The sequence below is a fragment of the Pseudomonadota bacterium genome (assembly GCA_039196715.1).
GTDB lineage: Bacteria > Pseudomonadota > Gammaproteobacteria > CALCKW01 > CALCKW01 > CALCKW01.
Genome location: JBCCUP010000015.1, coordinates 1 through 56,476 on the forward strand (window position 1 = coordinate 1; position 56,476 = coordinate 56,476).

Below are 56,476 nucleotides of genomic sequence, written 5' to 3' on the forward strand. Positions count from 1 at the left end.
CCCAAGCCCAAGCCCAAGCCCAAGCCCGAGCCCAAGCCCGAGCCCAAACCGGAACCCAAGCCTGAGCCTGAGCCGGTGCAAGACAACACGCCTGTGGTCGCGCAATCGGTGCAAGCGCCCCAGGAAGAGACCGGTGACAACGCCACACCACAGGCCACGGGTTCTGGCAACCGGGTCGAAGCCGGGGGCGATCCGGGCACGCTCAACACGTACAAGGCCAGGGTGCTGAAGAAGCTGTTGCGCGCGAAGCGCTATCCCCGGTCCGCGAAACGGGCAGGCGTGGAAGGGGCGCCTGTCATCGCGTTTCTCGTCAGACGAGACGGTACCGTGGAGGATCTGGTGCTGTTGCGCAGCTCAGGCGACGATCGACTGGACCGCGAGACGATCAAAATGGTGAATCGTGCCAAACCGTTTCCGACATTTCCGAAGGACCTCACCGGTGATGTCTTTCCGATTCGGGTTCGAATCACTTACAAGCTGGACTGACACCACCCGCGGCACAACCGATCGCGGCAGAGAAAAAACTGTCTCCGTACCACGCTTGCGCTTCGCCTTGCTGGTTGTCCGTGTCGGTCATGAGGACGACGACATCGATGTGGTCGATATCGACACCCAGGCGGGCCTTGAAGTCGGCACGCACGTCACGGGTCTCGTCGAACCACGTGCCGTGGGGATCCTCCGTGCCGCGCACCGCCACCATGGCTGAATGCTGCGGCAGCCACGCGTTGGGCCACTCTGCGCCACGCGGCTGGCTGCCCGACCACACGTAATTGATGATGTAGGGCTTGCTCAGAAAGCCGCGCTTGTGCACCACGTAGACACGCGCTGCGTAGTCGTCGCCGTCGCGCGTGCGCTCGGCGAGCCCGCGCGGGCCTGTGTCCACACGCCAGCGCCAATGCAGCACCGGCGTCTGGTCGAGGTCGACCCTGAGGTCCCGGTAGTAGGCCGAGGCGGTGCCGCGGCTGTGTGCGTGCAAGGCGATACCCGCGCCGGAATCGGCGAGCCGGTACTGCGTCTCGCCGGCAAAGGTGTAGGGTTTCCACGCCGCCGTGTCCGATGCGGAGAACGACGCCACCCAGCGTGGCGCCACCACGCTCTCGCCCTCGCCCCATGCGGCTGCACTGCCGAGCAGCGTTGCACCGACACACAGCGCCACGCCGATCCGGTCAAAAAATGTGCGCCAGGGTGTCAACCGCATCCATCGACCTGCGTTGTAGGGAGCACGGGCTCGAACGACTCCGATTCTCACTCTCTCAGGACCACAGGACAATACGATGAAAGCACGTACACTCACCGCGCTGACCACAGGCGCCCCGCTGGCGATAGCGCTGGCCGTCACGAGCGCACCAACCTACGCCCTCGGGCTCGAGTTGAGCGATGTCGACGGCGACGGTGTCATCACCGAGGTCGACGTGACCGCAGCGCGCGACGCCGCCCGCGCTGCCGCCCTGGCGGACTTCGATCTCGACGGCGACGGCACGCTGTCAACCGACGAGCGCGAGGCCTTGCGCGCCGACCGACAAGCCGCCCTGCTCGAGGCCTTCGATGCAGACAACGACGGCGCGCTCTCGCGCGAGGAACACCGCGCCGCACGGGAAGCCCGACGCGCCGAGATCGCCACCGCGTTCGACGCCGATGGCGATGGCAACCTGTCCGACGACGAGCGGGGTGCCTTGCGGGAGGCCCTCGGGGACCGAGGCGGCCGAGGTGGACGCGGCGATGGCGGACGCGGCGATGGCGAGCGCGGCGGCCGCGGCAACCGCTGATCGGCGACGCGGCAACGCGACGGCGAGCCACTGGGCCGCCGTCGCCACACCCGAAGTCGAGGTCGACCGCCACGTGAGCACACTACACTTGCACCAGGATCAGGCAGGCGCCGTGGCGAGTGTCTGGTCTGCGATGCGATCGCCGTGCGCGGCCAACGAGGAGACGATCACGACTGCAGACACGCCACGCACCCTCGACGGGTTCCTCGAGAGCGTCGAGCGGCAGGCGTATGTCATGGCGCGTCGCGCCACCGGCGACGAGGACGTCGCCCTGGACCTCGTGCAGGAGGCGATGTGCCGCCTGGTCGAGCGCTATGGCACACGGGATCCCGCCGAGTGGCGGCCCCTGTTTTTCACGGTGCTGCAGCGGTTGATCACGGACCACCACCGCCCACGCGGCGTGATGGGCCGCTTGCGCCAGTGGTTTGGTGAGCTGGACAATGCCGAGGACGCCACCAGCCAGCTGCCCGGCGCCGAGCCGGACCCGGCCGACGTCTCGGACCTTGAAACCCTGGGCGAGGCGATGCTGGACGCGCTGACACGCTTGCCGGCTCGACAACACCAGGCATTCGTGTTGCGCCAGTGGCAAGGCTTGAGCGTCGAAGAAACGGCAGCGGCCATGGGGGTGTCGAGCGGCAGCGTGAAAACACACCTGTCGCGCGCGCTCGCCAACTTGCGGTCGCAGCTTGAGGAGTACCGATCATGAACGACAGCGCAGCCGACCGCACGGCACTCGAGGCCGCCGAGCACACGACGGCGGCATTGGACGCCGAGGCCGATCAACTCAACGCGGTTGAGCGGGCCCGGTTGGCGGCGGCTCGGCGCCGCGCGTTGGACCGCGTGCCCGCACGGGCGCTGCCGATTCGCCCCTGGCACGGCCTCGCCGTCGCCGCGGTGCTGGTTGCCGTGCTTGTCGTCCCGGCCTTGCGCACGCCGCCGGCGCCGACGCCACCAGCAGCCACCGCGAGTGCATCGCCGGTGGACGGGCTGTTCAACGACCTCGCCCTGCTCAGCGCGAGCGAGGACGTCGATTTCTACCAGGACCTCGAGTTTCTGATCTGGTTGGAGGACAACAACGACAATGCGGGTTAGCAGCGGAGTCATTCTGGGCATCGCCCTGCTCAGTCCCATCAGCGCCGAGGAGACCCCGAGTATCGAGTTGCTCGAGTTGCTCGGCCAGTGGCAGGAATTGTCCGAACTCGGTGTCGACGTCGACGCCCTGATCGACAAGCGACGCACACCCGACAGGCCAGACACCGCACGGGAGCCGGAGGCCAAAGAGACATGAGAGCCGCCATGCTGTTGTGCGTGACTGTGGTGCTGGCCGGTGCCGCCCACGCAGCGACCGACCCCGCACCCGACTGGCAGACCTTGAGCGACACCCAACAGCGCGCCCTGTCGGCGCTCGAATCGCAGTGGGACACGCTCGATGCGCAGCGCCGTCGGAACATCCTCACCGGTCTCGAGACCTGGCAGTCACTCGACCAGGCGGGCCGCGACCGCGCCCAACGTCGGTTCGGCCGATGGCGCGATCTGCCCGACGATGAACGCTCGCGCCTGCGCGGTCAGTTCGAGCGTTTCCAGGGCATGGATTCGCAGCAGAAAGACCGGCTCAGGGCGCTGCACGAACGGTTCAAGCAGTTGCCAACCGACCGCCAGAACGCACTGCGTGAGCGCTTTCAGACCGAACGCAACCGGGACCGGGACCAGCGTGACAACCGTCGGAAGGACCGACGCGAGAACCGCGAACGGGATGACGACCCGGAACGCGACGACGGGCGCGACCGCGAACAGGACCGGGACGACCGCAATCGTGACGAACGGCAGAGCGGGCGTGACGACGGCCGCAACGACGACGACCCGGACGGCGAGCGCGGCACCGAGGGCGAGCGCGAGGGTGCAGGAGACCGCGATGACGGCCGCGACGGCGACGGCGGGCGCGACGGCGGGCGCGACGGCGACGGCGACGGCGACGGCGGGCGCGGTGATGACGGCGGCCGGGGCGGCGGTGACAAGCGCTAGGCGCGTCCGCCCCAGGACGCAACACGATCGCGCAGGCTGTACCAGGTCATGGCGGCGACCAGCAGCGGCCACCGCAACCGGCTGCCGCCAGGGAACGACAACGACGGCACCCGCGCGAGGCTGTTGAACCGCGCGGCGTCCCCGCCGATGGCGTCGGCAATCAGCTGTCCGCTCAAGGTCGCCAGTGCCACCCCGTGGCCGCTGTAGCCGCCGGCGGTGTAGACCGTGTCGTCGCGGCACGCGAAGTACGGCATGCGCCGCACCGTGATGCCGAGTGTGCCACCCCAGGCGTAGTCGATGCGCCGGTCGGCCAGCTGCGGAAAGATCTCGAGCATCGGCCGCCGGACAAAGGCGGCGATGTCGGCCGGAAACCGGTAGGCGTAGTTTTCGCCGCCACCGAACAACAGCCGGTTGTCGGCTGACAACCTGAAATAATTGATCACGAATTTCGAGTCCGCGACCGCGACTCGCCGGTGGATGAGCGCTGCGGCGTCGGCGTCCGAGAGCGGTTCCGTCGCAGCGATGAAATTGTTGATCGGCATGACCCGGGCGCTGACGTGCCTGTCGAGATCGCCGAGGTACCCGTTGCAGGCCAACACCAGGTGACGGGCTTGCACCGTGCCGGTCGCGCTGCGCAGGCGCACGCCGGCGTGGGCGCGCTCGATCGCCTGCACACGGGTGCGCTCACGCACGCTCACGCCCGCCGCGAGCGCAGCCCGCGCAAGGCCGAAGGCAAACTTCAGGGGGTGCAGGTGACCGGCCCCCCAATCGACGTAGCCACCGGCGTAGCGCGGCGAATCCACCCAGTCGCGTGACGCAGCTGGATCAACGGCTTCGACGGCGTCGTACCGGTAGGCCTTTCGCAGCGTATCAAGGTAGGCGTGCACCGCAGGCACCCCGTCGGCGCGAAGCTGCGTGTAGTAGATCCCCGGCGTGTAGTCGCAGGCAATGTCGTGCGCGTGGATCAGGTCCTGCACCCGCTGTTTGGCGGCCTCGCCGATGTCCCACAGCGCCCGCGCGTGCTCGACACCGAGCCAGCTCTCGAGTGTATTCTGGTCACAGCGCATGCCGCTGCCGACCTGGCCACCGTTGCGCCCCGAAGCGCCCCAACCGACGCGGTGTGCATCGAGCACCACCACGGACCGCCCGGCCTCGGCGAGGTGCAACGCCGTCGAGAGGCCCGTGAAACCGGCCCCGACGACAGCAACGTCGAAGCGGCCATCGCCCTCCGTCGGCGCGATCGCAGGCGGCTCGCCCGCACTGGCGGCGTACCAGGACGCCGGGTACGTGCCCGGGACGTCATTGGCGGTCAGGATGTCCACAGGTCCCCCGGTCCGGACAGACGCACACCGCGCGGACCTCGGCGCTGTGGCGCCGCGCGCGCGGCGCTCGACGTCACAACAGCCCTTCGACGCGCAAGGTGTCCATGGCGTCGTCAAGACCGCGACGGGCACGCTCAACCAGGAGGTCGATCTCGGCACGGCTGATGATCAGCGGCGGCGAGATGATCATGGTGTCGGCGACGGCGCGCATCATCAAGCCGTGCGTCAAGCAATGCTCGCGCACGATCACACCGGCCCTGCCGGCCTCGCCGGCAAAGCGCGCGCGCATGGCCGGGTCCGGGCTGAGCTCGATTGCCCCGACCAGGCCACGGCTGCGGGCCTCGCCAATCAGCGGATGATCCGCAAGGGTGGCCCAACGCGTGTGGAGGTAGGGCGCGATGTCGTCGCGCACGCGCGTGACGATGCCCTCCTCGTCGAGGATGCGCAGGTTTTCGAGTGCGACGGCACACGCCACCGGGTGGCCAGAGTAGGTGTACCCGTGCGCGAGGTCGGTGGTGGCGAGCACCTCGGCAACCCGATCGTGGTAGATCGATGCGCCGATCGGCTGGTAGCCCGAGCTCAGGCCCTTGGCCGTCGTCATGATGTCGGCGTCGATGTCCATCGACTGGCACGCGAACCACTCGCCCGTGCGCCCGTAGCCGGTGATGACCTCGTCGGCGATCAGCAGGATGTCGTGTGCCTTGCAGATGCGCTGAATCTCTGGCCAGTAGCTTTCGGGCGGTATGATCACGCCACCGGCACCCTGGATCGGTTCGGCGATGAACGCCGCAACGCGGTCGGCGCCGAGTTCGAGGATCTTGGCCTCGAGCAGCCGTGCGCGTGCCAGCCCGAAGGCCTCCGGGTCGGTGTCCCCACCCTCGCCGTACCAGTAGGGCTGATCGATGTGCACGATGTCGGGAATCGGCAACCCCCCTTGTGCGTGCATTGGCTTCATGCCGCCGAGGCTCGCCGCGGCCATGGTGGAGCCGTGGTAGGCGTTCTTGCGCGCAATGACGACGGTTTTCTGCGGCTTGCCAAGCGTCGCCCAGTAGGTTCTCGCGAGCCGGAGGTTGGTGTCGTTTGCGTCCGACCCCGAGCCGTTGAAGAACACCTGGTTGAAGCCCTCGGGCGCAAGTTCGGCCAGCCGGGCGGCCAGCGACAGCACCGGTGGGTGGGTGGTCTGAAAAAACGTGTTGTAGTACGGCAACTCGCGCATCTGCCGGGCTGCGACGTCGGCCAATTCGGCGCGGCCGTAGCCGATGTTCACGCACCAGAGCCCGGCCATGGCGTCGAGGATCTGCTCGCCTTCACTGTCCCAGACAAAGACGCCGTCGGCACGCGTGATCACACGTGCGCCCTTCTCGGCGAGCTGGGTCCCGTTGCTGAACGGGTGAATGTGGTGCGCAGCGTCGAGCGCTTGCATGTGTTCGGTGGTGGGGTGGTTGCTCAACATGGCGGTGCTCTCCGAGATCCGTGGGGCGGGTCGACTAGACGTTCAGCAACAGGTGCTGACGTTCCCAGGGGCTGATGACTTGCTGAAATTCGTCGATTTCAAAGCGTTTGATCGTCTTGTAGACGCTGCAGAATTCCTCGCCCAGCACCGCTTCCATCGCCGGCGCAGCTTCGAACAGGTCGAGCGCCGAGCTCAGATCCCAGGGCAAGGTGCGCGACTCCATGCGGTCACGGGCACTGGCACTCATGGCGGCGGTAGGACGGAGCCCGTCGACCATGCCGAGGTAGCCACTGGCGAGGCTGGCGGCAATGGCAAGGTAGGGATTTGCATCCATGCCGACCACGCGGTTCTCGACGCGCCGGGAGGCCGCCGACGCGTTTGGAACACGCAGGCCGGCCGCGCGGTTATCGACACCCCATTCGAGGTTGACCGGCGCTGATTCTCCGGCAACAAAGCGGCGGTAGGAATTGACGTAGGGCGCGAGGATGCACACGACCGATGGCAGGTGCACCTGCTGACCAGCCAGGAAACCGTCGAAGAGCGCCGACGCGCTGCCGTCGGCGTTGGAGAACACCGTCTCACCGGAGTGCGCGTCCACCACGCTCTGGTGGATGTGCATCGCACTGCCCGGCTCGTTCTGCATCGGCTTCGCCATGAACGTGGCGTAGCAGTCGTTGCGCAGGGCCGCTTCGCGGATGGTGCGCTTGAGCAGGAAGACCTGATCCGCCAGACGCAGCGGGTTCCCGTGTTGCAAATTGATTTCGATCTGACCGGCACCCCCCTCCTGGATGATGGTGTCGAGCTCAAACCCTTGCGCTTCGGCGAAGTCGTAGATGTGGTCGATCACGACGCCGTACTCGTCCACCGCACTCATGCTGTAGGCCTGGCGACCAATACCGCTGCGGCCCGTGCGGCCGATCGGGGGCTCGATCGGAATATCGGGGTCAGGGTTGGGTTTGGTCAGGTAGAACTCCATTTCGGGCGCGACAACAGGCCGCCAGCCCCGATCGGCGTAGAGCGCGAGCACGCGTTTGAGCACGTTGCGCGGCGCCAGCGGCAAGGGCTCGCCGTCCAGAGACTGAATGTCGTGGATCACCTGGAGCGTCACGTCACCGGTCCACGGAACCGCCGTCGCTGCGCTGTAGTCCGGCACCAGTACCATGTCCGCTTCGGTCCAGTAGTCGTCGCGCTCGAAATGCGCGTACTCGCCGGTGATGGTCTGAAAAAACAGCGATATCGGCAGGTAGAGCTTGTCCGAACGGAAGAACTTGTTCGCCGGCATTGCCTTGCCGCGCGCGATGCCCGCCAGGTCGGGGATGATGCACTCGACTTCGTCGAGCACACGCCCACCCAACCAGTCGCGAAACGCATCCGGTAAGCGGTCGATCACCGGCACCTCGGGCACAGCCATAGTCAATCCTGTTCGGTTCGGAGGGTTAGAGTCGTCCGACGCGGTGGGGGGTGGCGCCGTTCGCCAAGGCGAGCTGAACCAGCCACTCGGTGGCCAGGCTGGCCGCGGCGATTGCCGTGATCTCGGCGTGGTCGTAGGGCGGCGACACCTCGACCAGGTCCATACCGACCAGGTTCAGTCCCGCGAGGCCGCGGATCAATTCGAGCGCCTGCCAACTCGCGAGCCCGCCACTGACCGGTGTACCGGTTCCCGGCGCAAAGGCCGGATCCAGTGAATCGATGTCGAAGGACAGGTACACCGGCGCGTCACCCGCGCGTTCGCGGATGACGTCGAGCGCCGCGTCGATGCCGTTGCGGTGCACCCAGGGACTGGTGAGAATCTCGAAACCGTGGTCGCTGTCGTTCTGGGTGCGCAAACCCACTTGTGTGCTGCGCGCAACGTCGATGGTGCCTTCGCGGGCTGCTCGCAGGAACATGTTGCCGTGGTTGATTTCGCCTTCATCCTCCGGCCAGGTGTCGCAGTGTGCGTCCACCTGCAACAACGCCACCGGGCCATGGCGCTCGGCGTGGGCCTTGAGCAGCGGGTAGCTGACGAAGTGGTCTCCGCCAAAGGTCAGCATCTTCGCGCCGCTGGCGAGCAGCGTACGGGCGTGCGCGGTGATCGCCTCGGTGACCGAGCCAGGCTCGTGCGGGTTCACGAAGCAGTCGCCCCAGTCCACCATCGAGAGGCTCTCCTCAAGCACGATGCCCGACGGAAAGCTCGCGAGTTCGGCGAGTTGCACCGAGGCTGCGCGAATCGCCCGCGGACCCAGGCGGCACCCCGGCCGGTAGGTCGTCGCGCAGTCGAAGGGCACGCCACTGATAACCACGTCCACGCCATCAAGTTCACGGGAATACCGGCGGCGCAAGAAGCTCAGCGCCCCGCCGTAGGTCATTTCGCGCCACTTCACGGCGTTTTTGTCCGCGAGAAAGGCCTGGTCACCGGTGTCGGAGGTCGTTGTCACATCAGTTGTCCTGTCGCGCGCCGGCGCGACGGTTCATGATCCACAGACTGCCGAGCACCCCGACCGACACGACCGCAATCATCAGCGTCGCCAGCGCGTTGATGTCGGGGCTGACGCCCAGGCGCACCTTGGAGAAAATCACCATCGGCAAGGTGCTCGACCCCGGCCCGGACACGAAACTCGCGATCACCAGATCGTCGAGCGACAGCGTGAACGCGAGCAACCATCCGGACACCAGCGCCGGGGCGATGGTCGGCAGCGTGATGTCGAAAAAGACGCGCACCGGCGTCGCTCCGAGGTCGAGCGCCGCCTCTTCGGTGGAGCGGTCCATGTCCACCAGGCGCGACTGCACCACGACGGCGATGTAGGCCATGCAGAAGGTCGTGTGGGCAATGATGATGGTGGTCAGGCCGCGACCCGCCGGCCAGCCGAAAGTCAGCTCCATCGAGACGAACAACAGCAGCAGCGACAAGCCGGTGATGACTTCAGGCATGACGAGCGGCGCGGTGGTCATGCCGTTGAACAGTGTGCGGCCGGCGAAACGGCCGAAGCGCACGAGCACCAGCGCGGCCAGCGTGCCCAACACCAGCGCCAGCGAGGCACTGATCGTGGCGATCTTCAGGCTGACCCAGGCCGCTTGAAGAATCTGCGGGTCGCGAAACAGCTCGCCGTACCATTTGGTCGAGAAGCGGCTCCAGACGGTCACGAGGCGGGATTCGTTGAAGCTGTAGATCACCAGCGACACGATCGGCAGGTACAGAAAGGCAAAGCCCAGCACCGCCGCACTCGACACCCACACGCTGCGCTTCATACCTCACGCTCCGCCGCGCTCTGCGCGTTGCGCAGCAACATGATCGGCAACACCAGAATCACCAGCATGACCATCGCCACGGCCGACGCCACCGGCCAATCGCGGTTGTTGAAGAACTCGGTCCAGAGCACCTTGCCGATCATCAGGGTGTCGGCACCGCCGAGCAGCGCGGGAATCACGAATTCGCCGACAGCGGGAATGAACACCAACAGGCAGCCCGCCAGCATGCCGGGCAGCGACAGCGGCAAGGTCACCGTCAGGAAGGTTTGCCAGGGCCGGGCACCGAGGTCTTCCGCGGCTTCGAACAGCGCGTTGTCGAGCTTCACCAGGTTGGCGTAGAGCGGCAGAACCAGGAACGGCAGGTAGGTGTAGACGATGCCGAGGTAAACGGCAAAGTCGGTCTGCAACATCGGGATAGGCTCGTCGATGAGGCCGATCCCCATGAGCATATTGTTGATGACGCCGTTCGGTTTCAGCAGACCGATCCACGCGTACACGCGCAACAGGAAACTGGTCCAGAATGGCAGAATCACCAGCGTCAGCAGGAGGTTGCGGCGATCCGGGCGGGCGCGCGCGATGAACCAGGCCATCGGGTAACCGACCACCAGGCAAACCAACGCCGACACCGAGGCGATGCGCAACGACTCGACAAAGGCGTTGAGGTAGAGTGTGTCCTCGATCAGGTAGCGGTAGTTGCCGATGTTGAGCGTGACGGTCAGGTAGTCCTCGTCCCATTCCCAGAGCGGCAGGTACGGCGGTCGCGCTATTGCAGCTTCGGACAGCGAAAGTTTGGCGACCACCAGAAAGGGCACGAGGAAAAAGACCAGCAACCACAGGCCCGGCACCGCCGCCACCCAGCGCCGGCCGCTGGAGCCGATCAGCCACTTCACGAGGGCAGCACCACACCGGCCGTGTCACCCCAGCTGAGGTAGACGGTTTCATCCCAGGACACCGGGTGCGCGTCATCGCGGTCGAGGTTGGGCTGGGTCACGTGCAGCAGCTTTCCCGACGCCAGTCGCACCCGCAACACAGACGACCCGCCCATGTAGGCGATCTCGTCGACCACCCCCTGGAGGACGTTGTGCGCTTGCGGCGGCGGCGTTGTCGACACCCGCATCTTCTCCGGCCGCAGCGCCAGCCACATGCGTTGACCCAGCGTGCAGCTCACCCCGTGGCCGACATAGACCTCGGCACCGATCTCGGCGCAATCGAGCCGCATGTGCGATTCACCGTCTTCGCTGACCACCCCCTCGAAGAGATTGACCGAGCCGATGAAGTCGGCCACGAAGCGCGAGTTCGGGTATTCGTAGACTTCGCGCGGCGTCGCCACCTGCACGATTTCGCCGTCGCGCATGACACCGATGCGCGTGGCCAGGGTCATCGCCTCTTCCTGGTCGTGGGTCACGACAATGAAGGTGACACCGGTTTCCTCCTGGATTTTCATCAACTCGAACTGCGTCTCTTCACGCAGCTTTTTGTCGAGCGCACCGAGTGGTTCGTCGAGCAGGAGCAGTTTCGGGCCTTTGGCGAGCGCGCGTGCGAGTGCGACCCGCTGCCGCTGGCCGCCGGAGAGTTGATCGGGCTTGCGTTTGGCAAAGTCGCCGAGCTGCACCATGTTGAGCAACTGCTCGACCCGTTGGGCGATCTCTGCCCGCGGCAGTTTGTCCCGCTTCAGGCCGTAGGCGATGTTGTCGGCCACCGTCATGTGCGGAAACAGCGCGTAGGATTGGAACATCATGTTGACGGGCCGCCGGTAGGGCGGCACGCCTGCCATGTCCTGGCCGTCGATCTCGATGCTGCCGGCGCTCGTCGCTTCGAAGCCGGCCAACATGCGCAGCAGGGTGGACTTGCCCGAGCCGCTGCCGCCGAGCAGGCAGAACAACTCGCCGCGGTAGATGTCGAGCGACACCTTGTCGACCGCCGCAACGGCGCCGAACTGTTTGCTGACACCCTTGATGCGCAGGAAGGGTTTTGCGCCTGGATCGCGCCAGGGCTGATCGTCTGACACCGTCACGCGACGCTCCTCGGTATGACTGCCGGGCGTTGCGCCCGGCAGGGGCAGTGCGCCGCGGCTAGCGCGCCACGGCACCCGGGTGAGCGAGGCTCACTGGCCGGTCTTGACCTTGGTCCAGAGGCGCGTAACCGTGCGGTCCTGCCGCGCGTTGTAGACCTTCGAGGCCCAGAGGTTCTGCTTGGCGGCGTCGGTCGGGAAGATGCCCGGGTCGGAGGTGATCTCTTCGTCGACCAGCGGCATCGACGCCGCGTTGCCGTTGGCATACCAGACGTAGTTGGTGATGTCGGCCGTGATCTGTGCGTCCATGACGAAATCGATGAACTTGTGCGCCGCATCGGGGTTGGGCGCGTCAACCGGGATGGCCATGGTGTCGAACCACTGCAAAGCGCCCTCTTTCGGGATCACGTAGCTTACCGCGACGCCGTTCTCGGCTTCGTCCGCGCGGTCGCGCGCCTGGAAAATGTCACCCGACCAACCGACTGACACGCACACATCGCCGTTGGCGAGGTCGGAGATGTATTGAGAGGAGTGGAAGTAGCGGATGTACGGGCGAACCGCCAGCAGCAGGTCGGCGCCGGCTTCGAAGTCGCGCTTCTCGGTGGAGCGCGGGTCGAGCCCGAGGTAGTTCATCGCCGCCGGCAAGAGCTCGGTGGGCGCGTCAAGCACACTGATACCGCAGTCGGCCAGCTTGGCTGCGATGGCCGGATCGAACACGAGCGACCAGCTGTCGGTCGGCGCATCCTCACCGAGGCGCTCCTGAATCATGTCGACGTTGTAGCCGATGCCGGTGGTACCCCACATGTAAATCACCGCGTGGGCGTTGTCGGCGTCATAGCCGGCCAGGCCGTCCATGAGCGCCGTGTCCATGTTCTTCAGGTTGGGCAGTTTGTTCTTGTCGAGCGGCTGGTAAGCGCCCGCAGCAATCTGACGCTGCAGGAAATCCGAGGTGGGTACAACCACGTCGTAGCCCGAATTGCCCGCCAGCATCTTCGCTTCGAGCACCTCGTTGGAATCGTACACGTCGTAGTTGACTTCGATGCCCGTGGCGGCGGTGAACTTCTCCAGCGTGTCTTCGGCGATGTAGTCGGACCAGTTGTAGACATTGAGCGTTTCGGCGGAGGCCGCCGACGCCAACAGGGCGGTGGCAACCAGGGCGGCTGACGGGGAAAGGGTCATGGACTCACTCCAAGGTTTTGATGTTCAACACGGGCGCAGCGGCCGGCGTTTTGTGATCACAATTTTCCGAAGCATATCACATCGTGTATGGTGTGCCTGCCCCGGATCCGGCCCGAACCTTACCCCACCGTGAACACGCACGCACCTGCCACCGACACGACCGCACACGCCCAGGCCTACGCACGCCTGCGTCACCGTGTGCTGGTGGGCGATCTGGCGCCCGGCGAGAAGCTCACACTGCGCGGACTCGCCGCGGAGTTGGGGCTGTCAGCCACGCCGGTTCGCGAGGCGTTGCGCCGGCTGGCTGCCGAGGGCGCACTGAGGGTGCTCGAGAACCGTCGGGTGCAGGTGCCGAAGCCGACAGCTGCGCAGCTGATCGAGTTGGTGCACCTGCGCTGCGCGCTGGAAACGCACCTGGCGGCGCGTGCCCTGCCCTTCGTCAACGACCACCTGATCGCGCACATGCGGGACACGGACGACCGAATCGACACGGCGCTGGCGAGCCGTGACTACGCCGACGCCGTGTTGCTGAACCAGCGCTTTCACACGCTGCTCTTCACCGCCAACCCGCTGGGCGTGGGACTGCCGTTGGTGGAGAGCCTGTGGTTGCAGCTCGGGCCCTGCATGCGCATTGCCGCGGGTCGCGTCGACGCGCTCTACCCGGAAGACCACCACAAACGTCTGCTGCTGGCGCTGGAGGCGCGTGACAGCACGGCCGTTCAGCGGGTGCTGATACAGGACATCCAGGCCGGTTTTGGAGAGCTCAGCGAGGTCGCCCTGCAGGCCGTGCTGGCCTGAGAGGGCGGCCCGTGAATCGGTGCCTGTTGGACTGTCAGCCAGCGAGAGGGAAGGGCGTGTTGCCCGGAGGCACCGCGTGGAGGGCTTCGCCGACGTACTCGGCGTCGATCTGACTCACCGTTTTTTCGGCCAGAGTCAGGCAGTTACAGCATTTGGGGCACTTCCCCAGCTCGCCGTACACGCGGCGAGCGCACACGTCGGCGGCGGGACACCTGGACTTCAGACACGCCACGGCACCCCGAAGATCGGCGTCGGAGATACGGTTGCAGTGGCAAATGATCATGGTGCCCGCACTGGACGAGAACAGTACGAGCACTATAGCAAAACAAGAACCAACAGCAAATGCGAATCATTCTTGAGAATCTGGGCGCCGATGGACGGCCACCTGCAGCGTGCTTCAGGCGGCGTGGTCGGCGGGGTCAGCCTGGAGCTGGTTGTAATTCTTCTCGCCGATTCGCTCGAGCAGCTCGAGCTGCGTCTCGAGAAAATCGATGTGGCCTTCCTCGTCCGACAGCAACTCTTCGAACATCGCCATGGTCACAAAATCGTTCTCGGCCTGGCAGATGGCACGCGACTCGGCGTAAGAGGTGCGCGCCTCGTGCTCGCCCGCCAGATCCGCCTCGAGCACTTCTTTCACATTCTCGCCGATGCGCAACGGCGCCACGTGCTGCAGGTTGGGGTGACCTTGCAGGAAGATGATGCGCTCGATGAGCTTGTCTGCGTGCTGCATCTCCTCAATCGACTCTTCACGTTCCTTGCGGGCGAGGCGGTTCAGACCCCAATCGTCGAGCAAACGGTAGTGGATCCAGTACTGGTTGATCGCACCGAGCTCGAGGAAGAGTGCCTGGTTGAGTCGCTCGATGACTTTCTCACTGCCTTTCATGATGCGGTTTCCGCCTGTTTTCCGATCGACATTAGACCACAACAGAAGCGAAAAGTGCGTGAAGAACGCGTAAAGATTGACAGGCTTGTATAATGGAAATGCGAATCTATATCATTTTCAAATCTTTGTTTTTACGTGTTTAATTCGAATCCAGTTCTGTTCCATACCGCTCTTCAGTATAGCCAGTTAATGCAAGTCTGGATAATATGGTCTCGTGTGCCGGCGCTCAAACGACAACGTTGGCATCACTGCCAAATGCCGCGATCATCGTCACATCCCACGCCCGTCCAACGCCATCAGGATATCGGCTTCAAGCGAATCCAGTAACGCCTTGACGCGGGGGTTGTCGAGGTCAAGCTGTACCCACCCATCCGTACTCAGCAACGCAATCTCGCTGACCTCCAACGCCGTTGCCGTGTGGCGACCGGCCACCGCGAAGGTCCCCTGATCGGCCTCGAAACGGTGCAGTCGAAACGGACTCACGGGGCAATCTCGCCAAGAATCTCTTCGGTGTGCTCACCCAGGTTGGGTGAGCGGCGGCTGAGGTCCAGCGTCGCGTCGGAAAACTGCAAGGGCGTGCGCACGCCGGGTACCCCCTGCGGCTCGATACGCAAGCCGCGCGACACGATCTGTGGGTCGACGAAGACATCGGCCAGCGTGTTGATGGGCGCACCCGGCACCACCGCGCGCTCCATCGCCTCAAGCAGCTCGGCCTTGCGCCAGGGCGCAATGGCGTCGACGAGCAGCGGCACGAGCTGATCCCGGTGCGCAACCCGCGCCGGGTTGGTCGCGTAGGCCGGGTCCAGGGCGAGCTCGGAGCAGCCGAGCAACCTGCAGAAGCGCTCGAACTGCCCGTCGTTGCCGACCGCGGCAATGATGTGCCCGTCGGCACAGGCAAACACCTGGTAAGGCACGATGTTCGGGTGTGCGTTGCCGAGCCGATTCGGCGTGACACCGCCAATCAGTTGATTGGACGCCTGGTTGGCCATCACCGCGACGATGCTGTCGTAGAGCGACAGGTCGATGTGCTGACCCCGTCCCGTGCGCTGCCGCTCCGCGAGGGCAGCCTGGATGCCGATGACGCCGTAGAGGGCAGTGAAGATGTCGCTGAAGGCCACGCCCATCTTCTGTGGCAAGCCGTCCGGCTCGCCGGTCACCGACATGATGCCGCCCATGCCCTGCACCAGAAAGTCGTAGCCGGCCCGGCGTGCATAGGGGCCGGTCTGACCGAAACCGGTGACGGAGCAGTAGATCACGGCCGGGTGCCGCTCGCGCACGGCGTCGTGGTCGAAGCCGTGCTTCGCAAGCCCACCGACCTTGAAATTTTCGATGAACACATCGCAGCCGGCAATCAGGCGCTCCAGGGTGCGCTGCCCGTCCTCGGTCTTGAAGTCGAGCACGATCGAGCGCTTGCCACGGTTGCAACAATGGAAGTAGGCGGCGGTGTTCTCACCCTCAACGTCGATGAAAGGTGGGCCCCATTTGCGCGTGTCGTCACCGGCGGGGCTCTCGACCTTGATCACGTCAGCGCCGAGGTCAGCCAGGGTCTGGCCGATCCAGGGGCCGGCGAGGATGCGCGCCATCTCGACAACGCGCAAACCCGCGAGCGGCGCACGGGCGTCAGCCATCAGAAAAACGCCTGCAAGCCGGTCTGTGCACGCCCGAGGATCAACGCGTGCACGTCGTGCGTGCCCTCGTAGGTGTTGACGGTCTCGAGGTTCATCATGTGTCGGATCACCTGGAATTCCTCACTGATGCCGTTGCCACCGTGCATGTCCCTGGCCAGCCGCGCAATGTCGAGCGCCTTGCCGCAGTTGTTCCGCTTGATCAGGGAAATCATCTCCGGGGCCGCTTCGGCCCGGTCCATGAGCCGCCCGACCTGCAGCGCCGATTGCAGGCCGATGGCAATCTCGGTCTGCATGTCGGCGAGCTTCTTCTGAAACAGCTGCGTGTTGGCCAGCGGTCGCCCGAATTGCTTTCGGTCGAGGCCGTACTGCCGTGCCGCGTGCCAGCAGGTCTCCGCTGCACCCATCGCACCCCACGCGATGCCGTACCGTGCGCGGTTCAGACAGCCGAACGGCCCCTTGAGCCCGGAGACGTGCGGCAGCAGCGCATCCTCGCCGACCTCGACCTTGTCGAGCACGATCTCACCGGTGACCGACGCCCGCAGGCTGAGCTTGCCGCCAACCTTGGGCGCGCTCAGTCCGGCCATGCCCTTTTCCAACACGAACCCGCGGATGCGATCCCCGTGTTCCTCCGACTTCGCCCAGACCACGAACACGTCGGCAATCGGGCTGTTGGAAATCCACATCTTACTGCCGCTCAAGCGGTAACCACCGTCGATCTTCTCGGCGCGCGTCTTCATGCTACCGGGGTCCGAACCCGCGTCAGACTCGGTCAGGCCGAAACACCCGATCCACTCGCCGCTGGCGAGTTTGGGCAGGTACCGCACCCGCTGCGCCTCGCTGCCGTAGGCGTAGATCGGGTACATGACCAGCGAACTCTGCACCGACATCATCGAGCGGTAGCCGGAATCCACCCGCTCGACCTCGCGCGCCACCAGGCCGTAGGCGACGTAGCCCGCGCCGATGCCGCCGTAGGCCTCCGGGATCGTTGAGCCGAGCAAGCCGACCGATCCCATTTCCGCGAAGATCTCGGGTTCGACCGACTCCTCGCGGAAGGCCGCCGTCACGCGTGTCTGGAGCTTGTCCTGCGCGTAGGCGTTGGCGCTGTCGCGGATCATGCGCTCTTCGTCGCTGAGCTGGTCGTCGAGCCGCAAGGGGTCGGCCCAGTTGAAACTCGACAGGTCGGGCGCGTCTTTGGCGCTAAGCTCAGGTCGTTCCACGGTGTCGTCCTCTGTCCGGAAGTCAACGCGCATGATAGGCCAGCAGACCGCCGATTGACGCGATAAACTGGCACTATGTCATGCCGTGATGGAATGAACCATGGCCCTGCCCCGCCGCTACCTGCCACCGCTGCACTGGTTGTCCGCCTTCGAAGCGGCGGCCCGCTGCGGCAGTTTCAGTGCCGCTGCGCGCGAGTTGGCGCTGACGCAAAGCGCGGTCAGCAAGCAAGTGGCGGCGCTTGAAGGGCGGCTTGAAACCCAGCTGTTCGCACGCGAGCGCCAACGCGTGCGGCTGACCGCCGCCGGCGACCGCTACGCGCGCGAGGTGCGCACAGCGCTCGAGCAGCTGGCCAGCGCCTCGCTGAATCTGCGCGCCAACCCCGAAGGCGGTGCGCTGCACCTCGCCGTGCTACCGACCTTCGCTGCGCGCTGGCTCGCTCCACGGTTGTCCAGCTTCGTCACAGAGCACCCCGGTGTCACCCTGAACCTCACCACGCGCATCCGCCCTTTCGACGTGAGCGAGGCGCCCTTCGACGCGGCCATCACGGTCGGCGGGGCCACCTGGCCCGGCACCGAGCAACAGGACCTGATGAGCGAAACCCTGCTGCCCGCCTGCTCACCCGTGCTCAAGCGCACCCACCGATTCGAACAACCGGCCGACCTGTTGCGCGCGCCGCTCATGAACCTCGAAACCCGGGCGGGGGCCTGGCAACGCTGGCTCGGCCACCACGGCGTGGTGGCCGAGGCCAACGAGCTTCTGGTGTTCGACCAATTCGCGACGGCAGCGCAGGCCGCCATCTCGAGCCTCGGCACCGCACTGCTGCCGCAGTTCCTGATCCAGGGCGAGCTCGACGCCGGCTTGTTGGTGCCCGCACTGCCCCTGCCGATCACCAGCGAATCGGGCTACCATCTGGTCTGGCCAGCGTCGCGCCGCGACTACCCTCCGCTCGCAGCCTTTCGCGCCTGGCTCACCCCGCTGGCCACCGCTGAGACCGACCCCGCATGACGAGCTCGAGTTCACTCCCCGACGCTGCGTTGACGGCGCTGCGGGCGGCCCTGGGCGAAGACGCAGTGAAACCCACCCCCGCGCCGTGCTTGCAGGAACCCCGCGACCTCTTCACCGGCCACAGCCCCTGGCTCGCCGAACCGCGCACCACAGCGCAGGTGGTCAAGGCCCTGCAAGTGTGCTCGGCTCACCGCATCCCCGTGATTCCCTACGGCGGTGGCACCGGGCTGGTCGGCGGGCAAACCGACACGGCCGTGCGCGCGTCGCTGCTGCTGAGCACCGCGCGCCTGAACGACATCCGCCGCATCGATGCCCTTGATGCGGTACTGGTGTGCGGTGCAGGCCTGACCCTACACGACGTGCAGCAACGCGCCGCTGACCACGGGATGCTGTTTCCCCTGTCACTGGCGTCCGAGGGCAGCTGCACCGTCGGCGGCAACCTTGCAACCAACGCCGGTGGCGTCAACGTGCTGCGCTACGGCAACGCCCGAGCCCTGTGTCTCGGCGTCGAGGCCGTGTTGGCCGATGGCACCGTCGTAAGCGACCTCGGTGGATTGAGAAAAGACAACACCGGCTACGCCCTGAGCCAACTTCTGATTGGCAGCGAGGGCACCCTCGGTGTTATCACCGCGGCGGCGCTCCGGCTGTTTCCGCAACCGCATGAGCGCGTCGCCACCCTCGCGGCCGTGCCACACCCACGGGCCGCGCTGGCGTTGCTCGACCGTTTGCAACAGGCACTCGGCGAGCGCGTTACCGCGTTCGAACTGATTTCGCACCAAGGCATCGCATTCCTCGCCGAATCCGGCATCGCGCACCGCATGCCGCTCACCGAAGAGAGCCCCTGGTACGTCCTGACCGAAGTCGCCAGCGGGCCCGACCCCGCACTCGGCGACACGGTGGCCAACCTGCTGGCCGACGCCGCCTCGGCCGAGCTGGTCGACGACGCCATTATCGCCAGCAACGAGGCGCAGCGGCAGGCGCTGTGGCACCTGCGTGAATCGATTCCCGAGGCCAATCGGCTGGTGGGGTCGGTTGCAAGCTTTGACATCTCGGTGCCGATCAGCGCCATCCCGGATTTCATCGACCACGCCCAGCGCGCGCTGGGCGCGCTCGACAGCCGGTTGCGCATCAATTGCTTCGGCCACGTGGGCGATGGCAACCTGCACTTCAACAGCTTCCCACCAACCGGCGCCAGCAAAGCCGATTTCCGGGATGTGGCAGGCGAGGTCAAACGCATCGTGTACGACCTGGTGGACACACACGGCGGTTCGTTCAGCGCCGAACACGGCGTCGGTCGTCAGAAAACCGGACAACTGGCGCAGTACGGCGACCCGGGCAAACTGGCTGCCATGCGCGCCATCAAGCAGGCGCTGGACCCCCACAACCTCTTGAACCCGGGCGCCGTCCTGCCGGACTGAGCACCCCGCCGCGGCACTCCGACCCCGTGCCGCGTGGCAGCCGATTCGGCCAGACACGGCTGAGGGGGCTGTGCGCGAAACTTGCACCCGAGTGGAGACCGTCGTGAACACGAGGTCTGCCGCATGCACATGCCGTCCGCCAGCCTGCGCACCCTGCTCCTCACAGGTGCGCTGCAAACGATGCTGCTGCATCAGTTGTACGCCGTGCGCGATCCCTTTCTCGAGATCGAGAACCACACACCGGACACCACCGTGACGATCAACGGCGATCGTTTCGTGGCACGACAGGACGGACGGCTCGCGGTGCCCTGCTACCGTGGCGAGACCCTGAAGATCCGGTGGGGCGGTCAGGAAACCCACGCCCTGTGCCGGACACGCTTGTACCTCGGCCTGTGAGCACGCGACCCGGTTCTGGCAACACGGGCGGACTAGCCGGCGCTTGGTGGAATCACCGGCGTTTCCGACACCACATCACCGCACTGCGCCCGGTGGCGCAGCGCGTGGTCCATGAGCACCAGCGCCAGCATCGCCTCGACAATGGGCACGGCGCGAATGCCAACGCAGGGGTCGTGACGACCGGTCGTGACCACGTCCACCGGCTCGCCCTCCAGATTCACGCTGCGTCCTGGCACCTGGATGCTGGACGTCGGCTTGAAGGCAACCGACACGCGCACCGGCTGGCCCGAGCTGATGCCGCCCTGGACACCACCGGAGTGATTCGAGAGAAACCCCGTCGGTGAGACCTCATCGCGGTGTTCACTGCCGCGCTGGCCAACCACATCGAATCCGTCGCCGATCGAGACCGCCTTGGCCGCGTTGATGCTCAACATCGCGTGCGCGATGTCCGCGTCCAATCCGTCGAAGATCGGCTCGCCCCAGCCCGGTGGCAGCCCGGTCGCCTCGACCTCGACCCGCGCGCCGACGGAATCCTTGAGACGGCGGATCTCGATCAGGTACGCGTCGAGGTCAGCACACTGCGCGGCGTTCGGCCAGAAAAAGTCGTTGTCTTCAACCGCTGTCCAGTCGAAGGCGTTGGCATGCAACGCAATGCGCCCGATCTGGGTGATGCAGGCGCGCACCGTCACCCCGTAGCGCTCGCGCAGCCACTTCTTGGCGATCGCACCGGCCGCCACCCGCATCGCGGTCTGGCGGGCCGAGGAGCGCCCTCCGCCCCGGTAGTCCCGGACCCCGTACTTCTGTTGGTAGGCGTAGTCGGCGTGGTTGGGGCGGAAGCGATCGGCGATCTTGCTGTAGTCCTTGGAACGCTGGTCTTCGTTCTCGATGATCAGCCCGATCGGCGTGCCGGTGGTGCGGCCTTCGAAGACACCGGAGACGATGCGAACCGCATCGCTCTCCTTGCGTTGCGTGACATGGCGTGAGCGACCCGGTTTACGCCGGTCGAGGTCGCCTTGAATGTCTGCCTCGCTGAGCGCCAGCCCGGGCGGGCAACCGTCCAGGATCGCGCCAATGTTGGGGCCGTGGCTCTCGCCCCAGGTGGTCACCGTGAACAACCGGCCAAACGCATTTCCACTCATGATGCCTTCCACGCCCGAGGCGCACAAAAAAAGCGACCGATGGCCGCTTGATTGTTTTCGCGATGTTCGAACCTGGTCGGGGCGAGAGGATTCGAACCTCCGACCCCTACAACCCCATTGTAGTGCGCTACCAGACTGCGCCACGCCCCGACCGAGCTCGCCACTATACCGCAGCCCGCACCTGCGCGCGAGAGGTAGATCAGGCCAGCACACCCCGACGGTCGAGCCGCTGCACGTAGAGCAGTATGGCCACCAGCAGGGTGACCCCCGTGGTGAACGCAATCACGGCGCCGGTCTGGATGAGGTACTGCACGTGGTCTTCGTGCGCGACCCAACCGTGGGTCGCCTGCCAGTAGATGTCGACCACGCCGACGACGAAGGCAATGCCGAGCAACCGTGCCGCGCGGCGGCGTAACCGGTAGAGGTCGAACGCAACGGTCAACCACAGCACCGTGTTGGCCGCGATGAGGGTGAGGTGGATGGGGTCGAGCTCGGTGTAGACATCGGCCCCGAACACTTCGTTCGCGAGGGTCGGTGACCAGCTCAACGCGAGCGCACCCAGCGCAATGCCCTCGGTCAGCAGCAGGTACAGGCAGATCATCCAAACCCCTGCAGGACGGGACCTGACCGGGGTACCGCGCTGAGATTGATTCATACCCTGTCTCCTGGCAACCCGGCCTGCCCTTGGGCGCAACCACGTTGGTCCGACCAGATTAGCAGACACTGACCCATATGAGTCAAATCTGTGTAGTGGCCAGCGAAAAATGACTACAAAAACTGACCAGTGCGGTCAGGTGTTCAGGATACGGAGGATGTCTTCGAGTTCGGACCGGAGCTGGCGGGCCAGCTGGGCCGACTGAGCGTTGTCGTCGCGGACCTCTTCGCTGGTGAGCTGCTGGCGCGCGCCGCCGATGGTGTAGCCCTGGTCGTAGAGCAGGCTGCGAATCTGGCGGATGAGGATGACGTCGTGACGCTGGTAGTACCGTCGGTTGCCGCGCCGTTTGACCGGACTGAGGCTCGGAAACTCCTGCTCCCAGTAGCGCAGCACATGGGGTTTGACCGCGCACAGCTCGCTGACTTCACCGATGGTGAAGTAGCGCTTGCCGGGAATCGGCGGAAGTTCGCTTTCAGTGCTGCTGTTGGCTTCCAGCATAGGCTTCTACTCGTGCTTTCAGCTTTTGGCCGGGGCGGAAGGTCACAACGCGGCGCGCGGAAATGGGAATTTCTTCGCCGGTCTTGGGATTGCGTCCGGGGCGTTGCTTCTTGTCGCGCAGGATGAAATTGCCGAACCCTGACAGCTTGACGTCGCGGCCCTCTTCGAGCGCAACACGCACCATTTCAAAGAACTGCTCGACCAGCTCCTTGGACTCTCGCTTGTTGAGCCCGAGGTCGTCGAACAGGGTTTCGGCGATATCGGCTTTGGTCAATGCCATGTGATCGGTCTACCTGAGCTTCGCGCCCAACTCCTTTGCCACGTTCTCCAGGACACGGGACACCACGTCATCCACATCCTGCTCACTGAGAGTGCGCGAAAAGTCCTGTAAAATCAAGCCCAAAGCAACACTTTTGCATCCATCGGTTACACCTACGCCGGTGTACACGTCGAATACGATGAGATCGCTCAGCGTCGCACCGGCGTGCTGCCTTACCACATCCAGCAATCCTTGGACCGGAATGGCCGCGTCCAGCACCAGCGCCAGGTCACGCCGGACAGCCGGGAACCTGGACAACCCTGCAAAGGTCGGCAACTGGCCGCCGGACAGCGCGTCCTGTGCCACCTCGAACACCACCGGGCGCGTGCTGAGTCCCAGCGATTCGATGTGTGTCGGGTGTAACTCGCCGAGCCAACCGGCGGGTTTGCCGTCGATCAGCACCTCGGCGCAGCGTCCCGGGTGCAAGGCGGCGTGCTCGCCAGCAGCACAGCGCAGGACTGCGCCCGAGCGCGCCACGAGGGCCTCGAGGTCGGCCTTGACGCTGAAGAAGTCCACCTCGGTGTTGTCCCGCCAGGTCTCGGCCCCCACGCCGCCGCAGGCGACACCGGCGACCAGGGGCGTCTCGACAACCGCACCCGCCGGGTCGCGCAGGTAGCGGCGACCGAGCTCGAACAACCGCACACGCGGCTGCTGGCGGTGCTGGTTGCGCTGCAGCGCCTGCACGAGTCCGGGCAGCAAACTGGTGCGCATGACCGCGAGGTCACTCGAGATCGGGTTGGCAAGTGGAATCGCATCGACACCGGGGATCAGTTGGGATTGCAACGCCGGGTCGACAAAGCTGTAGGTCACCGCCTCGAGGTACCCGCGCTCGACCAACACCGACCGCAGCGCGGCGACGGGGGTTGACGTTTCCGACACCGCGCGCATCGTCAACGCCGTGTCCGGGCTGGTGCGCGAGATGCTGTCAAAGCCGCGAATGCGCGCGAGCTCCTCGATCAGGTCCTCCTCGATGCGCAGGTCGTAGCGGCGGGCTGGCGGCACCGCGTCCCACCCGTCCTCCGCCGGCTGCAAGGCGACACCGAGCCGGCCCAGTATCGCGCTCACCTCGGCGTCGTCGAAGGCGCAGCCGAGCACCGCCGGGATGCGTGCCCGGCGCAACCGGATGCACACCGCCTCCGCCGGGTAGTCGGCGTTCTCGACCACGTCGATCGGGCCGGGCTCCCCGCCGCAGATGTCGAGAACCAGCGCGGTCATGCGCTCGATCGCCTGCTCCTGCAGGCCGCGCTCGACACCGCGTTCGAACCGGGCCGCCGCATCGGTGTGCGCGTTGAGTGCGCGGGGTTTGCCGGCGATCGCGAGGTGGTGGAACAACGCGGCTTCGAGAAACACGTCGGTCGTGCCGTCGCTGACCCCGGTGCTGAGCCCGCCCATGATGCCGCCGAGACCGATCGGGCCGGACCCGTCGGTGATCAGGACGGTGCCGGCCTCAGGAGTCACAACGCGCTCGTCCAGCAAGGTCACCGACTCGGCGCCGTCGGCGCCGCGCACGGTGATGCCGGTGTCGAGCGTGGCGAGGTCGTAGGCGTGCATCGGCTGGCCGAGCTCGAACATCACGTAATTGGTCAGGTCGACAATCGGCGAGATGCTGCGCACACCCGACCGGCGCAATTTTTCCACCAGCCACGCCGGTGACGGCGCGTCCGCCTTGACGCCCCGGATGACACGGCCGGCGAAGCGCACGCAGCCCGAGTTCGGCGCAATCGACACCGGCAGGCACTGGTCCTGCGTCGCCGCGATGTCGGGGATTTCGACGGCGTTCACCGCCAAATCGTTACGTGCCGAGAGATCGAAGGCAACGCCGCGGATCGACAGACAGTCGCCCCGGTTCGGCGTGAGGTCGATGTCGAAGGTGACGTCATCGAGCCCGAGGTAGTCGACCACCGCGGTGCCGACCGGTGCGTCGTCAGCGAACTCGTACAAGCCCGCGTCTTCCTCGCTCAGCTCCAATTCGCGCGCACTGCAGAGCATGCCTTCCGAAGCCACGCCACGCAGTTTGCTTTTCTTGATTTTGATGCCGCCGGGCAACCGGGCGCCAGGCAGGGCCAATGGCGCGCGCAAGCCCGTCCGCGCGTTCGGCGCGCCACAGACGATCTGGACGGTACCCGCCCCGGTGTCCACCTGACAGACGCGCAGTCGGTCGGCATCGGGGTGCTGCTCGGTGGAGAGGATCTCGGCCACGATGACCTTGTCACCGAGGGCCGCGCCCCGTTCCAGATCGTCGACCTCCAAGCCCAGCAGCGTCAGTTGCTCGGCCAGGCCGTCGGTGTCAACCGCCGGGTTGACCCACTCGCGCAACCACCTTTCGGAAAATTTCATCGCCTTGCCCCTCAGCCGAACTGCTGCAGAAAACGGACGTCGTTCTCGAAGAACACGCGCAGGTCATCCACGCCGTAGCGCAGCATGGCGAGCCGTTCGACACCGAGCCCGAAGGCGTAGCCACGGTAGACATCCGGGTCGACATTCACGGCGCGCAACACATTCGGGTGCACCATGCCGGAGCCCAATACCTCAAGCCAGGCACCGCCACCGATACTGATGTCAACTTCGGCAGAGGGCTCGGTGAACGGGAAATACGACGGGCGGAAGCGGATGCGCACATCATCCTGATCGAAAAACAGGGTCAGGAAGGTCTCAAGGTGGCCCATCAGGTCCGAGAACGACACCGACGTGTCGATGTACAAACCTTCGACCTGGTGAAACATGGGCGTGTGCGTCTGGTCGGAGTCGCAGCGGTACACGCGGCCCGGCGAGATCACGCGGCACGGCGCACCCGCGCCCTGCATGTGGCGGATCTGCACGCTGGATGTGTGGGTGCGCAACAGCGTCCCGTCGCCGAAATAGAAGGTGTCGTGCATCGCGCGCGCGGGGTGGTGCGGCGGGATGTTGAGCGCCTCGAAATTGTAGAAGTCCGACTCGATCTCGGGGCCCTCGGCCACGGCAAAACCGAGCTGGCCGAACAGCGCGGTGATGCGCTCGATCGTGCGGGTCACCGGGTGCAACGCGCCGGGCGCCACGCCCGTGCCGGGCAAGCTGACGTCGACCCGCTCGGCTTCGATGCGCGCACTCATGCCCGCCTCGGCCAGCACGGCCCTCTGGCGCTCCAGCGCGGCGGCAATCTCCACCTTGATCTCGTTGACCTGAGCGCCGAACTTGGGCCGCTCCTCGGCGAGCAGATCACGCATCTGTTGCATGAGCGCCGTGACCTGACCCTTCTTGCCGAGGTAGGCCACGCGCAGGTTTTCCAACTCTTTGAGGTCGTTGCTGTCGGAGATCGCCCTGACCGCGCTCTGCAACAGATTTCCGATCGAATCTTTCATCGTCTCTTCCAAAAAAAAGGGAGTGGCCAAGCCACTCCCTTCGGTGCTGTCAGCTGTTCATCGGCTGACGGTCGCAGTACAAGCTGCGAGGGCGACGGCTCAGGCCGTGCCGAGGTTGGCTTTGGCTTGCTCTGCGAGCTTTTCAAAGGCCGGAAAATCGTGCACGGCGAGGTCCGCCAGCACTTTGCGGTCGACCTCGACGTTGGCCTTGTTGAGCCCGTCGATCAAGCGGCTGTAGGACAGATCGCACATGCGGGCCGCCGCGTTGATGCGGGCGATCCAGAGTGCGCGGAACTGACGCTTGCGCTGGCGACGGTCGCGGTAGGCGTACTGTCCCGCCTTGGTGACTGCCTGTTTGGCAACGCGAAAGACCCGGCTGCGCGCGCCGCGGTAGCCTTTGGCCTTCTTCAGAATTTTCTTGTGGCGTGCACGTGCCGTGACGCCGCGTTTCACTCGAGCCATGGTTCTCTACCTCGGGTCAGACGTGGGGCAGCATTTGCTTGACGGACGCAACATCGCAGGCTTCCACCTGGTGCTTGGGTCCGAGCTGGCGTTTCCGCTTGCTGGCCTTCTTGGTGAGAATGTGACGCTTGTACGACTGGGCGTGCTTGAACCCGTTCGCGGTTTTTCGAAAGCGCTTGGCCGCGCCCCGAAGCGTTTTGATCTTCGGCATGTCAACTCCCGTTTCCTGTGTTGTGTTTTTCTGGCCCCGCTCAGTCGGAGTGGTACTGAGACGGGGGCAATGGGCCCTGCGCGCGGCTAGCCGCGGCCGGGCCATCAGGCCATGATCACTTGCGCTTGGGCGCGAGCATCATGACCATCTGCCGCCCCTCGAGGAGCGGCTTCTGTTCAACGGTGGAGATCTCGTCGAGATCCTGCTCCACACGCTGCAACAGTTGGAGCCCCAGCTCCCGGTGCGCCATCTCGCGCCCGCGGAACCGCAGCGTGACTTTCGCCTTGTCACCGTTTTCGATGAACTCGGTCAGCTTGCGCAGCTTGACCTGGTAATCGGCGTCCTCGGTACCGGGCCGGAACTTGATCTCCTTGACCTGCTGCTGCTTCTGCTTCTTCTTGCCAGCGTTCTGCTTCTTGGACTGCTCAAACCGGTACCGCCCGAAGTCCATGATCCGGCACACCGGCGGGTCGGACTGGGGGGCGATCTCGACGAGGTCGAGACTGGCCTCTTCGGCGGCGGACAAGGCGTCGCGTATGGACATGATGCCGGCTTGTTCGCCATCGGCGGTGATCAGTCGAACGGTTTGTACGGTGATTTCACCGTTGTGCCGCAGTCGGTTTTTTGCAGCTATTGCGCTATCCCTCTTCAGTTGTTCGGCCGCGGTTGGCGACCTCGGTGCCGAGCCGCTCGGCAAAGGCATCGATCGACATCGTGCCCAGGTCCTCGCCGTCTCGGGTGCGCACCGCACAGGAGCCGGCGTCCATCTCCCGGTCGCCGACAACGAGCAGATACGGCACACGTTGCAAAGTGTAATTGCGTATCTTAAATCCGATCTTCTCGTTCCTCAAGTCCGCCGAGACCCGAAAGCCCTTGTCCTGCAAGGCTTTGGCGGTGTTTTCAGCGTACTCGCCCTGCGCGTCTGTGATGTTCAGCACCACCGCCTGCTCGGGGGCCAGCCAGGCCGGGAAGCGCCCGGCGTGGTGCTCGATCAGGATGCCGATGAAGCGCTCGAAGGAACCGATGGTTGCGCGGTGGAGAAGTACGGGCACATCGCGTTCGCCCGCCTCGTTGACATATTGAGACCCAAGTCGACCCGGCATGTTGAAATCGACCTGCAAGGTGCCGCACTGCCAGACGCGGCCGATGGTGTCCTTGAGCGAAAACTCGATCTTCGGCCCGTAGAAGGCGCCCTCGCCCGGCAGCTCCTCCCAGTCGATGCCCTTGGCGTCGAGCGCCTCGGCCAGGGCCTTCTCGGCGCGGTCCCAGGTCTCGTCCGAGCCGACGCGTTTCTCCGGCCGCGTTGACAGCTTGTAGATGATGTCGTCGAAGCCGAAGTCAGCATAAATGCGGTGTAAAAAGTCGATGAATGCGAGGCTCTCACTGAGAATCTGCTCCTCAGTGCAGAAAATGTGGCCGTCATCCTGGACAAAGCCGCGCACCCGCATGATGCCGTGCAGAGCGCCGGACAACTCGTTGCGATGACAAAGACCAAACTCGGTAAAACGCAGCGGCAGGTCTCTGTAGCTACGCAGGCCCTGGTTGAAGACCTGCACGTGGCCCGGACAGTTCATCGGTTTCACCGCGTAATCGCGGTCCTCCGACTGCGTCGTGAACATGTTCTCCGCGTATTTTTCCCAGTGCCCGGACTTCTCCCACAGGGAGCGGTCAATAATCTGCGGCGTTCGGATCTCCAGGTAGCCGTGGTCGCTCTGCTGCTGACGCATGTACTGCTCGACTTGCTGCCAGAGTGTCCAGCCGTTCGGGTGCCAGAACACCATACCCGGCGCCTCTTCCTGCAGGTGAAACAGGTTTTGCTGTTTCGCGATTTTGCGGTGGTCGCGCTTCTCGGCTTCTTCGAGCTGGTGCAGGTAGGCCTTCAGGGCCTTTTTGTCCGCCCAGGCGGTGCCGTACACGCGCTGGAGCATGGCGTTGTTGCTGTCACCGCGCCAGTAAGCGCCGGCAACGCTCATCAGCTTGAACGCCTTGATGAACCCGGTGTTCGGCACATGCGGACCGCGGCAGAGGTCGACAAACTCTGCCTGCGTGTAGAGGCTGAGGTCCTCGTTGGAGGGAATCGAGTCGACGATCTCGGCCTTGTACGCCTCGCCCTTGTCGGTGAAAAACGCCACGGCGTCGTCCCGACCGATCAGCGAGCGCTCGATCGGGATCTGCTGCTTGGCGAGCTCGGCCATGCGCGCCTCGATCTTGCCGAGGTCGTCCTCGGTCAACGGTTCGACCGTGGCGAAGTCGTAGTAGAAGCCGTTTTCGATCACCGGCCCGATGGTGACCTGCGTTCCGGGGTAGAGCTGTTGCACCGCCTGCGCCATCAGGTGCGCGCAGGAGTGGCGTATCACCTCGACGCCCTCGTCGTCCTTGGCGGTGACGATGGCGAGCTGCGCATCCTCGGCGATCACGTGGTGGGTGTCGACCAGGGTGCCATCGACCTTGCCGACCACCGCGGCCTTGGCAAGCCCCGGCCCTATGTTTGCTGCCACCTCGTGCACTGACACGGGCGCATCGAACTCTCGCTGACTGCCGTCAGGCAGCGTGATTACCGGCATGGTCGCTACTCGTCTGAAAGGCCGCAAGCGCAGCCGAGAAAACCCACTATCTTAGCAAGTTGGGGCCCATTGATGCGGACAAAAGCGAATATTGTGGCGCGAACCCGGCACGCCACCGCGTTGTGCTGCACTGCGGTGTGCATGGCACTCGCCGGTTGCGACAGTGGCAGCAGCCGCACACCGGCATTGCCCTGACAGGGCAGCGCGGCCGCGATGCACGCCACTGCACCGCGGCTCCCGCTGTGGATCACCGACGCGGCCCTGCGCAGCCTCGACGGCGCCATCGAAGGCTGCACCACACTCAGCATCAACCCCGGCAACCCGAGCGTGGAGAACCGCCCGGCGGTTGGTTTTCGGTCGCCTCGCTGCAGCGCTTCGCCAGCGTCGACGCGCTCTGTGGCCGCGACAGCACCGTCACAGCGCAGTACACCCGGTTGGTCGACACCGCCACGGTGACCACGGCTGGCGCCATGCCACCCGTCGGCCTGCCGCTGCCGAGTCCGGCGTCGGGGACGGGCCCGCTGACCCACACCCCACTCGGCAGCCATCTCACCGTCCCGGTCGCCCAGGTACAGTCCACGCTGCCGTTCGACAGCGCCGAGTGCGATCCCGAGGTCATCGACGATTCGCTGCCCACCCCGCCGCACGTCTACCTCAACACCGTCGGTGGCGTGGCCGGGCTGACCGGCACCCTGAGCTGGGCCAGCCCACCGACCGACGTGCCCTGGGCCAGACCCGACCGGCTTGCGGCCACACCACGCCAGCCAGATACTGGCGCGCACGCAGCCGAGGGGGCCCGACCATCAAACGTTTCGACCGCGTCAACGCCATCCTGGTGTTGTTGCAAGGCCGCCGCCAGGTGCGCGCCGCCGACCTGGCCGAACGCTTCGGGGTCAGCGAGCGCTCGATCTACCGGGACATTCGCGCGCTCGAAGCCGCGGGCATTCCGATCCTGGGCGAGCCCGGCGTCGGCTACCGGCTCGACCGCAGCTACCGCCTGCCGCCGGTCAATGTCCAGAGCGACGAGGCCCTCGCGCTCGCGATTGCCGCGAAGTTCGCGGCCACACGCCTCGGTGGCCGGGTGGCGGAGGACGCGACGCGGGCCATGGACAAGGTGCTGACGGCGCTGGCGCCGGTGGAGCGGCGACGGCTGACGGACTTCATCGACACCGTCGCCCTGCCGGACGGCAACACGCCGACCCCGAGCGGCCAGGGCGACGGCTGGCTTGGCCTGCTGCAACACGCGCTGACCGAGCGCCGCGTCGTCGAGCTCGACTACTGCCCGCCGACGCGACCGGCATCGCGTCGGGCTGTCGAGCCGATTGGCGTGTGCCACTACAGCCAGCACTGGCACCTGATTGCCTGGTGTCGCCGTCGCGCGGCCTACCGCGACTTCCGCCTCGACCGCATTCGCGAGGCCCACCTGCAGGCCGAGCACGTGCCGGCCGATCGGCGCACCGGCATCGAAGACTACCTCGCCACACTCGGTTCGACCGAGGCACTCACACCGATCACCGTGGTGTTCGACACCCGCATGGCACACGTCGTTGGGGCCGAGCGCTACCGACACGGGTTCATCGACGCCGAGACGCACGACGACGGCGTTCACATGCGGTTCATGTGCGCGCACACCGAGTACCTGTGCCGCTGGCTGCTGCAGTACACGACTGGCGTGCAGCGCATTGACGGCGGCGACGCGCCCGCGCAGTGGCACACACTGGTTCGGGCGTTGTCAGACCACGCCACCGCGCGCTGAGCCGGGCTGCCCCGCGCGCCAGGCACTCGGGGTGGTGCCGGTGACGCGCTTGAACTCGCGGTTGAAACTCGACTTGGTGTTGAACCCACTCTCGAAGATCACGTCGGTGACCGCCCGCTCGGGCGCCGCCAACAGCGCCTGTGCATGCTCGATGCGCAAGCGATTGATCCACTGCGAGACGTTCATGCCCTCGACCGCGTTGACCGCGGCCGAGACCCGCTTGGTCGGCACACCCACCTTGCGCGCGAGCCGTTGCAGGTTGAGGTCCGGGTCGAGGTACAAGGTGTGTGCCCGAACGCCCGCATCCACGGTGGCGAAGTCGGCAGTGCGCCGGGCGGCACCGTCGCCCGAGTCGTCCACCGCACCCTCCCCCGCGGGCTCGCCGGGGGGCACACTGCGCCAGAGCAGCACGGCGACACCGACCACCGTAAGCGCCTGCACCACGCCCATGATACGGCCGAGGTTGGCACCGCCGGTGCGACCGAAATCGATCGCGATCGCGATATCCGCACCACAGGAACTCACCAGCGCCACCACGACCACCCAGAGCGCAAGGCGGCTCGAGGCCATGTCGCCAAGCCGCGCCCAGGGCATCGCCTGCTCACCACGCAAACCGAAGCGCGCCAACAGCGCCGCGTAGACCAGAAAGGTCAGCGGCACGATCAGGTCGATGGCCGGTGGGAACGCAACCAGCGCGAGGGCCACCGCCCCAACCGGCACGGCGTGCGGCCACGCACCGCGGCCGAAGGCCGGCCGCACGAAGCTCGCGTAGGCCAACGGTGGCAACAACACCGCCGTGACCGGCAGCAACGCACCGAGCAGGTCGAGTGCGTAGCCGTGACGCAGGCCAAGGAGGATCGATTGCAGCGCCGCCAGAGCGAAGAAGCCCTCGGCATAGCTGATCGAGACCGCCCCTCGCGGGCGGTTCGCCCGCAGCGCGAGCAACAGCGTCAGCAACACCGCAGCAGTCAAAAAAGGAAAGGGAATCAGCAACATGGCGACGGTGTGTGCGGTCTCGACCAGGTTGCATGTTAGCAAAACCCGCATCTGCGACGTCGCACATCCGTTTCCTGGACGCGGGCTGCGGGGCCGCCGCCGATGCTGTGACGGCACCTCACACAGCGAGAACCACTCATGTACACACGCCATTTCACTCAACCGCTCGCCGCAGCGCTGGCCGCCAGCGCGCTCGCCCTGGCAACTCAGACACCCGCATTCGCCGCCGATGCCGCCACCGACACGCGCGTTGGCATGACTCACCTCAGCGTGCCGGACTCGAACGGAGAGCGGGCCTTGACTGGCTGGGTCTGGTACCCAACCGCATCGGACGCACCGGAGGCCCGCGTGCTGGGGAACCCGGTCTGGGCCCCCGTCGACGCGGTCGAGAACGCCACACCGGCGCGCGGGGCGCACCCGGTGCTGCTGGTGTCTCACGGCATGTACGGCAACACGCGCAACCAGGCCTGGTTGGCGCGCCGACTGGCCCAACGCGGCTACCTGGTCGCTGCTGTCAACCACCCCGGCAGCACCACACGCGACCGCCGACCGAGCGAATCTCGCAAGCTCTGGGAGCGACCGCGCGACCTCTCTCGATTGCTCGACGCCCTGCTCGAGGCACCCGAGTGGCGCAACCACGTCGACGCCGACCGCGTGGCCGCAGCCGGGCACTCGCTCGGGGGTTTGACCGTGATGCGCCTCGCCGGCGCGCTCGGCGACAACGCGCGCCATCGCCAGCTGTGTGCCGCCGATCCCGGCCACGTCGACTGCCAGGCACTGGCACAGCTCAACATCGGCCACGTCGAAGACACCGCGCGATTGGCGATGAGCAACCGCGACCCGCGGGTTCGGGCAGTGGTGTCGATGGACCTCGGTGGCACGCAATCGCTCGACCAGGCGAGCCTCGAGGCCATCAGCGTGCCAGTGCTGGTGATGGGCGCGTCACGCGGCGAACAGCTCGATCAGGCGCGTGAATCCCGGGCGCTGGCCGCGCGCCTGCCCGCGGGGGTTCGACACCGCTTCGACCTGCCGGACGTGGGTCACTTCGACTACCTCGGCGTCTGCACCGACATCGGCCTCGCGATCCTCCGCGACGAGGAACCCGAGGACGCCGTGGTCTGCGAACGGGGCACCGCCGAGCGCGACGCGAAGCACACGGCGTTTGCCGAGGCGATCGACGCCTTTCTGACCGACGCGCTGGCCCGCTAGCGCGATGGCGGTGCCGGCCTCGCCCCGCGCGAGGTCGGCGCCGCTCCCGGGGCGAAACGCTCCTGACACAGGACTGTCAGGGGACGCGGGGACACTGCACCGGCACACCGAACCGGAGCCCACCATGCAGATCGATACCCTCACCGCCCAGACCGCCCTCGCAACCTCACTCGACACCTGCCTCGCCACGCTGAGCCGGGATGTCGACGGTCCCGTCCAGGCGCTCTACGCCGACCTTGCCGCCCAGCGCATCGCGCCGGACGCGCCCCTCGTGTTCATCTACCGCGACCTCGACGGCGACCCGCAGCGGCGCTTCACCCTCGAAGTTGCACAGCCGCTCGAGGAGGCCGACCTCGCCACCTACGACGGCGCACTGCGCGCCGTGACACTCACGCCACTGCGCTGTGTGCAGCGCGAGCACCTGGGCGACCTCGAGGACATGGGTAGCCGCACCTACGCGCCGTTGTTCGCCGACATCGCCGCCGCCGGGCTGACACCGGGCGCGCAGTGCCGCGAGGTCTACAGCGTGTACAACGGGCCGCACAGTGCGGACAACCGCACGCTCGTTCAAGTCGAAGTGCAGGCCGCTGGCGGCTGAGCACCGCGAGCTTGCGCTCGCTACCCTGCCGGGCGCCCGGCGACCGTCGGCGCAGCGGCGGGTCGCCGCGTCGAACCAGCCGATACTGTCGCGACGGTTGTCACCACCGCGGCGGCAGCCGGTCGCGGTGCTACCCTGTGGTTTTGCCCATCGGACTGCCCATGCGCCAACTCGGCACCAGCGACCTCGTCGTCTCTCCACTCTGTCTCGGCACCATGACCTTCGGTACGCAAACCGGGTCGGCCGATGCCCACAACCAACTGAGCACCGCAATCGCGCACGGCATCAATGTTGTCGACACCGCCGAGATGTACCCGGTCAACCCGATCAGCGCCGACACCGTCGGTCGCAGCGAGACCATCATCGGCGAGTGGCTGTCGCGAGACGGCAACCGCGCCAAGGTGTTGGTGGCCACCAAGATCACCGGCAACAACCCTGGTTTTGTGCGTGATGGCGCGGGCATCGATGCGGCCACCCTGGTCGAGGCCGTGCACGGCTCGCTGCGCAGGCTGCGCACCGATGTGATCGACCTGTACCAGCTGCACTGGCCCAACCGCGGTTCGTACCACTTTCGCCAGAACTGGCAGTACGACCCCACGCAGCAGTCCAAGACCGCTTTCATCGACCACATCGGCGAGGTACTGAAAACCGCAGATAGCCTTGTTCGTGATGGCAAGGTGCGATACCTCGGCCTGTCAAACGAGAGTGCCTGGGGCGCAGCGCAGTGGCTGCGATTGAGCGAGGAGCAGAACATGCCGCGGGTGCAGAGCATCCAGAACGAATACTCTCTGTTGTGCCGTTCTTTCGACACCGACCTGGCGGAGCTCGCCCACAACGAACGTGTCGACTTGCTCGCGTTCTCGCCCCTGGCGACCGGTCTACTCACCGGAAAATACAGCCCAGACACGACACCCGAAGGCTCGCGCCGATCGATCGTGCCCGACCTCAGTGGCCGTATCACTGACCGGGTGTGGCCCGCCGTGGCCGCCTACCGCGGCATCGCAGACTCGCACGGGATATCAGCCATCGAACTGGCCTTGCGCTTTTGCCAGCACCGCCCCTTCGTGGGATCGACCATCGTCGGCGCAACGAATGCGGCGCAGTTGGATGAGGTGCTGGCCGCCGCGTCGGCCCCGCTCGGCGACGACGTGCTGAAAGCCATCGACACGGCCCACCGAGCGCACCCGATGCCGTACTGAGCCGGAGGACAGCGAGCCTGGGTCGGCGTGCCGATTGGCAAGCCAGTCGTGAATGCCCGAAGGGGAGACTGCGGGCGCGCCGAATCGGGTCGCGCTAGAACTGGCGCATCACCATGGTTTTCTTGATTTCGCCAATCGCCTTGGCCGGGTTCAGTCCCTTGGGGCAGGCACTGGTGCAGTTCATGATGGTGTGACAGCGGTACAACTTGAAGGGATCTTCGAGCGCGTCCAATCGCTCGCCGGTGTGCTCATCCCGGGAGTCCGCAATCCACCGATAGGCATTCAGGAGCGCAGCCGGTCCCAGGTAGCGATCCGAGTTCCACCAGTAACTCGGGCAACTGGTGGAGCAGCACGCGCACAAGATGCACTCGTACAGACCGTCGAGCTTTTCTCTGTCTTCCGGGCTCTGCAGCCGCTCGCGCCCACTCGGGGCGGGCGTGTCCGTCTTCAACCAGGGTTCAACCGACGCGTACTGTGCGTAGAAGTTGGTCAGATCGGACACCAGGTCGCGCACGATCGGCTGATGCGGCAAGGGGAAAATCGCGATGTCGCCTTTGTAGTCCTCGATACCTGCAGTGCACGCGAGCGTGTTTTGGCCGCCGATGTTCATCGCGCACGAGCCGCAGATGCCCTCCCGGCAGGAGCGCCGAAACGACAACGTCGGGTCGATCTCGCTCTTGATCTTCATCAACGCGTCCAGAACCATCGGGCCGCAACCGTCAAGGTCGACGTCGTAGCTGTCGACACTCGGGTTGTCACCGGTGGACGGGTCGTAGCGGTACACCTTGAACGTGCGCACTCGGGTCGCTCCGGCCGGTGCCTTGTAGGTTTTTCCGCCCTTGGGAATGGAGTTCGCAGGTAGCTTGAATTCAGCCATTGCTCTGTTTCCTCAGTAGACGCGTTTTTTCGGTGGGAAGACGTCGACGTCGTCGGTCAGTGTGTACATGTGGACGGATCTGTCGTCGTAACTGACCTGACCTTTTTCGTCCACCCAGGCCAGGGTGTGTTTCATCCAGTTTTCGTCGTCCCGGTCCGGCGTGTCCTCGCGCGCATGTGCGCCCCTGCTCTCGGGCCTGCGCGCAGCGCCACCGACGATGGTCACCGCCTGCGCGAGCAGGTTCTCGAGTTCCAGGGTCTCCACAAGGTCGGTGTTCCAGACCAGTGATCGGTCGGTCACGCCGATATCTGAAAAGCCATCGTATACGGTTGCGACCTTTTCGACACCCTGCGACAGCGATTCGCCGGTCCTGAACACAGCCGCGTGCTGCTGCATCGAGCGTTGCATGCTCAATCGCAGCTCGGCGGCGCCCGTGCCGCCGCTGGCGTTGCGCACCGCGTCGAGGCGGTCGAGGCTGAAGGACGCCGCCTGGTCGCGTGCCATTGCCTTGTGCGGCGCACCCGCCGTCACGGTCTCCGCGGCGCGCAAGGCCGCGGCGCGCCCGAACACGATGAGATCGAGCAGCGAATTGGACCCCAACCGGTTGGCGCCGTGCACGGACACACACGCCGCCTCGCCGATCGCCATGAGGCCAGGCACCACCGTGTCGGCGTCACCGTCTTTCAAGGTGACGACCTCACCGTGGTAGTTGGTCGGGATGCCGCCCAGGTTGTAGTGCACCGTCGGCAGCACCGGGATCGGTTCCTTGGCGACATCGACTCCGGCGAATATCTTGGCGCTCTCGGAGATTCCGGGCAGGCGAGCATTGATCACGTCGGCGCCGAGGTGTTGAAGGTTGAGGTGGATGTGGTCACCGTCCTTGCCGACGCCTTTACCGTCGTTGATCTCCATCGTCATCGACCGGCTCACCACATCGCGAGATGCGAGGTCCTTGGCGTTCGGCGCGTAGCGCTCCATGAAACGTTCGCCGTCGCTGTTGGTGAGGTAACCGCCCTCGCCGCGCACGCCCTCGGTGATCAGCACACCCGCCCCGTAGATGCCGGTGGGGTGGAACTGAACGAACTCCATGTCCTGCAGTGGCAAGCCGGCCCGCAGCACCATGGCGCCGCCGTCGCCGGTGCAGGTGTGAGCCGACGTGCAAGAGAAGTACGTGCGCCCGCAGCCACCGGTTGCCAGCACGGTCTGGTGGGCGCGGAACACGTGCATGTCACCGGTCGCGAGGTCCCACGACACGACACCGCGACACTCGCCGTCGTCCATGATCAGGTCGACCGCAAAGTGCTCGATGAAGAACTGCGCCTGGTGCTTGAGCGACTGCTGGTACAAGGCGTGCAGAATCGCGTGCCCGGTGCGGTCGGCCGCCGCGCAGGTGCGTTGTGCCGCCGGACCCTCACCGAAGTTCTGGGTCATGCCACCGAAGGGCCGCTGGTAGATTCGGCCGTCTTCGGTGCGCGAGAACGGCACACCGTAGTGCTCGAGCTCGAGCACCGCGGGTACCGCCTCGCGACACATGTACTCGATCGCGTCCTGGTCGCCGAGCCAGTCGGAACCCTTGATGGTGTCGTACATGTGCCAGCGCCAGTCGTCCGGCCCCATGTTGCCGAGCGACGCACTCATGCCGCCCTGAGCAGCCACCGTGTGTGACCGTGTGGGAAAGACCTTCGTCACACACGCGGTGTTCAGTCCGGCTGCCGCCATGCCGAGCGTCGCGCGCAAGCCGGCGCCCCCGGCACCGACAATCACCACATCGTAATGGTGTTCAATGATGTTGTAGGCGCTCATCCAGCGACTCCCAGCGAAATTCGAATAACCGAAAACACCCCGACGACACCCAGAATGATGCAGACGAAGTGACTCGCGATGATCGCGGCAGTGCGCACTGCATGATCGGACACGTAGTCTTCGATGATGACCTGCAAGCCAAGCGCATAGTGGTAGAACACCGCCATCAAAGTCAGGATCAGCATGACCGAGTTGAACGGCGAGCCGACCCAGGCAGTAAAGTCGCTGTAGGCCATGCTCGGCAACGAGGCCAAACCGAAACAGAACCACAGCGTCAACGGGATCAAGGCGATGCCGGTCAGCCGCTGCACCCAAAAGTGGTGAGTGCCGGACTTGGCCGAACCCCAGCCTTTCGCGCGCGACAGCGGCGTGCGCATTTGCGTCGTGCTCATAGTGGTCTCCTAGAGGGCGACGAGCCAGGTCAGCGCAGTCAGTGACAAGCTCACACCCAGGACAGCTTGCCCGCTGTGCTTTGAGGTCTTCAGGTCGAGCCCCCAACCGATATCCCACAGCAGATGACGGATACCGTTGCAAAAGTGGTAGTACAGCGCTGCGGTAAATCCGAACAGCACCAACTTGCCAAGCAGGCTGCTCAGCACCCAGTTTGCTGCCGCGAAGTCGTCCTCCCCACCGGCTGCGCGCGCGAGTATCCAGACGATTAGCAGACCGCCCACGCCGAGCGCAGCACCGGTACCTCGGTGGAGCACGGAAAGCACTGCGGTCATCGGCAATTTGTAGATTTGCAGGTGTGGCGACATGGGTCGCTTGTCAGTCCAGGCCATCGGTGGCTACCTTCGGTGCAGTGTGTTGGCAGGTGGTGTTGCCCTGAACGGACTCAGAAATCGATGCAGCGCCCTTTGAGCTCCCAATCGCCGTAACGCGTGGGCTCCGGCCCCCGCGGCCCACCGACTTCCGCCGGTTTTTCCGACGACTGCGGGTGCCCGGCGGGCGGGGACTGAAATTGCGAATCATTTGCATCCGCACCCGCGTTTTCGGCAACATCTGATCTCACCGCAGGATCAGTGCCCGTTTCCGGTTTCGATTGGGAGTCCATGTCTGTGTCGTTGGGTGTCTGATTCATCATCGCTAGTCTATCCTGCGTCAAACCGGCGCCACAATATGAAGCATTCTGCACCACTGTCGTGCAGCTCGGCCGCGCCGGGCACCGGCATTTTAGTGCACTTCGATGCGACCCACCGCCACGCGTGGAGGCGTGACCATGCAGCCATCAGATGCAACTTCCGTCGATCGGTTCACTGACCAGATCAACCCGACTGTTGTAGCCACACTGTCAGAAATCACGGTGTTGCACGTAGCGGGTACCGATGCGGCGGCTTTTCTGCAAAGCCAGTTCTGCAACGACGTCGCTGCATTGCCGGATTACGGTGTCCAGTTGAACGGGTACTGCACACCCAAAGGGCGCCTGCTTGCTGTGTTTCACCTGATTCGACGCGGAGACGGTTTCATGATGCTCGTGCCCGAGTCCGTCGCGCCGGCGTTCCGCAAACGTTTGTCGATGTTCGTGTTGCGCGCCGACGTCACAATCGACAGGTGGACGATCGGCGCGCCGATCGCGATCCTCGGTGGCGGAGCGGCCGACGCGAGCGCCGGTGAACTGCCCGACGTGCCTGGCCAAGGATGCGTTCACGGCGAGAGCTGGGTGGGTCGCCTGCCCGGCCCGACACCGTCCTGGATCGCCTTGGGCGAAGCCGGCTCACTGGACTCGGTACGAGCAGCATTGCCACCGGACACCCCAACGGCGACCGACGCACTGTGGCGTGCATCCCGCCTGCTCGCCGGTGAACCGATCCTGGCAGGCGATGCGGTGGACCGCTTCGTGCCACAAATGCTGAACCTCGATCTGATCGACGGGCTGAGCTTCCGCAAAGGTTGCTACCCGGGACAGGAAATCGTGGCCCGCACACGCTACCTCGGAAAGCAGAAACGCCGGATGCTGCTTTACCACGTCGACGCGGTGCCGACAGACGCGCCCGTCGGGCCCGGCTCGGCAATCAAGTCCGAGTCGAAATCCGGTGTTGGAGAAGTGCTCGCCGCGGAGCGCTCTGGCGACGGCCTGCTGCTGGCCGTGGTGCTGCGCCTGGAGCACCTCAGGTCTCAACTGAGCCTCGACATCGAGGGCCCGGATTGTCCATTGGCCCCGGTCGCGCTGCCCTACGATGCGCTTGAAGGCACCGACTTCGTCAACGCGTAGGGGTGTGGTGCGCCCTCACTGACGCGGCTGCTCGATGGTGCGGAACTCGACGCGCCGGTTTCGACGCCGCCCCTCTTCCGTGGCGTTCTGAAATGCCGGCCGGGACTCGCCGTAGCCCACCGGCCGAAGCCGCGTCGAACTGATGCCGCCCTGGATCATGTACCGCACCACCGCCTCGGCACGGGCCTGTGACAGTTCGAGGTTGCCCCGCGCCGGCCCACGGTTGTCGGTGTGGGCTTGCACTTCGAGCAACACGGTCGGGTGCTTGAGCAACTCGAAGATGATCGCGTCAAGCACCGCGCGAGACGCACTGTCCAGGTCGGAGGAGCTGCTGGCGAAGTACAAGCCCTCAACCACACCCGCGAAGCTGCATCCCGCGTCGTCGACGACCTTGCCTGGCGGGGTGTCTGCACAGCGATCGATCTCGTTGACGACGCCATCACCGTCGCTGTCGAGCGGCGCGGGTTCGGTTTCGATCGCAGTGGCCTCCAGGGTATTCACCGGGTCCGCTGCGACCACAGCCGAAACCGCCCCGTCGGCAAGCGTCTCGCCCGCCTCGGCAGTCGGCTCGATGGCCAGGACACCGTCATCGGCCACCTCGCCGGCGTCCACACCGTCGACACCGTCGACACCGACGGCGACCACGGTCTCGTCGCCGCTCGTGCCCGGTGACAGATCGATTGCCGTGTCGTCCAGTCCGCCCTCTGACACCGCCCCATCACCGTCTGGCTCGGGCACGAGCACCGGTGTGTCGAGCGGGCTGGGGTTGTCATCCCGCGCCGTGCCGCGCTGCGATTTGAAGTAATCCACCGACGGCGGCGACGGGTCCGGCACGTCGCCGAATCGCTTGATCAGCCCGAGCGACACCAGCGCCGCGTCCTCGCCGTAGGCTTCGGCTTCGATGCGCCAGGTCACGCCGCCGGCTATCAGGCCGGAGACGCCGAGCCCGGCACTGACGTGAAAGTCGTCCGGCTCCTCGACGGTCACCGTGGCATCGGTGCTCAAGCTGCCCGCGCCCAGCTTGGCGTACACCGAGAGGCCGTCCCGGAAATAGCGGCCGAGGCTCGACCCGTTGTTGTAGAGGTGCATGACCAGCTGCGCCCCGAACACCTGGTAGGTGATCTCGTCACTCGCCCCGATCTCAACCGCACCGAGGTCCGCTGCGTAGGCCTCGAGGGACAGACGGTGCGTGAGATCACGCCCGATCACCACTTTGCCGCCCTCGGACTGGTCTTCCGTCAGGGTCAACCCGGTGCCGGCGAGGTCGGGGTCCATCTGACTGGTGCCGCCCGCCAGGCCGATGTACCACCGGCCGTGGAAGGTCTCGTCGGACGCCTGCACGGCAGTGCCCAGTGCCAGGGCCATCGAGGCAACCAGAAGTCGGAGTTTCATTGCACACCCACGTTTCGAATTGACGCTGTCCCGCACGACGCCGACGGGCGCTCGCGCGGTGCCGCGGACACGCAGCGCTGTCCGATGCTGTCCGAAATATAGGCAATCAAAGTCGAATCCGCTGCGCGGCGGGCAAATTCGCCGGACAGGGAGATCGCTCAAAGCCGGCCACGGTGGTGGGGTATGCCGCCTTCGGCACGCCGTGCCAACACACGGGGTGCGCGTTTCAGGTCAGGCAACCACCGGGATTGCAGGGCCGAGCAGCGGGTTGATCACTCCGGGCGCATGTGCGGGAAGAGGATCACATCGCGGATCGATGCAGCATCCGTCAACAGCATGACCAGCCGGTCGACGCCTATGCCAAGCCCTGCGTTGGGCGGCAACCCGTATTCGAGGGCACGCACGTAGTCGGCATCGAAATACATCGCCTCCTCGTCGCCGCGGTCCTGGCGATCGACCTGATCGCGAAAACGCTCGGCCTGGTCCTCGGCGTCGTTGAGTTCGGAGAAGCCGTTGGCAATCTCGCGGCCGGTGATGAACAGCTCGAAGCGGTCGGTCAGTGCAGGGTTGCTGTCGGAGCGCCGCGAGAGTGGCGACACTTCGATGGGGTGCTGAGTGATGAACGTCGGTTGGCGCAGCTGGTCCTCGACGGTCTCTTCGAAGGCGACGAGCTGCAGTTCACCGAGGCTGGCCCCGGCCTCGGCGCTCAGCTTGCGGTCGCTCAGCCAGGCGGCAAGGCGTGCGGGGTCGTCCACGGTGTCATCGTCGAGGTCCGCGTTGAACGCGACGACGGCGTCGCGCATGGTCATGCGTGCGAACGGCTCGCCGAAGTCCACGGTCTCCCCCTGGTAGGTCACACGGGTCTCGCCGCACACCGTGCGCGCGATGTCGCGCAACATGGCCTCGGTCATGTCCATGTAGTCGACGTAGTCAACGTAGGCTTCGTTGCACTCCATCATCGTGAATTCGGGGTTGTGGCGGGTTGAGAGGCCCTCGTTGCGAAACACCCGGTTGAGTTCGAACACCCGGTCGAAGCCACCCACCAGCGCCCGCTTGATCGGCAGTTCCTGCGCGACGCGCAGGTAGAGGTCACGGTCGAGCGCGTTGTGGTGTGTGATGAACGGCTTCGCGGTCGCGCCGCCAGGGATCACCTGCATCATCGGCGATTCGATTTCGAGGTAATCCCGTTCGACCAGAAATCGCCGCATCGCGTCGATGGTTGCCGCGCGCTTCTTGAAGGTGTCGCGGGATTTTTCCGTGACGATCAGGTCGACGTAGCGCTGGCGGTAGCGCAACTCCTGATCGGTCATGCCGTGAAATTTTTCCGGCAGCGGCCGCAACGACTTGGTCAGCAGCGAGAGCGCGGCGACACGCACCGAGAGTTCGCCCTTCTGCGTGACGAACAAGGTGCCTGTTGCACCGACGATGTCACCGACATCGAGCGTTTTGAACGCCGCGTACGCCGCCTCACCGATGCGGTCGCGTTGCACGAAGAGCTGAATGCGTCCGGTGGTGTCCTGCACGCTGGCAAAACTCGCCTTGCCCATCACGCGCTTGGCCATCATGCGGCCGGCGACAGCGACCTCGACCGTGTTGTCAGCGAACCAGGCGGCATCGTGCGACGCACAGTCCGACTGCAGCTGGCCCGCCTCGTGTGTGCGCCTGAAGTCGTTCGGAAACGGGTTGCCCGCCTTGCGCAAGGCGGCCAGCTTCTGCCGACGCTGCGCGATCAGTTGGTTCTCGTCCTGCGGGGAATCTGTCATGCCAGCTTATTCCAGCCCTGCTTTGAGGCTGGCCTCGATGAAGGGGTCCAGGTTGCCGTCGAGTACGCTCTGGGTTGAGCTGATCTCGACGCCGGTGCGCAGATCCTTGATACGGGATTGGTCCAGTACATAGGACCGGATCTGGTTGCCCCAGCCGACATCCGATTTGGCATCTTCGATCACCTGCGCTTCACCACGGCGTTTTTGCAACTCCAACTCGTACAACTTCGCCTTGAGCTGCTTCATCGCCTGGTCTTTGTTCTTGTGCTGCGACCGGTCGTTCTGGCACTGCACCACCACGCCTGACGGGTTGTGGGTGATGCGTACCGCCGATTCGGTGCGGTTGACGTGCTGCCCGCCCGCGCCGGATGCGCGGTACACGTCGATACGCAAATCCGCCGGGTTGATGTCAACTTCGATGTTGTCGTCGATCTCGGGTGACACGAAGACCGCGGCGAAGGACGTGTGGCGCCGGTTGCCGGAATCGAAGGGCGACTTGCGCACCAGGCGGTGAACGCCCAACTCGGTGCGCAGCCAGCCGTAGGCGTATTCGCCATCCACCTGCACGGTCGCCGACTTGATACCCGCCACGTCGCCCGGTGAGCACTCCATGAGTTGCGCCTTGAAGCCGCGGCGCTCCGCCCAACGCAAATACATGCGCAACAGCATCTCGGCCCAATCCTGGGCCTCGGTCCCGCCCGCACCGGCCTGGATATCGAGGAAGCAGTTGTTGCCGTCCTGCTCGCCGCTGAACATCCGACGGAATTCGAGGCCACTGACGCGCGAGGCGAACTGCTCGACGTCCGCTGCGACCGAGTCCAGTGTGTCCTGGTCAGCCTCCTCGCGTGCGAGGTCGAGCAGCTCCGTGGCGTCGGCCAGGCCGTCACGCAGGCTGTCTAGGGTGTCCACCACCGCCTCCAGCGAGGCGCGCTCGCGCCCGAGCGACTGGGCCCGGTCCGGGTCGTTCCAGACGTCAGGCTGCTCGAGCTCCCGCAGCACTTCCTCTAGCTGTTCGCGCTTGTCGGCGTAGTCAAAGGTACCCCCTCAGCGCTTCACAACGCTCCTGGAGGTCGACGATCTGGTTGCGCACCGGGTTGATATCGAGCATTGCGGGGACCGCGTTCCAAAACCCCCCAGCATACGACAAATCGGCCCATTTCTCACCACCGAACACCACCCTGTGGGCCGGTGGGGCCCACGCGATACCGCGGCATTTGCCGCATTGCAATGGCGGCATTGACCTGCAGCGCGCTACCGTTGAACCTAGAGCCGCGCCCGCCACTCTACTAGAGTGCACCGTTTGTATTGCGAAGGAGACCCTCCCATGAAACACGCCATCGCCGCCATCTGCCTCGGATCCCTGCTCGTCGGATGCGCGACCGAGGGGGGGCTCTCCAAAACCCAGACCGGTGCCGTGATCGGGGCGGTCCTCGGTGCCGCCGCTGGCAACCAAACCGGCGACAGCAGCAAGGAGCGGCGGAAGGACCGGCTCGTGGGCGCAGTGCTCGGGGCCGCAGCCGGGGCCGGCGTCGGCCGGGTGCTCGATCAACAGGAAGCCGAGCTGAACCAGGCACTCGAGGATGAGCGCGTTGCCCGACAGGTGGAAGTGCAGCGCGTGCGCGAAGACCTGCTGCGCCTGACGCTCGACAGCGAGGTGTCCTTCGATTTCGACAGCGCGGACATCAAACCGGCGTTCAGCAACAGCCTGGACAAGGTTGCCGACGTGCTGCTCAAATACACCGAAAGCCAGGTCCGCATCGTTGGCCACACCGACTCGATCGGCAGTGAGAGCTACAACCAGGTGCTCTCGGAGCGGCGTGCCGCAGCGGTCGAGCGCTACCTGGTGTCGGCGGGTGTCAACCCGACACGCCTGAGCAGCAGCGGCGCGGGCGAGTCTCAGCCGCGTGAAGCCAACGACACCGAAGCGGGCCGCCAGCTCAACCGACGGGTCGAAATCTTCATTGCCCCGAACGCCTGACCACGTCGCAGGAGTCAGCGGGCGAGGAAATCGACAAGCAAGGCGCTGACCTCGTCAGGCCGCTCCTGCTGAGTCCAGTGCCCGCACCCGGCGAGCGTGTGACACTGCACCTGGGGCACCGCCTTTTGCATGCGGTTGAATTCCCCGCCGAAACGGGGAACCGGGTCGCAGTCACCGGCGATGAACAAGGCCGGCTGGCGCACGGGCACACCCGCAAGCGACCGTGACATCGCCCAGGTCGTGTCGAGATTGCGGTAGTAGCTCAGCGGCCCACGCAAGCCAACGCGTTCGAATTCGGTGACGTAGACGTCGAACTCGGCCTGTGAAAGCCACGCTGGAAGCCGCCCCGGGTCGGCCATCACGTCAAGCAATTTCGCGCTCGGGGGGTGGGCCCGGGTGTCGAATCCACGCGGGTTTTCGCCGCAGCAACTGAACAGGAAGCTGCGGAGAAACCGGGGCACGTCCGGCTCGATTTCCGCTTCGGCGACGCCGGGCGTCTGAAAGTACTGCATGTAGAAGAAGCAATCGGCAAAGAGCCGCTTGAACCCCTCAGTGGGCGGACGCGGCGGCTGCCCGCCGTAGGGCACGCTCAGTGCGGCCACCCGTTGAACGCGCTCCGGAAAGCGCAAGGCCGTGTACCACGCCGTCGGCGCTCCCCAATCGTGACCTGCCACGTCGAACCGCGTGTATCCCAGCGCCGTGGCAATCGCCGCCACATCGTCGCTGAGGGCAATCTGGTTGGTCCGCGACACGTCCGCGGGCACGTCGGTTTGGCCGTAGCCCGGCATGTCGAGGGCGACCGCCCGGATCCCGGCGTGTGCCAGAGGCTGAAGTTGGTGACGCCAGGAAAACCAGGATTCCGGAAAGCCGTGCAACAGCAGGACAAGAGGCGCTGCGGCATCGCTGTCCGCGTGCTCCACGAGGTGGTAGTGCACATCCTGTATGCGCAGTGATCGGTGGAAGACCTTGCCCGAGCTCCCTGCCGCCATACCGACTGCTCCCGTTGCTGTTGCGGTGATACGCCCTCGCCTGCCTGCCCCACTGGTCCTGCCGGGCGGTCAGTGCACCTCGTCCGCGTCGAAGTCGAGCACCGTCGCCTCGTGCTGCCACGCGTCCAGCGCGGCGAGGAGATCGGCAGTGCGCATGCGCGTGCTGTGGGTGTTGCGGCACGGGTGCAACCAGATCCACTCGTGCGCGAGCACCTGCTTGTCGATCACCACACGCACCAGACCGCCGTGGTCGTTGATTGCGGCCAGTGGTGTGACCGAGCCCGGCACGACACCGAGGTACCGTGCCATGCGCTCGGAACTGGCAAACGCCAACTGCCCCCCGGGAACCGCCAGGCGATCACGCAAGGCCTTGAGGTCCAGCTGCCGGTCCTGCTCCAGCACGACCAGAAACATGCGCCCTTTCTTGTTGCGCAGAAACAGGTTCTTCGTGTGCGCGCCAGGCAGGCCATAGTCGACCTGCTTGGCATCGTCGACGGTGTAGAGCGGTCCGTGCTCGAGCGTGTGGGTCTCGAAACCCAGCACGGTCAGGGCTGCGATGACCGCATCGGCAGTTGCGGGAGGCGCACCGGATTCAAGCTGCAGCGCCTCGGGGTCGGGTCGGTCGGAATGCGCCATCGGGCTCGCAGGACAACGGAATCGGGCCCGCAGTGTATCGGGCCCGCGCGCGTCCCGTCACCCGCGTCTCCAGGCGTGGTACTTGGCCACCCACTCGAGCAGCTTGGTGGGTTGGTTAGCGCGCCGCCATTCGCCAGCGACGTATTTGTTGGCCTCGGCCAGTGTCGGGTAGATGTGAATCGTCCCCAGGACCTTGTTCAACCCGAGCTTGTGCTTCATCGCCAGAACGTACTCGGCAATCAAGTCACCGGCGTGCTCACCGACAATCGTGACGCCGAGAATGGTGTCCTTGCCCGGCACGGTCAGCACCTTGACGAAACCGTGCGCCTCGCCATCGGCGATGGCGCGGTCGAGGTCGTCGATGCCGAAGGTGGTGACCTCGTGCGCGATGCCCTGCTCCTTGGCCTCGAGCTCGTTCAGCCCGACGCGTGCCACCTCGGGTTCGGTAAAGGTGGCCCAGGGAATGACCCGGTAGTCGACCTTGAACGACTTGAATGTGCCGAACAGCCCGTTGACCGCGGCATACCACGCCTGGTGCGCCGCGGTGTGAGTGAACTGGTACGGGCCGGCGACGTCACCGACCGCGTAGATGTTCGGAAAATTCGTGCGCAGGTTGGCGTCCACGTCAACGGTGCCGCGCGGTGTGAGTTTCACGCCGACGTCCTCGAGGCCGAAGCCCGCAGTGCGCGCCTTGCGCCCGACGGCGACGAGGATGTCGTCGAAGGGCACGGTGATCTGCTCGCCGTTCCGCTCACACACAAGGACCTTCTCGCCGTCGGTGAGGCGCGCTTCGGTCGCACGGGTGTCGGTGAGCACCGTCACGCCGTCGCGCTTGAAGCTCGCCTCGACCAACGCCGAGATTTCCTCGTCCTCACGGATCATGATCCGTGGCAGCATTTCGACCTGGGTGACCTCGGAACCGAGCCGAGCGAACGACTGGGTGAGTTCGCTGCCGATCGGACCGCCGCCGAGCACCACCAGTCGACGGGGCAGCTCGGTCAGGTTCCAGATGGTGTCAGAGGTCACGTAACCGGTCTGATCCAGACCCGGGATCGGCGGCACGAAAGGCTCCGCGCCCGACGCGATCACGATGCTGCGCGCGGACAGCAAGGTGCCGTCGATGTCGACATGCCAGGGCGAGACCAGCTTCGCGCTGCCCTGCATGACGTCGACGCCGAGGCCGGTGTAGCGCTCGACCGAGTCGTGTGGCTCGATGCGCTCGATGACCTTGTGCACGCGCTGCATGACCGACGCGAAATCCACGTCGGGGTCGACCTCGGACAGGCCAAATTCGGCGTTGCGCGAGAGCAACTTGCGCTGTTTGGCCGACCGGATCAGCGCTTTCGACGGCACGCAGCCGAAATTCAGGCAGTCCCCGCCCATCTTGTGCTTCTCGACCAGGGTCACTTTGGCCTTCACCGCAGCGGCGATGTAGGCGGACACCAGGCCGCCCGAGCCCGCGCCGATGACAACCATGTCTCGATCGAAGGTCGCGGGCTTGTCCCACCCCTCGTACACCTTGCGGGCCTTCACCAGATCCACCGCCTTCTTGGCGATCAACGGGAACACACCGAGCAGTGCAAAAGACAGCAGCAGGCCGGGTGAGAGGATGCCGGCCGGCGACTCGATGGAGGCGAGTTGCGTACCGGCGTTCACGAACACGAAGGTCCCCGGCAACATGGCAAGCTGACTGACGAGGTAGAACACCCCGGTGGCGATGCCGGTGAGGCCCATGGCGAGGTTGATCAACCAGAACGGGAACAAGGGCACCAGCCGCAGGGTCACCAGGTAGAAGGGCCCGTCGGCGGCAATGCCGTCATTGATCGGCTTGAGCTGATCGCCGAAGCGGGCCTGCACCGTGTCGCGCAGGACGTGGCGCGAGACGAGAAACGCAAGCGTCGCTCCGATGCTCGAGGCAAACGACACCAACAACAGGCCCTTCCACAAGCCGAACAGGGCGCCGCCGAGCAGGGTCAGGACCGCCGCACCGGGTAGGGACAAGGCCGTCACCGCCACGTAGACGAGGAAGAAGACGCCGAAGCCCGTCCAGGGTCGTGCCGCCACCCAGTCTTGCAACGCAGCCTGTTTCGATTTGATATAGTCAAATTCGAAGTACTGCCCCAGGTCCAGAACAAAATACGCCACTGCCAATGCGGCAATGACGACGGCTATGGCAATTTTCTTGGTGTTCATGTCGCCTCTGACTCAGTCCGCCGAAGGCCGTTCCAGCCCTCGCATTTGTACGTATACGCTGTGACAATCGCCCGCATCCTGCGCCGAGAAACACCGGCTGCGACGAACGTCGAACTGCACCCCAATGCCGTGCTGAACCGGGTGTTTGCCGCGCGTGGCATCACCGACCCGACCGACCTCGACCCCTCGCTCGGCTTGCTGCTGCCGCCCGACAGCCTCGGCGATATCGGCAAGGCCACCGCTCGCCTGCGCGAGGCCCTCGAGCGCGGTGAGTCCATCACCGTGGTCGGCGACTTCGACGCGGACGGCGCGACCAGCACCGCGCTTGCAGTGTCTGCCTTGGGTGCCATGGGCGCCCGACAGGTCCACTACCTGATCCCGACCCGCACGACCGACGGCTACGGCCTGTCACCCAGCCTGGTCGACAGCGCTGCCGCTTCAGGTTCGACGCTGATAGTGACTGTAGACAATGGCATCGCCGCGCACCGAGGAATCGAGCGCGCGAGCAGCGTCGACGTGGACGTGATCGTCACGGACCACCACCTGCCGGGCGACGAATTGCCGGAAGCCTTCGCGACCGTCAACCCCAATGTGCAGACCGACCGGTTCCCGAGCAAGCACCTGGCGGGGGTCGGAGTCACGTTTTACGTCATGGTTGCGCTGCGCAGCGAGCTGCGCCGCGTCGGGTGGTTCGACAACCGCGGCATCCCCTGCCCGAGGCTCGCCGATTGGCTGGACCTGGTCGCCGTCGGTACCGTCGCCGATCTCGTTCCCCTCGACAGCAACAACCGGCGCCTGGTCGAGCAGGGTCTCAGGCGCATCCGCGCGGGACAGTGCCGCCCGGGGATCAGCGCGTTGATCGCCTTCGGTCGGCGCCCGCAAACCGATGTGGTCGCGAGCGATCTGGCTTTCAGCGTCGCGCCGCGGTTGAACGCCGCCGGGCGCCTCGACGACATGGCCCACGGCGTCGACTGCCTGCTGGCGGTTGACGACGCCACCGCGCGGGAGCTCGCGCAAACGCTGGATAACCTCAACCAGGAGCGTCGCGTCATCGAATCACAGATGCGTGACAGCGCCGACCTCGCGGTGCAGAAACTGACTGCCTCCGGCAAGACCCTGCCCGCGGCGCTCAGCCTGCACCACCCGGACTGGCACCCCGGTGTGGTCGGCATCCTCGCCGGACGGATCAAGGACCGCCACCACCGCCCGACTGTCGCCTTTGCCGCAGCCGACCACGGCAAGTTGGTCGGTTCGGCGCGCTCGGTGCCAGAGCTGCATATACGCGATACGATCGCGGAAATCGCCCACGCCAACCCGGATCTGATCGAGCGTTTCGGTGGGCACGCGATGGCCGCCGGCCTGACCATCTCGGCGGCACGCCTCGGCACTTTCGAAGCCCTGTTCGCCGACGTCTGCGCACAGCACCTTGGCGACAAGGCCGACGTCAAGACCGTGATGTCCGATGGACCCCTGGCGGCCGATGATTTCAGCCTCGAGCTCGCGCGGTTGCTGCGCTTTGCGGCGCCCTGGGGCCAAGCCTTTGCCGAGCCGCAATTCGACGGCGAGTTCACGGTGCTGCGCAGCCGAGTGGTGGGCGAGCGACACCTGCAGCTCGAACTGCAAGGCGCCCACGGCGGCGGTGGACATTCGGCCATCGCCTTCGGCCAGGCGGCGCTGCGCGGTGCGACACAGGTCCGCCTGGTCTATCGGCTCGAAATCAACCATTGGCGCGGCCGGGACAGCGTGCAACTCAACGTGCTGCACATCGAGGTGATGGCGTGAGCGCCACGCTGTCGACGTCGCGGCGCACTGCGGGGCCGAGGCGGGTCCGTGGTACCCTCCGGCGCGCTGTCGCCCCCTGCGCCTGACCGACAACCATGTGGAACCCAACCGTCCGAGAAAGCCTGTATCTGGTCATCCTCGCTGCGTTGTGTTTCACCCTCCAACTCGGCTCGGCGCCGCTTTTCGATGGCGACGAGGGTCGCGCCGCCGTGTCGAGCTGGTCGATGTGGCAGTCCGGCGACTTTCTCGCACCGCGCGCCGACGGCGAGGTGCTCATGCACCAGCCGCCGTTGTTTTTCTGGGTTCAGGCCCTGAGCAGCGCGATGTTTGGCCTGGACGAACCGGGCTTCCGCCTGCCGTCCTCGCTGGCTGCCAGCGTCTGGATGCTGGTGCTGTACGCCTTCTGTCGCACACGCATGGGCGTCAGCAGTGCGCGAGCCGTGGCAATGTTCATGGCGGCCAGCATCGCCGTATCGATCATCGGACGCTCTGCCACACCCCATGCGATGATGAATCTGTGGGTCACCCTTGCACTGCTCGACGCCTACCGCTGGACCGAGCGCGCGAGACCTGCGCTGGTGTACCGCGTCTTTCTGTGGATGGGCCTCGGGGTGCTCACCCAGGGCATCGCGGCCGTGTTGATTCCGTTGCTCGCAATCAGTGCGTACCTGATGGCGAGCCGCCGAACGGCCGATGCCCGCACGCTGGCGACCAACGGCTTCGGTTGGTTGGTGCTGCTCGCCCTGACGGCGCCCTGGTTTGCCGCGATGGGGCTGCGACACGGGAGTGCGTTCTGGACCGGCTTCTTCGTCGACCAGTGGGGCGGGCTCTTCCCCGAGGGCACCTCGCCGACAACGAGTTCGCCGATTGAATTCCTCAGCACACTGCCCCTGGTGGTTGTGCCCTTCAGTGTCCTTGCCCTGGTGGCCCTGTGGCGCGCTGGCCAGAGTTGGCAGAACCCACTGCACCGCTTCTCGTTGATCTGGCTCGGCACCGTGCTTGTGGTGTTTTCCATTCCGGGCGCCGAATTGCCGCACCAGTTGTTGCTGGGCAGTTCGCCGTTGTTCATCCTCATGGCGCGCTTTCGCGAAACCGTGCGAAACCGCTGGCTGCTGCTCGCACCGCTGGTGGGGTTCGCCGCTGTCGCCGCGGTGTGGCCGATCGTGCAACGGTACCGCGAACTCGACCCGCTGGACCCGTTTCGCAACCAGACCATTACCTACGCCATCGACACCTTCTCATCCCCCTTCTACGTTGTCGGCGCACTGCTCTTTCTCGCCCTCTCGCTCGCGCTGTGCGCGGCACGGCGCCTGCACAGCAGCGAGGCCCTGCTCGCCGCCGGCTTCCTGCAGGCCTGGTTCGTCGGGCTCTGCCTGCTGCCGACCATCGCCGACTCGCGCCAGTTGCCGGTCAAGGAGGCGGGGCGACTGGCGGCGGAGCGCCAGTTCGACGTTGTCACCTGGGCAACGCGATCGCCGAGCTTCAGTGTGTACCGAGGCACGCTGACGCCGAACCGCGTGCCGCGCGCTGGCGAGTGGGTGTTCACGCGGGAGGGCCGCTTGCCCCTGGACGGCGCCGAGATTGCCTACCGGCGCGGCGGCTATATTCTCATGCGACCGTCGGACGCCGTGCTGCCGCAGCCGGACGCAGACACCTCGGGCTCCGACACCACCGACCCGTGATTCAACCGGGTTCGAGCGCGACCCAGTCGGGGGTGCTGACCGCGGCGCCGCCGGCCATCGCCACCCGCAGTGCACGCAATCCGGCCAGTTGCGTGGCGTCGTCGAGGTTGACCACGGACACCGCCAGGCCGTCGTCGAGGGCGCGCTGCACCGCCGTACCCCAGCGGCGCCGCTCGGCCTCCTCCGCGAGCGCGATGCCTGCCGCCGCCGCATCAAGTTGCAGGCCCGTGAGGTGCTCGCAGCGGAAATCGAGCGCCGCGTCGGAGGCCACCACGCCGCAACCCCAGCGCACCAATCGGCCCAGGTCGGCTGCGACGGCCCGCCCCAGAGCGGACGCGGGCGCCTCGAGCACGAGCTTGTTGGCCACACCCGACACTTCGAGCCGGCGTGCCACGTCGTCGAGCGAGCTGGGGTCGGCAAACAGGGCGCCGGAGAGCACGATCTGCAAGCGCGCCAGGGCACCCAGCTCTGAGGTGTTTGCCCGCAGCCAGTCCAGGCAGCGCGCGATGGTCTCGCGGTCCGCGGCCGCCGACGCGGAAGGGTACATAGCGAGTGCCGAGGCAAAGCCAGCCAGTGGCAAGGCACCGCCGGGGTTCGGACAGAGCAACACGCGCTGGTGGTCGCCGGACAGCGGGCGCTGCAGTGGCAGAAGCAGTTCGCGTAACAGCCCCACCCGAGCCGGGACCCCAAGGTCCGAGTCCGAAGCGGCTTCGCGCTCACGCGCGCCCTGCCGCGCCGGTTCGTACAGCGCGATGCGCCCACGCCCGGCCGCCTTGGCCTCGTAGCAGGCCATATCGGCCGCCCGCATGACCTCAGCCCGGTCGCCGCTGCGGGCGGTCAGGGCCACCACGCCGACACTGGCGCCGACACGGTACGTCGCGCCCTCCCAGTCCAGCCGGTAATCCTGCGCCGCGTCACGCAGTTGCGTCGCCAGGCGCTCAGCTCGATCGAGATCGCAGTTGTATATCAAGACACCAAACTCATCGCCCCCGAGTCGCCCGACACAGTCCGACTGCCGCAGGCACTCGACGAAACGCGCGCCGAGCGCCTGCAACACCGTGTCGCCCGCCTGGTGACCGGCATTGTCGTTTACATGCTTGAAGTGATCGAGGTCAATGAAGCACAGGGCGTGGGACGCATCGGAGGCTTTGGCCCCGGCCAGCGCAGCTTCCAGTACGCGGTCGAATTCTCGCCGGTTGACCAGCCCGGTCAGCGCATCGTGGGTTGCGTGGTAATGCACCTGGTCCGCCAACTCGCGATCCCGCGTGATGTCCCGGCCGACGCCACGAAAACCGTTGAAGCGGCCAGCCGAGTCGGAAATCGGGTGACAACTGTGCACGAGAATGCGTTTCTCGCCCTGCCCGCGTGTCCAGTGGTACTCGAAATCGAGCTGCGACTGGTGGGCCCGCAGCGCAGCGAGGTGGCGCACCCAGGCCGCCGAGCTCGGTTGCGGAATGTAGCGGTTGTGAAAGCCCTCGATGCTCAAGCCGATCACGTCGTCCGCCCGTATACCGAACACCGATTCGAATCGGTCGGACAGATAGACGAAACTCAGGTTGGCATCGAGCTCGAAGAAGTAGTCGGCGGCGCTCTCGGCGAAATCGTGGAACCGCTCGCGGTCGGCCGTCAGCGAGGTGAGCCGGCGCACAACCGGAGTCTGATCACTGAGGTACACCGCAAGGCAGGTTTGACCCTGAACCGGCAGTTGCGCGGCGGTCAGCGAGAGCTCGAGCGCGAGACCGTCGCCGCGTTGCCACCGACAGTGCACGGCACGGCGCTGACCCGCGACCGCCTCGAGCCGACGCCGAATGGCGTCCGGGAAAACCAGGTGCGCGCACGCCGCCTCCGGGTTGGCAAAGCCAAGCAGCCGCGCCGCAGCGGCGCTCGCCCGCACGACACGTGCACCGGCGAGCAGCACGACGCCGGTCGGTGCCGCGTCCAGCAGCGCACTGGCGATATCGCTGTGCGTGTCCACCGTCGGCGTCGGCACGACCGGCACCGCCGAACGCGCAGGTTGCGGCGCGGCGCGGGCAACGGCACCGGGTTGCGCAGCACTGTGCGGCAACAACCACAGGGCCGCCCGCCGGCGGTGCCACCGAATGGGCAGCCGCCAGAGCGAGAGACAGTGCCGGTCTGACTGAGCGTGCTGCGGCGGCGGCGCGACGACGCCCTCGCGGCGATTCAACCAGGCGCGCCAGCCGGAAGACTCGCGCAGGCCGCGCTCGACGTCCCGCACACCGCCGTGCCGGGCCAGCCAATCGCGCGCCCAGGCGTCGCCGTGCAGGACACGGTCCTCGGCGACGACCGCACTTCCGCCAATGTGAGACCCGACATCCTGCAGGTGAGCGCTGGCGAGGAAACCGAGCACCTCGCGTGCAGCGACCACGGCGATCTCAATGCCGTCGCCATCGCGGGTGCGCGCGTGAACCATCCAGGCGCCCGCGCGTCCGTTGGCCACCAGGGGCATGGCACTGCTGACACCGTCGTGCAGCACCAAACGCTGCGTGGCCTCCCAGAACGCGGCACGCGACGCCCGCAGCAGGTCGGTGTCACGCCGCCCGATCACGCCGGCCGGTTCGCGGGCACCGAGCAGCTCCGCGTACGCCGGACTGCACGCGCGGTAGACGAGTGCGCGGTCCTTGCTCGCGGTGATGGCTGTCGTCGGTGGCTTGAACCCAGTGTCTGTCACGTCGCCGTGCCCTGATCTCCCGGTGTCCGGCCATCGTCCCGACACAGCTCAGCCGTCACGGGCGCATCGGACACTCCGACCCGCGAGATTACGCGCTTTGCGGTGACAGCGTTGTGGGCGGGTTCACACCGCGCGACGGTTCGAGTGCGCTGTCCCGCACCCGGGCCCGGCGCACGGCGGCGGCCAGGCCGGCGAGCGCCTCGGCCGTCTCGTCGAAACCGAGGCACTCATCGGTGATCGACACCCCGGGCGCCAACGCCCCGTCCGGGCCCACCGTCTGGCGGCCGTGCTGCAACTGGCTCTCGAGCATGATGCCGTTCGGTGGCTGATCGCCTTGATCGATCTGCAACACCACCGAGGACACCACGTCGAGTTGGTTGCGGGCTACCTTGCCACTGTTGCCGTGGCTGCAATCCACCAGTACGGCGTCGGTCACACCACGGGCAGCCAGCGCGGCGCGCGCGGCGTGTTGGTCTGCCGACGCGTAGTTGGGCCCGGGTTCCCCGCCACGCAGCACCAGCGCCGCGTCGCCGTTGCCAGACACAAACCGACACGCAGCGCGGCCGTCTTCGTCCAGGCCGAGCACCCACTGCGGTTCCGCAATCGACACGGCCGCATCGGCCGCGAGCGCCACGGACCCGCACACCGCGTTCTTGACGCCGACCGGGCACCCCACCGCGGCCGCCATCTGCCGGTGCGTCTGCGAGGTGACCGTGCGCGCGCCGATGGACGTGAAACTCAACAGGTCGTCGACGTAGGGCAAGACAAAGGGGTCGAGGCTCTCGGTGGCAACACCCACGCCACGCTGCGTCACCCCAAGCATGAGTCGACGGCTCTCTTCGAGGCCGTCGTCCGGACCCCGCGACCCGTCGAGTGCCGGGTCGACAGCGAGCCCGCGCCAGCCGACCGTGGTGCGCGGTTTCTCGATGTAGACCCGCATCAGCACCAGCAGCGCATCGTCGAGCGAGTGTGCGAGCGTGGCGAGGCGGTCGGCGTAGTCGAGGGCTTCGTCGACCCGGTGCACCGAGCACGGGCCCACGATGGCGAGCAGGCGTGGGTCCCGCCCACGCAGCACGTTGACGGTGGACGTTCGCGTGCGCGAAACGAACAGGCGGTCGGCCTGGCTGAGCGCGTGTCGGGATTTGACCGCGTGGGGGGACGGCAGCGGTCGAACCGCCGCGTCAGGGCCGTGCGGCCCAGGGCCGGCATCAC

General features: G+C 65.9%; 55 protein-coding genes and 1 tRNA gene (1 of these 56 cut by a window edge). 18 read left to right on the forward strand and 38 right to left on the reverse strand.

Translation table 11 applies throughout. The features are described from left to right. Positions 1–486: energy transducer TonB (locus AAGA11_07495; GenBank protein MEM9602691.1), on the forward strand; the 486-nt coding region annotated here is incomplete at its 5' end. Here AAGA11_07495 and AAGA11_07500 read toward each other — a convergent pair. Beyond that, positions 467–1,198 carry a DUF3047 domain-containing protein gene (locus tag AAGA11_07500; protein MEM9602692.1) on the reverse strand — a complete coding sequence of 244 codons (732 nt, stop codon included), beginning with the start codon at positions 1,196–1,198 and terminating at the stop codon, positions 467–469. The genes AAGA11_07495 and AAGA11_07500 overlap by 20 nt on opposite strands. A 76-nt stretch (positions 1,199–1,274) precedes the next feature. Here AAGA11_07500 and AAGA11_07505 point away from each other — a divergent pair, with 76 nt between their 5' ends. From AAGA11_07505 to AAGA11_07525, 5 genes are read left to right on the forward strand one after another with little or no spacing between them, the layout of a single operon-like run. After that, positions 1,275–1,766 carry a hypothetical protein gene (locus tag AAGA11_07505; GenBank protein MEM9602693.1) on the forward strand — a complete coding sequence of 164 codons (492 nt, stop codon included), beginning with the start codon at positions 1,275–1,277 and terminating at the stop codon, positions 1,764–1,766. Next, on the forward strand, positions 1,720–2,472 hold the full coding sequence (locus tag AAGA11_07510; protein ID MEM9602694.1) for an RNA polymerase sigma factor: 753 nt from the start codon (positions 1,720–1,722) through the stop codon (positions 2,470–2,472). The genes AAGA11_07505 and AAGA11_07510 overlap by 47 nt, the downstream gene beginning before the upstream one ends. Next, a complete protein-coding gene (locus AAGA11_07515) occupies positions 2,469–2,858 on the forward strand; it encodes a hypothetical protein (GenBank protein ID MEM9602695.1) in 390 nt (129 codons plus the stop codon). The genes AAGA11_07510 and AAGA11_07515 overlap by 4 nt, the downstream gene beginning before the upstream one ends. Continuing rightward, entirely contained in the window at positions 2,848–3,054 is a 207-nt protein-coding gene (locus AAGA11_07520; GenBank protein ID MEM9602696.1) for a hypothetical protein, read from the forward strand. Before AAGA11_07515 ends, AAGA11_07520 begins: the two co-directional genes overlap by 11 nt. Then, positions 3,051–3,788, forward strand: coding sequence for a DUF3106 domain-containing protein (locus AAGA11_07525; protein ID MEM9602697.1), 738 nt, complete (start codon positions 3,051–3,053; stop codon positions 3,786–3,788). Before AAGA11_07520 ends, AAGA11_07525 begins: the two co-directional genes overlap by 4 nt. Here the strand turns inward: AAGA11_07525 and AAGA11_07530 are convergent. From AAGA11_07530 to AAGA11_07565, 8 genes are all read right to left on the reverse strand, one after another. After that, a complete protein-coding gene (locus AAGA11_07530) occupies positions 3,785–5,110 on the reverse strand; it encodes an FAD-binding oxidoreductase (GenBank protein MEM9602698.1) in 1,326 nt (441 codons plus the stop codon). The two genes, AAGA11_07525 and AAGA11_07530, sit on opposite strands and share 4 nt — an antisense overlap. A 73-nt stretch (positions 5,111–5,183) precedes the next feature. Continuing rightward, positions 5,184–6,563, reverse strand: coding sequence for an aspartate aminotransferase family protein (locus AAGA11_07535; GenBank protein ID MEM9602699.1), 1,380 nt, complete (start codon positions 6,561–6,563; stop codon positions 5,184–5,186). Positions 6,564–6,597: 34 nt separating this feature from the next. Further along, the gene (locus AAGA11_07540) at positions 6,598–7,974 is read right to left on the reverse strand and encodes a glutamine synthetase family protein (GenBank protein ID MEM9602700.1); all 1,377 of its coding nucleotides are present in this window, start codon (positions 7,972–7,974) and stop codon (positions 6,598–6,600) included. Between the two features lie 25 nt (positions 7,975–7,999). Further along, complete coding sequence (speB, locus tag AAGA11_07545) at positions 8,000–8,908, reverse strand: agmatinase (GenBank protein ID MEM9602701.1); 909 nt, start codon at positions 8,906–8,908, stop codon at positions 8,000–8,002. Positions 8,909–8,978: 70 nt separating this feature from the next. Then, complete coding sequence (locus AAGA11_07550; GenBank protein ID MEM9602702.1) at positions 8,979–9,788, reverse strand: ABC transporter permease subunit; 810 nt, start codon at positions 9,786–9,788, stop codon at positions 8,979–8,981. Then, complete coding sequence (locus AAGA11_07555; GenBank protein ID MEM9602703.1) at positions 9,785–10,678, reverse strand: ABC transporter permease subunit; 894 nt, start codon at positions 10,676–10,678, stop codon at positions 9,785–9,787. Before AAGA11_07555 ends, AAGA11_07550 begins: the two co-directional genes overlap by 4 nt. Further along, the gene (locus AAGA11_07560) at positions 10,675–11,802 is read right to left on the reverse strand and encodes an ABC transporter ATP-binding protein (protein ID MEM9602704.1); all 1,128 of its coding nucleotides are present in this window, start codon (positions 11,800–11,802) and stop codon (positions 10,675–10,677) included. The genes AAGA11_07555 and AAGA11_07560 overlap by 4 nt, the downstream gene beginning before the upstream one ends. 90 nt (positions 11,803–11,892) lie before the next feature. Next, positions 11,893–12,978, reverse strand: a complete 1,086-nt coding sequence (locus AAGA11_07565) for a polyamine ABC transporter substrate-binding protein (GenBank protein MEM9602705.1) — start codon at positions 12,976–12,978, stop codon at positions 11,893–11,895. 129 nt (positions 12,979–13,107) lie between these two features. Between AAGA11_07565 and AAGA11_07570 the strand changes: the two genes are divergently transcribed. Next, the gene (locus AAGA11_07570) at positions 13,108–13,776 is read left to right on the forward strand and encodes a GntR family transcriptional regulator (GenBank protein ID MEM9602706.1); all 669 of its coding nucleotides are present in this window, start codon (positions 13,108–13,110) and stop codon (positions 13,774–13,776) included. Positions 13,777–14,173: 397 nt separating this feature from the next. Here AAGA11_07570 and bfr read toward each other — a convergent pair whose 3' ends face one another. The 4 genes from bfr to AAGA11_07590 all read right to left on the reverse strand — a co-directional run bounded on the left by bfr (position 14,174) and on the right by AAGA11_07590 (position 17,537). Next, entirely contained in the window at positions 14,174–14,659 is a 486-nt protein-coding gene (gene bfr, locus AAGA11_07575) for a bacterioferritin (GenBank protein ID MEM9602707.1), read from the reverse strand. A 270-nt stretch (positions 14,660–14,929) separates the two neighbouring features. Further along, a complete protein-coding gene (locus AAGA11_07580; protein MEM9602708.1) occupies positions 14,930–15,142 on the reverse strand; it encodes a hypothetical protein in 213 nt (70 codons plus the stop codon). After that, the gene (locus AAGA11_07585; protein ID MEM9602709.1) at positions 15,139–16,287 is read right to left on the reverse strand and encodes a CaiB/BaiF CoA-transferase family protein; all 1,149 of its coding nucleotides are present in this window, start codon (positions 16,285–16,287) and stop codon (positions 15,139–15,141) included. Before AAGA11_07585 ends, AAGA11_07580 begins: the two co-directional genes overlap by 4 nt. Beyond that, the gene (locus AAGA11_07590; protein ID MEM9602710.1) at positions 16,287–17,537 is read right to left on the reverse strand and encodes an acyl-CoA dehydrogenase; all 1,251 of its coding nucleotides are present in this window, start codon (positions 17,535–17,537) and stop codon (positions 16,287–16,289) included. The genes AAGA11_07585 and AAGA11_07590 overlap by 1 nt, the downstream gene beginning before the upstream one ends. 67 nt (positions 17,538–17,604) lie before the next feature. On the opposite strand from AAGA11_07590, the gene AAGA11_07595 reads away from it, so the two are divergent. The 3 genes from AAGA11_07595 (at position 17,605) to AAGA11_07605 (ending at position 20,324) form a co-directional block, all read left to right on the forward strand. Continuing rightward, positions 17,605–18,510: a LysR substrate-binding domain-containing protein gene (locus AAGA11_07595; protein ID MEM9602711.1), complete on the forward strand. Its 906-nt coding sequence runs from the start codon at positions 17,605–17,607 to the stop codon at positions 18,508–18,510. Further along, positions 18,507–19,928: an FAD-binding oxidoreductase gene (locus AAGA11_07600; protein ID MEM9602712.1), complete on the forward strand. Its 1,422-nt coding sequence runs from the start codon at positions 18,507–18,509 to the stop codon at positions 19,926–19,928. The genes AAGA11_07595 and AAGA11_07600 overlap by 4 nt, the downstream gene beginning before the upstream one ends. 123 nt (positions 19,929–20,051) lie before the next feature. After that, positions 20,052–20,324: a hypothetical protein gene (locus tag AAGA11_07605; protein ID MEM9602713.1), complete on the forward strand. Its 273-nt coding sequence runs from the start codon at positions 20,052–20,054 to the stop codon at positions 20,322–20,324. 32 nt (positions 20,325–20,356) lie between these two features. On the opposite strand, the gene aroC is transcribed toward AAGA11_07605, so the two are convergent. The 11 genes from aroC to thrS all read right to left on the reverse strand — a co-directional run bounded on the left by aroC (position 20,357) and on the right by thrS (position 29,510). Next, entirely contained in the window at positions 20,357–21,463 is a 1,107-nt protein-coding gene (aroC, locus tag AAGA11_07610; GenBank protein MEM9602714.1) for a chorismate synthase, read from the reverse strand. Between the two features lie 73 nt (positions 21,464–21,536). Next, a tRNA-Pro gene (locus AAGA11_07615) sits at positions 21,537–21,613 on the reverse strand. A 49-nt stretch (positions 21,614–21,662) separates the two neighbouring features. Further along, positions 21,663–22,064, reverse strand: a complete 402-nt coding sequence (locus tag AAGA11_07620) for a hypothetical protein (GenBank protein MEM9602715.1) — start codon at positions 22,062–22,064, stop codon at positions 21,663–21,665. Positions 22,065–22,253: 189 nt separating this feature from the next. Next, entirely contained in the window at positions 22,254–22,616 is a 363-nt protein-coding gene (locus AAGA11_07625; protein ID MEM9602716.1) for a MerR family transcriptional regulator, read from the reverse strand. Further along, positions 22,591–22,896 (reverse strand): integration host factor subunit alpha, encoded by a 306-nt coding sequence (gene ihfA, locus AAGA11_07630; protein ID MEM9602717.1) that lies wholly within the window; start codon positions 22,894–22,896, stop codon positions 22,591–22,593. The genes AAGA11_07625 and ihfA overlap by 26 nt, the downstream gene beginning before the upstream one ends. Before the next feature lie 9 nt (positions 22,897–22,905). Next, the gene (gene pheT, locus AAGA11_07635; GenBank protein ID MEM9602718.1) at positions 22,906–25,272 is read right to left on the reverse strand and encodes a phenylalanine--tRNA ligase subunit beta; all 2,367 of its coding nucleotides are present in this window, start codon (positions 25,270–25,272) and stop codon (positions 22,906–22,908) included. Positions 25,273–25,283: 11 nt separating this feature from the next. Further along, positions 25,284–26,273 carry a phenylalanine--tRNA ligase subunit alpha gene (gene pheS / locus AAGA11_07640; protein ID MEM9602719.1) on the reverse strand — a complete coding sequence of 330 codons (990 nt, stop codon included), beginning with the start codon at positions 26,271–26,273 and terminating at the stop codon, positions 25,284–25,286. Between the two features lie 99 nt (positions 26,274–26,372). Further along, complete coding sequence (rplT, locus tag AAGA11_07645; GenBank protein ID MEM9602720.1) at positions 26,373–26,735, reverse strand: 50S ribosomal protein L20; 363 nt, start codon at positions 26,733–26,735, stop codon at positions 26,373–26,375. Between the two features lie 16 nt (positions 26,736–26,751). Continuing rightward, on the reverse strand, positions 26,752–26,946 hold the full coding sequence (gene rpmI, locus AAGA11_07650; GenBank protein MEM9602721.1) for a 50S ribosomal protein L35: 195 nt from the start codon (positions 26,944–26,946) through the stop codon (positions 26,752–26,754). A 115-nt stretch (positions 26,947–27,061) separates the two neighbouring features. After that, on the reverse strand, positions 27,062–27,649 hold the full coding sequence (gene infC, locus AAGA11_07655; protein ID MEM9602722.1) for a translation initiation factor IF-3: 588 nt from the start codon (positions 27,647–27,649) through the stop codon (positions 27,062–27,064). Next, positions 27,585–29,510, reverse strand: coding sequence for a threonine--tRNA ligase (thrS, locus tag AAGA11_07660; protein MEM9602723.1), 1,926 nt, complete (start codon positions 29,508–29,510; stop codon positions 27,585–27,587). Before thrS ends, infC begins: the two co-directional genes overlap by 65 nt. 601 nt (positions 29,511–30,111) lie before the next feature. On the opposite strand from thrS, the gene AAGA11_07665 reads away from it, so the two are divergent. Then, entirely contained in the window at positions 30,112–31,266 is a 1,155-nt protein-coding gene (locus tag AAGA11_07665; GenBank protein MEM9602724.1) for a YafY family protein, read from the forward strand. Here the strand turns inward: AAGA11_07665 and AAGA11_07670 are convergent. Then, positions 31,243–32,262: an AraC family transcriptional regulator gene (locus AAGA11_07670; protein MEM9602725.1), complete on the reverse strand. Its 1,020-nt coding sequence runs from the start codon at positions 32,260–32,262 to the stop codon at positions 31,243–31,245. The genes AAGA11_07665 and AAGA11_07670 overlap by 24 nt on opposite strands. A 138-nt stretch (positions 32,263–32,400) precedes the next feature. Between AAGA11_07670 and AAGA11_07675 the strand changes: the two genes are divergently transcribed. The 3 genes from AAGA11_07675 to AAGA11_07685 all read left to right on the forward strand — a co-directional run bounded on the left by AAGA11_07675 (position 32,401) and on the right by AAGA11_07685 (position 35,268). Further along, entirely contained in the window at positions 32,401–33,471 is a 1,071-nt protein-coding gene (locus AAGA11_07675; GenBank protein MEM9602726.1) for an alpha/beta fold hydrolase, read from the forward strand. Between the two features lie 124 nt (positions 33,472–33,595). Further along, the gene (locus tag AAGA11_07680; protein ID MEM9602727.1) at positions 33,596–34,069 is read left to right on the forward strand and encodes a hypothetical protein; all 474 of its coding nucleotides are present in this window, start codon (positions 33,596–33,598) and stop codon (positions 34,067–34,069) included. A 137-nt stretch (positions 34,070–34,206) separates the two neighbouring features. Continuing rightward, positions 34,207–35,268: an aldo/keto reductase gene (locus AAGA11_07685; protein ID MEM9602728.1), complete on the forward strand. Its 1,062-nt coding sequence runs from the start codon at positions 34,207–34,209 to the stop codon at positions 35,266–35,268. A gap of 94 nt (positions 35,269–35,362) precedes the next feature. Here the strand turns inward: AAGA11_07685 and AAGA11_07690 are convergent, their stop codons facing one another. From AAGA11_07690 to AAGA11_07710, 5 genes are read right to left on the reverse strand one after another with little or no spacing between them, the layout of a single operon-like run. Further along, positions 35,363–36,145 (reverse strand): succinate dehydrogenase iron-sulfur subunit, encoded by a 783-nt coding sequence (locus AAGA11_07690; GenBank protein MEM9602729.1) that lies wholly within the window; start codon positions 36,143–36,145, stop codon positions 35,363–35,365. A 12-nt stretch (positions 36,146–36,157) separates the two neighbouring features. Next, on the reverse strand, positions 36,158–37,948 hold the full coding sequence (sdhA, locus tag AAGA11_07695; protein ID MEM9602730.1) for a succinate dehydrogenase flavoprotein subunit: 1,791 nt from the start codon (positions 37,946–37,948) through the stop codon (positions 36,158–36,160). Further along, positions 37,945–38,340 carry a succinate dehydrogenase, hydrophobic membrane anchor protein gene (gene sdhD / locus AAGA11_07700; GenBank protein ID MEM9602731.1) on the reverse strand — a complete coding sequence of 132 codons (396 nt, stop codon included), beginning with the start codon at positions 38,338–38,340 and terminating at the stop codon, positions 37,945–37,947. Before sdhD ends, sdhA begins: the two co-directional genes overlap by 4 nt. Positions 38,341–38,349: 9 nt before the next feature. Next, positions 38,350–38,730: a succinate dehydrogenase, cytochrome b556 subunit gene (gene sdhC / locus AAGA11_07705; protein ID MEM9602732.1), complete on the reverse strand. Its 381-nt coding sequence runs from the start codon at positions 38,728–38,730 to the stop codon at positions 38,350–38,352. 53 nt (positions 38,731–38,783) lie between these two features. After that, positions 38,784–39,002 carry a succinate dehydrogenase assembly factor 4 gene (locus AAGA11_07710; protein MEM9602733.1) on the reverse strand — a complete coding sequence of 73 codons (219 nt, stop codon included), beginning with the start codon at positions 39,000–39,002 and terminating at the stop codon, positions 38,784–38,786. Positions 39,003–39,167: 165 nt separating this feature from the next. On the opposite strand from AAGA11_07710, the gene AAGA11_07715 reads away from it, so the two are divergent. After that, positions 39,168–40,160 (forward strand): folate-binding protein, encoded by a 993-nt coding sequence (locus AAGA11_07715; protein ID MEM9602734.1) that lies wholly within the window; start codon positions 39,168–39,170, stop codon positions 40,158–40,160. 15 nt (positions 40,161–40,175) lie between these two features. On the opposite strand, the gene AAGA11_07720 is transcribed toward AAGA11_07715, so the two are convergent. From AAGA11_07720 to prfB, 3 genes are all read right to left on the reverse strand, one after another. Further along, positions 40,176–41,552 carry an OmpA family protein gene (locus tag AAGA11_07720; protein ID MEM9602735.1) on the reverse strand — a complete coding sequence of 459 codons (1,377 nt, stop codon included), beginning with the start codon at positions 41,550–41,552 and terminating at the stop codon, positions 40,176–40,178. 272 nt (positions 41,553–41,824) lie between these two features. After that, on the reverse strand, positions 41,825–43,315 hold the full coding sequence (lysS, locus tag AAGA11_07725) for a lysine--tRNA ligase (protein ID MEM9602736.1): 1,491 nt from the start codon (positions 43,313–43,315) through the stop codon (positions 41,825–41,827). A 6-nt stretch (positions 43,316–43,321) separates the two neighbouring features. Then, positions 43,322–44,423 (reverse strand): peptide chain release factor 2 gene (gene prfB, locus AAGA11_07730; protein ID MEM9602737.1). Its coding sequence is split into 2 segments (ribosomal slippage): positions 43,322–44,347 and positions 44,349–44,423, totalling 1,101 coding nucleotides; the frame shifts between segments, so codons are not numbered across the junction. 216 nt (positions 44,424–44,639) lie between these two features. On the opposite strand from prfB, the gene AAGA11_07735 reads away from it, so the two are divergent. Beyond that, positions 44,640–45,293, forward strand: coding sequence for an OmpA family protein (locus AAGA11_07735; GenBank protein MEM9602738.1), 654 nt, complete (start codon positions 44,640–44,642; stop codon positions 45,291–45,293). Between the two features lie 14 nt (positions 45,294–45,307). Here AAGA11_07735 and AAGA11_07740 read toward each other — a convergent pair whose 3' ends face one another. From AAGA11_07740 to AAGA11_07750, 3 genes are all read right to left on the reverse strand, one after another. After that, positions 45,308–46,282: an alpha/beta hydrolase gene (locus AAGA11_07740; protein MEM9602739.1), complete on the reverse strand. Its 975-nt coding sequence runs from the start codon at positions 46,280–46,282 to the stop codon at positions 45,308–45,310. 69 nt (positions 46,283–46,351) lie between these two features. Then, positions 46,352–46,918, reverse strand: coding sequence for a prolyl-tRNA synthetase associated domain-containing protein (locus AAGA11_07745; GenBank protein MEM9602740.1), 567 nt, complete (start codon positions 46,916–46,918; stop codon positions 46,352–46,354). Between the two features lie 57 nt (positions 46,919–46,975). Further along, positions 46,976–49,111, reverse strand: coding sequence for an FAD-dependent oxidoreductase (locus AAGA11_07750; protein MEM9602741.1), 2,136 nt, complete (start codon positions 49,109–49,111; stop codon positions 46,976–46,978). Positions 49,112–49,171: 60 nt separating this feature from the next. On the opposite strand from AAGA11_07750, the gene recJ reads away from it, so the two are divergent. Both recJ and AAGA11_07760 read left to right on the forward strand, forming a co-directional pair. Further along, the gene (gene recJ / locus AAGA11_07755) at positions 49,172–50,893 is read left to right on the forward strand and encodes a single-stranded-DNA-specific exonuclease RecJ (GenBank protein MEM9602742.1); all 1,722 of its coding nucleotides are present in this window, start codon (positions 49,172–49,174) and stop codon (positions 50,891–50,893) included. Positions 50,894–50,988: 95 nt separating this feature from the next. After that, a complete protein-coding gene (locus AAGA11_07760; GenBank protein MEM9602743.1) occupies positions 50,989–52,575 on the forward strand; it encodes a glycosyltransferase family 39 protein in 1,587 nt (528 codons plus the stop codon). Position 52,576: 1 nt separating this feature from the next. On the opposite strand, the gene AAGA11_07765 is transcribed toward AAGA11_07760, so the two are convergent. Both AAGA11_07765 and AAGA11_07770 read right to left on the reverse strand, forming a co-directional pair. After that, positions 52,577–55,264: a diguanylate cyclase gene (locus AAGA11_07765; protein ID MEM9602744.1), complete on the reverse strand. Its 2,688-nt coding sequence runs from the start codon at positions 55,262–55,264 to the stop codon at positions 52,577–52,579. Positions 55,265–55,352: 88 nt separating this feature from the next. Then, positions 55,353–56,476 carry the 3' portion of a 3-deoxy-7-phosphoheptulonate synthase gene (locus AAGA11_07770; GenBank protein MEM9602745.1) on the reverse strand. Its footprint extends 19 nt past the window's final position, so only the last 1,124 of its 1,143 coding nucleotides appear in the window; its start codon lies off the right edge, out of view; the stop codon is at positions 55,353–55,355.

Excerpts from the sequence above, each read along its gene's own strand:
- AAGA11_07500 (MEM9602692.1), bottom strand. The coding sequence starts at position 1,198 with ATGCGGTTGACACCCTGGCGCACATTTTTTGACCGGATCGGCGTGGCG.
- AAGA11_07505 (MEM9602693.1), top strand. The coding sequence starts at position 1,275 with ATGAAAGCACGTACACTCACCGCGCTGACCACAGGCGCCCCGCTGGCG.
- AAGA11_07510 (MEM9602694.1), top strand. The coding sequence starts at position 1,720 with ATGGCGGACGCGGCGATGGCGAGCGCGGCGGCCGCGGCAACCGCTGAT.
- AAGA11_07515 (MEM9602695.1), top strand. The coding sequence starts at position 2,469 with ATGAACGACAGCGCAGCCGACCGCACGGCACTCGAGGCCGCCGAGCAC.
- AAGA11_07520 (MEM9602696.1), top strand. The coding sequence starts at position 2,848 with ATGCGGGTTAGCAGCGGAGTCATTCTGGGCATCGCCCTGCTCAGTCCC.
- AAGA11_07525 (MEM9602697.1), top strand. The coding sequence starts at position 3,051 with ATGAGAGCCGCCATGCTGTTGTGCGTGACTGTGGTGCTGGCCGGTGCC.
- AAGA11_07535 (MEM9602699.1), bottom strand. The coding sequence starts at position 6,563 with ATGTTGAGCAACCACCCCACCACCGAACACATGCAAGCGCTCGACGCT.
- AAGA11_07540 (MEM9602700.1), bottom strand. The coding sequence starts at position 7,974 with ATGGCTGTGCCCGAGGTGCCGGTGATCGACCGCTTACCGGATGCGTTT.
- speB (MEM9602701.1), bottom strand. The coding sequence starts at position 8,908 with ATGACCTACGGCGGGGCGCTGAGCTTCTTGCGCCGCCGGTATTCCCGT.
- AAGA11_07550 (MEM9602702.1), bottom strand. The coding sequence starts at position 9,788 with ATGAAGCGCAGCGTGTGGGTGTCGAGTGCGGCGGTGCTGGGCTTTGCC.
- AAGA11_07565 (MEM9602705.1), bottom strand. The coding sequence starts at position 12,978 with ATGACCCTTTCCCCGTCAGCCGCCCTGGTTGCCACCGCCCTGTTGGCG.
- bfr (MEM9602707.1), bottom strand. The coding sequence starts at position 14,659 with ATGAAAGGCAGTGAGAAAGTCATCGAGCGACTCAACCAGGCACTCTTC.
- AAGA11_07585 (MEM9602709.1), bottom strand. The coding sequence starts at position 16,287 with ATGGCTGACGCCCGTGCGCCGCTCGCGGGTTTGCGCGTTGTCGAGATG.
- AAGA11_07590 (MEM9602710.1), bottom strand. The coding sequence starts at position 17,537 with ATGCGCGTTGACTTCCGGACAGAGGACGACACCGTGGAACGACCTGAG.
- AAGA11_07595 (MEM9602711.1), top strand. The coding sequence starts at position 17,605 with ATGGCCCTGCCCCGCCGCTACCTGCCACCGCTGCACTGGTTGTCCGCC.
- AAGA11_07600 (MEM9602712.1), top strand. The coding sequence starts at position 18,507 with ATGACGAGCTCGAGTTCACTCCCCGACGCTGCGTTGACGGCGCTGCGG.
- AAGA11_07605 (MEM9602713.1), top strand. The coding sequence starts at position 20,052 with ATGCACATGCCGTCCGCCAGCCTGCGCACCCTGCTCCTCACAGGTGCG.
- aroC (MEM9602714.1), bottom strand. The coding sequence starts at position 21,463 with ATGAGTGGAAATGCGTTTGGCCGGTTGTTCACGGTGACCACCTGGGGC.
- AAGA11_07620 (MEM9602715.1), bottom strand. The coding sequence starts at position 22,064 with ATGATCTGCCTGTACCTGCTGCTGACCGAGGGCATTGCGCTGGGTGCG.
- AAGA11_07625 (MEM9602716.1), bottom strand. The coding sequence starts at position 22,616 with ATGCTGGAAGCCAACAGCAGCACTGAAAGCGAACTTCCGCCGATTCCC.
- ihfA (MEM9602717.1), bottom strand. The coding sequence starts at position 22,896 with ATGGCATTGACCAAAGCCGATATCGCCGAAACCCTGTTCGACGACCTC.
- pheT (MEM9602718.1), bottom strand. The coding sequence starts at position 25,272 with ATGAAATTTTCCGAAAGGTGGTTGCGCGAGTGGGTCAACCCGGCGGTT.
- pheS (MEM9602719.1), bottom strand. The coding sequence starts at position 26,273 with ATGAAAGATTCGATCGGAAATCTGTTGCAGAGCGCGGTCAGGGCGATC.
- rplT (MEM9602720.1), bottom strand. The coding sequence starts at position 26,735 with ATGGCTCGAGTGAAACGCGGCGTCACGGCACGTGCACGCCACAAGAAA.
- rpmI (MEM9602721.1), bottom strand. The coding sequence starts at position 26,946 with ATGCCGAAGATCAAAACGCTTCGGGGCGCGGCCAAGCGCTTTCGAAAA.
- infC (MEM9602722.1), bottom strand. The coding sequence starts at position 27,649 with ATGCCTTTGCCGAGCGGCTCGGCACCGAGGTCGCCAACCGCGGCCGAA.
- thrS (MEM9602723.1), bottom strand. The coding sequence starts at position 29,510 with ATGCCGGTAATCACGCTGCCTGACGGCAGTCAGCGAGAGTTCGATGCG.
- AAGA11_07670 (MEM9602725.1), bottom strand. The coding sequence starts at position 32,262 with ATGTTGCTGATTCCCTTTCCTTTTTTGACTGCTGCGGTGTTGCTGACG.
- AAGA11_07675 (MEM9602726.1), top strand. The coding sequence starts at position 32,401 with ATGTACACACGCCATTTCACTCAACCGCTCGCCGCAGCGCTGGCCGCC.
- AAGA11_07680 (MEM9602727.1), top strand. The coding sequence starts at position 33,596 with ATGCAGATCGATACCCTCACCGCCCAGACCGCCCTCGCAACCTCACTC.
- AAGA11_07690 (MEM9602729.1), bottom strand. The coding sequence starts at position 36,145 with ATGGCTGAATTCAAGCTACCTGCGAACTCCATTCCCAAGGGCGGAAAA.
- sdhA (MEM9602730.1), bottom strand. The coding sequence starts at position 37,948 with ATGAGCGCCTACAACATCATTGAACACCATTACGATGTGGTGATTGTC.
- sdhD (MEM9602731.1), bottom strand. The coding sequence starts at position 38,340 with ATGAGCACGACGCAAATGCGCACGCCGCTGTCGCGCGCGAAAGGCTGG.
- sdhC (MEM9602732.1), bottom strand. The coding sequence starts at position 38,730 with ATGGCCTGGACTGACAAGCGACCCATGTCGCCACACCTGCAAATCTAC.
- AAGA11_07710 (MEM9602733.1), bottom strand. The coding sequence starts at position 39,002 with ATGGACTCCCAATCGAAACCGGAAACGGGCACTGATCCTGCGGTGAGA.
- AAGA11_07715 (MEM9602734.1), top strand. The coding sequence starts at position 39,168 with ATGCAGCCATCAGATGCAACTTCCGTCGATCGGTTCACTGACCAGATC.
- AAGA11_07720 (MEM9602735.1), bottom strand. The coding sequence starts at position 41,552 with ATGAAACTCCGACTTCTGGTTGCCTCGATGGCCCTGGCACTGGGCACT.
- lysS (MEM9602736.1), bottom strand. The coding sequence starts at position 43,315 with ATGACAGATTCCCCGCAGGACGAGAACCAACTGATCGCGCAGCGTCGG.
- AAGA11_07735 (MEM9602738.1), top strand. The coding sequence starts at position 44,640 with ATGAAACACGCCATCGCCGCCATCTGCCTCGGATCCCTGCTCGTCGGA.
- AAGA11_07740 (MEM9602739.1), bottom strand. The coding sequence starts at position 46,282 with ATGGCGGCAGGGAGCTCGGGCAAGGTCTTCCACCGATCACTGCGCATA.
- AAGA11_07745 (MEM9602740.1), bottom strand. The coding sequence starts at position 46,918 with ATGGCGCATTCCGACCGACCCGACCCCGAGGCGCTGCAGCTTGAATCC.
- AAGA11_07750 (MEM9602741.1), bottom strand. The coding sequence starts at position 49,111 with ATGAACACCAAGAAAATTGCCATAGCCGTCGTCATTGCCGCATTGGCA.
- AAGA11_07760 (MEM9602743.1), top strand. The coding sequence starts at position 50,989 with ATGTGGAACCCAACCGTCCGAGAAAGCCTGTATCTGGTCATCCTCGCT.